Origin of the sequence: Algoriphagus sp. PAP.12 (assembly GCF_026652115.1) — a bacterium.
In the GTDB taxonomy this organism is placed as follows: Bacteria; Bacteroidota; Bacteroidia; order Cytophagales; family Cyclobacteriaceae; genus Algoriphagus.
Window position 1 is genome coordinate 230,687 of the sequence record NZ_JAPPSQ010000004.1, and the last position, 57,671, is coordinate 288,357.

The 57,671-nt window shown below is 40.0% G+C and carries 53 protein-coding genes and 2 tRNA genes (2 of these 55 running past the window's edge); 27 read left to right on the forward strand and 28 right to left on the reverse strand.

Annotation, left to right across the window (positions count from 1 at the left end; translation table 11 throughout):
• Positions 1-750 carry the beginning of a family 43 glycosylhydrolase gene (locus O0V13_RS07505; RefSeq protein WP_268034358.1) on the reverse strand. 996 nt of this gene lie to the left of the window's left edge, so the window shows 750 of its 1,746 coding nt (coding positions 1-750); it begins with the start codon at positions 748-750; its stop codon lies beyond the left edge, outside the window.
• Positions 751-890: 140 nt separating this feature from the next.
• Between O0V13_RS07505 and fdhD the strand changes: the two genes are divergently transcribed.
• The 10 genes from fdhD (at position 891) to O0V13_RS07555 (ending at position 16,429) form a co-directional block, all read left to right on the forward strand.
• Positions 891-1,766 (forward strand): formate dehydrogenase accessory sulfurtransferase FdhD, encoded by an 876-nt coding sequence (gene fdhD, locus O0V13_RS07510; protein ID WP_268034359.1) that lies wholly within the window; start codon positions 891-893, stop codon positions 1,764-1,766.
• The gene (locus O0V13_RS07515; RefSeq protein ID WP_268034360.1) at positions 1,763-4,141 is read left to right on the forward strand and encodes an FdhF/YdeP family oxidoreductase; all 2,379 of its coding nucleotides are present in this window, start codon (positions 1,763-1,765) and stop codon (positions 4,139-4,141) included. Before fdhD ends, O0V13_RS07515 begins: the two co-directional genes overlap by 4 nt.
• 39 nt (positions 4,142-4,180) lie before the next feature.
• Entirely contained in the window at positions 4,181-5,512 is a 1,332-nt protein-coding gene (locus tag O0V13_RS07520) for a cytochrome ubiquinol oxidase subunit I (protein WP_268034361.1), read from the forward strand.
• 2 nt (positions 5,513-5,514) lie between these two features.
• Complete coding sequence (gene cydB / locus O0V13_RS07525) at positions 5,515-6,588, forward strand: cytochrome d ubiquinol oxidase subunit II (protein ID WP_268034362.1); 1,074 nt, start codon at positions 5,515-5,517, stop codon at positions 6,586-6,588.
• Between the two features lie 124 nt (positions 6,589-6,712).
• A complete protein-coding gene (locus O0V13_RS07530; RefSeq protein ID WP_268034363.1) occupies positions 6,713-7,291 on the forward strand; it encodes a TetR/AcrR family transcriptional regulator in 579 nt (192 codons plus the stop codon).
• A gap of 38 nt (positions 7,292-7,329) precedes the next feature.
• Positions 7,330-8,655 carry a TolC family protein gene (locus tag O0V13_RS07535; protein ID WP_268034364.1) on the forward strand — a complete coding sequence of 442 codons (1,326 nt, stop codon included), beginning with the start codon at positions 7,330-7,332 and terminating at the stop codon, positions 8,653-8,655.
• 21 nt (positions 8,656-8,676) lie between these two features.
• Positions 8,677-9,792: an efflux RND transporter periplasmic adaptor subunit gene (locus O0V13_RS07540; RefSeq protein ID WP_268034365.1), complete on the forward strand. Its 1,116-nt coding sequence runs from the start codon at positions 8,677-8,679 to the stop codon at positions 9,790-9,792.
• 25 nt (positions 9,793-9,817) lie between these two features.
• Entirely contained in the window at positions 9,818-12,997 is a 3,180-nt protein-coding gene (locus O0V13_RS07545) for an efflux RND transporter permease subunit (RefSeq protein ID WP_268034366.1), read from the forward strand.
• Between the two features lie 160 nt (positions 12,998-13,157).
• The gene (locus tag O0V13_RS07550) at positions 13,158-14,336 is read left to right on the forward strand and encodes a DUF418 domain-containing protein (protein ID WP_268034367.1); all 1,179 of its coding nucleotides are present in this window, start codon (positions 13,158-13,160) and stop codon (positions 14,334-14,336) included.
• 719 nt (positions 14,337-15,055) lie between these two features.
• On the forward strand, positions 15,056-16,429 hold the full coding sequence (locus tag O0V13_RS07555) for a Fic family protein (protein ID WP_268034368.1): 1,374 nt from the start codon (positions 15,056-15,058) through the stop codon (positions 16,427-16,429).
• Positions 16,430-16,664: 235 nt separating this feature from the next.
• Here the strand turns inward: O0V13_RS07555 and O0V13_RS07560 are convergent.
• A tRNA-Met gene (locus tag O0V13_RS07560) sits at positions 16,665-16,737 on the reverse strand.
• 121 nt (positions 16,738-16,858) lie between these two features.
• Between O0V13_RS07560 and era the strand changes: the two genes are divergently transcribed.
• The 4 genes from era (at position 16,859) to O0V13_RS07580 (ending at position 20,042) form a co-directional block, all read left to right on the forward strand.
• Positions 16,859-17,752 carry a GTPase Era gene (gene era, locus O0V13_RS07565; protein ID WP_268034369.1) on the forward strand — a complete coding sequence of 298 codons (894 nt, stop codon included), beginning with the start codon at positions 16,859-16,861 and terminating at the stop codon, positions 17,750-17,752.
• Between the two features lies 1 nt (position 17,753).
• The gene (der, locus tag O0V13_RS07570; protein WP_268034370.1) at positions 17,754-19,067 is read left to right on the forward strand and encodes a ribosome biogenesis GTPase Der; all 1,314 of its coding nucleotides are present in this window, start codon (positions 17,754-17,756) and stop codon (positions 19,065-19,067) included.
• Between the two features lie 76 nt (positions 19,068-19,143).
• Complete coding sequence (locus tag O0V13_RS07575; RefSeq protein WP_268034371.1) at positions 19,144-19,353, forward strand: hypothetical protein; 210 nt, start codon at positions 19,144-19,146, stop codon at positions 19,351-19,353.
• 65 nt (positions 19,354-19,418) lie between these two features.
• Entirely contained in the window at positions 19,419-20,042 is a 624-nt protein-coding gene (locus tag O0V13_RS07580; RefSeq protein WP_268034372.1) for a SprT-like domain-containing protein, read from the forward strand.
• A gap of 40 nt (positions 20,043-20,082) precedes the next feature.
• Here O0V13_RS07580 and scpB read toward each other — a convergent pair whose 3' ends face one another.
• Positions 20,083-20,643, reverse strand: a complete 561-nt coding sequence (gene scpB, locus O0V13_RS07585; RefSeq protein WP_268034373.1) for an SMC-Scp complex subunit ScpB — start codon at positions 20,641-20,643, stop codon at positions 20,083-20,085.
• Between the two features lie 3 nt (positions 20,644-20,646).
• Positions 20,647-21,030 (reverse strand): TraR/DksA family transcriptional regulator, encoded by a 384-nt coding sequence (locus O0V13_RS07590; RefSeq protein ID WP_268034374.1) that lies wholly within the window; start codon positions 21,028-21,030, stop codon positions 20,647-20,649.
• A 178-nt stretch (positions 21,031-21,208) separates the two neighbouring features.
• Between O0V13_RS07590 and O0V13_RS07595 the strand changes: the two genes are divergently transcribed.
• Positions 21,209-22,276: an isoaspartyl peptidase/L-asparaginase family protein gene (locus O0V13_RS07595; protein WP_268034375.1), complete on the forward strand. Its 1,068-nt coding sequence runs from the start codon at positions 21,209-21,211 to the stop codon at positions 22,274-22,276.
• Between the two features lie 24 nt (positions 22,277-22,300).
• On the opposite strand, the gene O0V13_RS07600 is transcribed toward O0V13_RS07595, so the two are convergent.
• Positions 22,301-22,471: a hypothetical protein gene (locus O0V13_RS07600; RefSeq protein ID WP_268034376.1), complete on the reverse strand. Its 171-nt coding sequence runs from the start codon at positions 22,469-22,471 to the stop codon at positions 22,301-22,303.
• 70 nt (positions 22,472-22,541) lie between these two features.
• Complete coding sequence (locus O0V13_RS07605; RefSeq protein ID WP_268034377.1) at positions 22,542-23,069, reverse strand: hypothetical protein; 528 nt, start codon at positions 23,067-23,069, stop codon at positions 22,542-22,544.
• Positions 23,070-23,275: 206 nt separating this feature from the next.
• On the opposite strand from O0V13_RS07605, the gene O0V13_RS07610 reads away from it, so the two are divergent.
• Both O0V13_RS07610 and O0V13_RS07615 read left to right on the forward strand, forming a co-directional pair.
• Positions 23,276-24,265, forward strand: coding sequence for an aspartate-semialdehyde dehydrogenase (locus O0V13_RS07610; RefSeq protein ID WP_268034378.1), 990 nt, complete (start codon positions 23,276-23,278; stop codon positions 24,263-24,265).
• Positions 24,265-25,485 carry a THUMP-like domain-containing protein gene (locus O0V13_RS07615; RefSeq protein ID WP_268034379.1) on the forward strand — a complete coding sequence of 407 codons (1,221 nt, stop codon included), beginning with the start codon at positions 24,265-24,267 and terminating at the stop codon, positions 25,483-25,485. Before O0V13_RS07610 ends, O0V13_RS07615 begins: the two co-directional genes overlap by 1 nt.
• Positions 25,486-25,498: 13 nt before the next feature.
• Here O0V13_RS07615 and O0V13_RS07620 read toward each other — a convergent pair whose 3' ends face one another.
• Genes O0V13_RS07620 through carB form a run of 3 tightly spaced genes read right to left on the reverse strand, consistent with a single transcriptional unit; the run spans position 25,499 to position 29,236 of the window.
• The gene (locus O0V13_RS07620) at positions 25,499-26,107 is read right to left on the reverse strand and encodes an alpha-ketoglutarate-dependent dioxygenase AlkB family protein (RefSeq protein ID WP_268034380.1); all 609 of its coding nucleotides are present in this window, start codon (positions 26,105-26,107) and stop codon (positions 25,499-25,501) included.
• Between the two features lie 28 nt (positions 26,108-26,135).
• A complete protein-coding gene (locus O0V13_RS07625) occupies positions 26,136-26,393 on the reverse strand; it encodes a DUF4834 family protein (RefSeq protein WP_268034381.1) in 258 nt (85 codons plus the stop codon).
• 23 nt (positions 26,394-26,416) lie between these two features.
• A complete protein-coding gene (carB, locus tag O0V13_RS07630; RefSeq protein WP_268034382.1) occupies positions 26,417-29,236 on the reverse strand; it encodes a carbamoyl-phosphate synthase large subunit in 2,820 nt (939 codons plus the stop codon).
• Positions 29,237-29,723: 487 nt separating this feature from the next.
• Here carB and O0V13_RS07635 point away from each other — a divergent pair, with 487 nt between their 5' ends.
• From O0V13_RS07635 to O0V13_RS07650, 4 genes are read left to right on the forward strand one after another with little or no spacing between them, the layout of a single operon-like run.
• Entirely contained in the window at positions 29,724-31,121 is a 1,398-nt protein-coding gene (locus O0V13_RS07635) for a sodium:solute symporter family protein (protein ID WP_268034383.1), read from the forward strand.
• A 4-nt stretch (positions 31,122-31,125) separates the two neighbouring features.
• Positions 31,126-32,505: a glycoside hydrolase family 88 protein gene (locus O0V13_RS07640; RefSeq protein WP_268034384.1), complete on the forward strand. Its 1,380-nt coding sequence runs from the start codon at positions 31,126-31,128 to the stop codon at positions 32,503-32,505.
• A complete protein-coding gene (locus tag O0V13_RS07645; protein ID WP_268034385.1) occupies positions 32,502-33,944 on the forward strand; it encodes an oxidoreductase in 1,443 nt (480 codons plus the stop codon). Before O0V13_RS07640 ends, O0V13_RS07645 begins: the two co-directional genes overlap by 4 nt.
• On the forward strand, positions 33,941-34,711 hold the full coding sequence (locus tag O0V13_RS07650) for a 3-ketoacyl-ACP reductase (protein WP_268034386.1): 771 nt from the start codon (positions 33,941-33,943) through the stop codon (positions 34,709-34,711). The genes O0V13_RS07645 and O0V13_RS07650 overlap by 4 nt, the downstream gene beginning before the upstream one ends.
• Here the strand turns inward: O0V13_RS07650 and O0V13_RS07655 are convergent.
• The 6 genes from O0V13_RS07655 to O0V13_RS07680 all read right to left on the reverse strand — a co-directional run bounded on the left by O0V13_RS07655 (position 34,708) and on the right by O0V13_RS07680 (position 38,851).
• Positions 34,708-35,013, reverse strand: coding sequence for a hypothetical protein (locus O0V13_RS07655; protein ID WP_268034387.1), 306 nt, complete (start codon positions 35,011-35,013; stop codon positions 34,708-34,710). The two genes, O0V13_RS07650 and O0V13_RS07655, sit on opposite strands and share 4 nt — an antisense overlap.
• Before the next feature lie 2 nt (positions 35,014-35,015).
• On the reverse strand, positions 35,016-36,662 hold the full coding sequence (locus O0V13_RS07660) for a M1 family metallopeptidase (RefSeq protein WP_326492711.1): 1,647 nt from the start codon (positions 36,660-36,662) through the stop codon (positions 35,016-35,018).
• On the reverse strand, positions 36,616-37,113 hold the full coding sequence (locus tag O0V13_RS07665) for a GNAT family N-acetyltransferase (RefSeq protein WP_268034388.1): 498 nt from the start codon (positions 37,111-37,113) through the stop codon (positions 36,616-36,618). Before O0V13_RS07665 ends, O0V13_RS07660 begins: the two co-directional genes overlap by 47 nt.
• Positions 37,114-37,190: 77 nt before the next feature.
• The gene (locus O0V13_RS07670) at positions 37,191-37,628 is read right to left on the reverse strand and encodes a UPF0158 family protein (protein ID WP_268034389.1); all 438 of its coding nucleotides are present in this window, start codon (positions 37,626-37,628) and stop codon (positions 37,191-37,193) included.
• 100 nt (positions 37,629-37,728) lie between these two features.
• On the reverse strand, positions 37,729-38,367 hold the full coding sequence (locus tag O0V13_RS07675) for an alpha/beta hydrolase (RefSeq protein ID WP_268034390.1): 639 nt from the start codon (positions 38,365-38,367) through the stop codon (positions 37,729-37,731).
• Between the two features lie 4 nt (positions 38,368-38,371).
• Positions 38,372-38,851 carry a cytidine deaminase gene (locus O0V13_RS07680; RefSeq protein WP_268034391.1) on the reverse strand — a complete coding sequence of 160 codons (480 nt, stop codon included), beginning with the start codon at positions 38,849-38,851 and terminating at the stop codon, positions 38,372-38,374.
• A 116-nt stretch (positions 38,852-38,967) separates the two neighbouring features.
• Here O0V13_RS07680 and O0V13_RS07685 point away from each other — a divergent pair, with 116 nt between their 5' ends.
• On the forward strand, positions 38,968-40,302 hold the full coding sequence (locus O0V13_RS07685) for a saccharopine dehydrogenase C-terminal domain-containing protein (RefSeq protein ID WP_268034392.1): 1,335 nt from the start codon (positions 38,968-38,970) through the stop codon (positions 40,300-40,302).
• 5 nt (positions 40,303-40,307) lie between these two features.
• Here O0V13_RS07685 and O0V13_RS07690 read toward each other — a convergent pair whose 3' ends face one another.
• The 3 genes from O0V13_RS07690 to O0V13_RS07700 form a co-directional block, all read right to left on the reverse strand.
• Positions 40,308-41,360 carry a DUF4249 domain-containing protein gene (locus O0V13_RS07690; RefSeq protein ID WP_268034393.1) on the reverse strand — a complete coding sequence of 351 codons (1,053 nt, stop codon included), beginning with the start codon at positions 41,358-41,360 and terminating at the stop codon, positions 40,308-40,310.
• Between the two features lie 151 nt (positions 41,361-41,511).
• A complete protein-coding gene (locus O0V13_RS07695) occupies positions 41,512-42,219 on the reverse strand; it encodes a tRNA1(Val) (adenine(37)-N6)-methyltransferase (RefSeq protein ID WP_268034394.1) in 708 nt (235 codons plus the stop codon).
• Entirely contained in the window at positions 42,219-42,821 is a 603-nt protein-coding gene (locus O0V13_RS07700; RefSeq protein WP_268034395.1) for a DUF2179 domain-containing protein, read from the reverse strand. The genes O0V13_RS07695 and O0V13_RS07700 overlap by 1 nt, the downstream gene beginning before the upstream one ends.
• A gap of 330 nt (positions 42,822-43,151) precedes the next feature.
• Between O0V13_RS07700 and O0V13_RS07705 the strand changes: the two genes are divergently transcribed.
• A complete protein-coding gene (locus tag O0V13_RS07705; protein WP_268034396.1) occupies positions 43,152-44,363 on the forward strand; it encodes a hypothetical protein in 1,212 nt (403 codons plus the stop codon).
• A 158-nt stretch (positions 44,364-44,521) separates the two neighbouring features.
• Here the strand turns inward: O0V13_RS07705 and O0V13_RS07710 are convergent, their stop codons facing one another.
• The 4 genes from O0V13_RS07710 to O0V13_RS07725 form a co-directional block, all read right to left on the reverse strand.
• Complete coding sequence (locus O0V13_RS07710) at positions 44,522-45,688, reverse strand: CynX/NimT family MFS transporter (RefSeq protein ID WP_268034397.1); 1,167 nt, start codon at positions 45,686-45,688, stop codon at positions 44,522-44,524.
• Between the two features lie 84 nt (positions 45,689-45,772).
• Positions 45,773-46,801: a ferrochelatase gene (gene hemH, locus O0V13_RS07715; RefSeq protein ID WP_268034398.1), complete on the reverse strand. Its 1,029-nt coding sequence runs from the start codon at positions 46,799-46,801 to the stop codon at positions 45,773-45,775.
• Between the two features lie 101 nt (positions 46,802-46,902).
• Positions 46,903-48,138, reverse strand: a complete 1,236-nt coding sequence (locus O0V13_RS07720; RefSeq protein WP_268034399.1) for a cation:proton antiporter — start codon at positions 48,136-48,138, stop codon at positions 46,903-46,905.
• Positions 48,139-48,144: 6 nt separating this feature from the next.
• Entirely contained in the window at positions 48,145-48,975 is an 831-nt protein-coding gene (locus tag O0V13_RS07725; RefSeq protein ID WP_268034400.1) for a universal stress protein, read from the reverse strand.
• Positions 48,976-49,187: 212 nt separating this feature from the next.
• Here O0V13_RS07725 and O0V13_RS07730 point away from each other — a divergent pair, with 212 nt between their 5' ends.
• The 3 genes from O0V13_RS07730 (at position 49,188) to O0V13_RS07740 (ending at position 53,199) form a co-directional block, all read left to right on the forward strand.
• Complete coding sequence (locus O0V13_RS07730; protein ID WP_268034401.1) at positions 49,188-50,780, forward strand: M14 family metallopeptidase; 1,593 nt, start codon at positions 49,188-49,190, stop codon at positions 50,778-50,780.
• 3 nt (positions 50,781-50,783) lie between these two features.
• Complete coding sequence (locus O0V13_RS07735; RefSeq protein ID WP_268034402.1) at positions 50,784-52,526, forward strand: M14 family metallopeptidase; 1,743 nt, start codon at positions 50,784-50,786, stop codon at positions 52,524-52,526.
• Between the two features lie 103 nt (positions 52,527-52,629).
• A complete protein-coding gene (locus tag O0V13_RS07740) occupies positions 52,630-53,199 on the forward strand; it encodes a flavodoxin family protein (RefSeq protein ID WP_268034403.1) in 570 nt (189 codons plus the stop codon).
• 81 nt (positions 53,200-53,280) lie between these two features.
• On the opposite strand, the gene O0V13_RS07745 is transcribed toward O0V13_RS07740, so the two are convergent.
• From O0V13_RS07745 to O0V13_RS07770, 6 genes are all read right to left on the reverse strand, one after another.
• A complete protein-coding gene (locus tag O0V13_RS07745) occupies positions 53,281-53,844 on the reverse strand; it encodes a hypothetical protein (RefSeq protein WP_268034404.1) in 564 nt (187 codons plus the stop codon).
• A 475-nt stretch (positions 53,845-54,319) separates the two neighbouring features.
• Complete coding sequence (locus tag O0V13_RS07750) at positions 54,320-54,799, reverse strand: DUF4252 domain-containing protein (RefSeq protein ID WP_268034405.1); 480 nt, start codon at positions 54,797-54,799, stop codon at positions 54,320-54,322.
• 31 nt (positions 54,800-54,830) lie between these two features.
• Positions 54,831-55,364, reverse strand: coding sequence for a DUF4252 domain-containing protein (locus tag O0V13_RS07755; protein ID WP_073572619.1), 534 nt, complete (start codon positions 55,362-55,364; stop codon positions 54,831-54,833).
• Between the two features lie 5 nt (positions 55,365-55,369).
• The gene (locus O0V13_RS07760; RefSeq protein ID WP_268034406.1) at positions 55,370-55,792 is read right to left on the reverse strand and encodes a hypothetical protein; all 423 of its coding nucleotides are present in this window, start codon (positions 55,790-55,792) and stop codon (positions 55,370-55,372) included.
• Entirely contained in the window at positions 55,789-56,277 is a 489-nt protein-coding gene (locus O0V13_RS07765) for an RNA polymerase sigma factor (protein ID WP_268034407.1), read from the reverse strand. The genes O0V13_RS07760 and O0V13_RS07765 overlap by 4 nt, the downstream gene beginning before the upstream one ends.
• Positions 56,278-56,534: 257 nt before the next feature.
• Positions 56,535-56,607: transfer RNA gene (locus O0V13_RS07770), tRNA-Phe, on the reverse strand.
• A 103-nt stretch (positions 56,608-56,710) separates the two neighbouring features.
• On the opposite strand from O0V13_RS07770, the gene O0V13_RS07775 reads away from it, so the two are divergent.
• Positions 56,711-57,671, forward strand: the 5' portion of a protein-coding gene (locus O0V13_RS07775; RefSeq protein ID WP_268034408.1) for a 4Fe-4S dicluster domain-containing protein. The gene runs 374 nt beyond the window's last position; only the first 961 of its 1,335 coding nucleotides appear in the window; it begins with the start codon at positions 56,711-56,713; the stop codon falls past the right edge of the window.

A 57,671-nucleotide genomic window follows, 5' to 3' on the forward strand; every position in this document is an offset into this window, starting at 1 on the left:
AATGACACCATCTGAATAGCCACTAAATTCTGTTCCTGGTGCTCCATATTGCAAGTAGTATTTTCCATTGTGTTTCGTCATATGAGCTCCCTCCATAAAAGGATCTAAAAAAGTGTTGTCCATATGCTCTCCAAAGCGTTGCCAGCCATATTTATCAGGCTCCAACAGATACATTTCCTTCCGAGTGCCAATAGGTTCTAGTGTTTTCCTATCCAATTCAATTCCGTAAAGTGGATAACGATTGGAACTTCCATTGTACATATACAATCTTCCATCATCATCTGTGAAAAAATCTGGATCCCAACCTCCAATTTCAAATTTTTCAACCAGTGGCTCCCAAACATTCCCAACTGGATCCGTACTCATCCAAATCGTAAAATCCTTTTCATAGGTGGACCCCATGACCAAGACAGTATCTCCTACAATTCCCACAGCAGGAGCACAAAGTTCATCGTAGACTTTGTTCCAAGGACGAAGAAAAAGACGCGAATGAAATTCCCATTTGGACATATCTGTAGAGGTCCAATAACCCCATTGATTAGTCGAAAAGAGAATAAAAGTCCCTTTAAAGTTGACTATGACAGGGTCAGCTGTAGCCCTATGTCTTCCCCATTCAGAAAAGTTAGGGATGGGAGTATAGCCATAATCCAGATTGATGGGATTGCAATAGGTTTGTTGTTGTTGTTGTGCAAAGGCAGATGAAAAGATTCCTAAGAATAGGAAAACAAGTAAACTGAAGAAAAACTTCATAGGATAGGTATTTTGGGGCCTATCAATTTATGGAATGTCCAGCAATCCTACTAATCATCACTTTTCATTAAATCATTCTAGATGATTTTAGTTGATTCATTTATTAATGGCTAACTTATCCAGAAGTAAAATCAGCTGAAATGAACGATTTACAATCCCCTTCCACAAAGCAAATTCTGATCGAAAAAATCAAAGAAAACACTCTCAGTCTATCAAAAGACACCTTATCAATTGAGGAGCCACTGGAAATTCGATTATCGTATTTTGACCAAGGAAAACGAATTCAAAAGAACGTTTCGATAACCATGAGAACCCCCGGTGATGATCCGGATTTAGCTCTTGGCTTCTTATTTACAGAAGGTATTATTTCCTCTTTTCAGGAGATAAAAAGTGTTTACCAAGACTCTGACTGCTTTTCTGACAAACAAAACAAAATAACTGTCGAACTGCATGATGGAGTCATTCCGAATCTGGGGAATTCTGATAGAAATTTTTATACTACCTCGAGCTGTGGTGTATGTGGCAAAACCTCGATTGATTCCATTAAGACAGTGAATTCCTTTTGCAACAATCTACCACCAAGCTTTTCTGTTCCGGTAGACATTCTTTACAATCTACCTTCTACTTTGAAAGCAGTACAAGAAGGCTTCTCCCAAACAGGTGGAATCCATGCATCAGGCCTATTCGATTTAAGTGGAAACCTCCTTTCCTTTCAAGAGGATGTTGGGAGGCATAATGCCCTCGACAAACTCATTGGAAAAGCTTTAAAAGACAAGATACTTCCTTTAAACAATCACATCTTACTTCTCAGTGGAAGGGCCAGTTTTGAACTGATTCAGAAAGCTGCAATGGCCGGCTTCAAATTCGTGGCAGCAATAGGAGCACCTTCTAGTCTAGCCGTGGACTTGGCAGAAGAATTTGGCATTTCCCTTATCGGATTTCTTAGAGAAAATCGAATGAATATTTATTGTGGAAGCGAAAGAATCCAAGTTTCCACTCAAAAAGACAGATTATGAGTGAGCAGAATAAACGGAAAAGCGAATCTGAAGACCCTATCCAAAACACTCCTTCAGCCGAACCTCCTTTTAAACTTTTAAACCTAAAGCAAGGGAAGGTGAAAAAATGGGCCGTTGGGATCCCGGGAGTAGCTACTTCCATTCAAAATTTAATTACTGAGAAAACACTGATTCGGGGAGGAAAGGCACTTTTCAAAATGAACCAATTCGATGGTTTTGATTGCCCGAGTTGTGGTTGGCCAGATCCTGACGACGATCGATCTCGAGTCGCTGAATATTGTGAAAATGGCGCTAAGGCTTTAGCTGAAGAAGCAACTAGCAAGCGAATCACAGCAGATTTTTTCAGAGACAACTCGGTCAGTGACTTAGCAAAACTCACAGATTATGAAATTGGGCATTTGGGACGACTTTCGGAGCCCATGTATCTCCCAAAAGGCGGGACTCACTATCAACCTATCAGTTGGGATAAAGCATTTTCAAAAATTGCCGAACACCTGAATCAATTGGACTCTCCGGATGAGGCGGCATTTTATACCTCAGGGCGAACGAGTAATGAGGCTTCTTTTGCATATCAACTTTTTGTCCGGGAGTTTGGTACCAACAACTTCCCTGATTGCTCTAATATGTGTCATGAAACTTCCGGTTTTGCTTTAAATACCAGTTTGGGAGTCGGAAAAGGGACTGTGAAGCTCCATGAGTTTTACGATACGGATTTGATTGTCATCATTGGGCAAAATCCTGGAACCAATTCTCCGAGGATGCTGAGTGCACTGGCAAAAGGCAAAAAAAACGGAGCAAAAATTATTGCAATTAATCCGCTCCCTGAGGCCGGCTTGATGGGTTTTCGAGACCCTCAGAAAGTATCCGGTATTTTAGGAATAACAGCGGAGCTTGCTGACTTATATCTTCCTGTCAAAATCAATGGAGATTTAGCTTTACTCAAGGCTATTGAAAAGATCCTTTTAGGATTTGAAAAAGAAAATCCCGGGAAAGTGTTTGACCACGAATTCATCAAAAATAAAACAGGTGGATATGAAGAAATGATCCAACATCTGGAAGGGTTGGACCTCGAAGATTTGGCCTCAAAAGCAGGAGTTTCTTTAGGTGAATTGATCAAAGCTGCAGAAATGATGAAGTTCAAAAATCGAATCATTGTCTGCTGGGGGATGGGAGTAACACAACAGCACAATGGAGTAGACATCTGCCGGGAAATCATCAATCTTCTTTTGCTCAAAGGAAGCATCGGCAAACCAGGAGGAGGACCAAGTCCTGTTCGTGGACATAGCAATGTTCAGGGAAACCGAACCATGCTCATCAACAACCACCCCACTCTGGAGCAATTGAATAAACTTCAGGAGGTTTTTGGCTTTAACCCTCCTAGAGAAAATGGGTACGATGTGATCAATACAATCAAAGCAATGCATGGGGGGAAACTGAAAGTGTTTTTTGCAATGGGAGGAAATTTCCTTTCCGCGACACCAGACACCACCTATACAGCCGAAGGAATAAGAAATCTGAACTTGAGCGTCTCGGTCTCTATCAAGTTGAATCGGGGTCACCTCATTCATGGAAAGGAAGCGTTGATTCTTCCTACTATTTCTCGAAGCGAAAAAGACATGGTCAATGGAGAATGGCAGCATGTCAGTACTGAAAATTCAATGGGAGTGGTAGAATGGTCCCGAGGAATGCTGGAACCTATTTCCAAGGATCTGATCAATGAAACCCATATTGTTTGCCACATGGCCAAAGCCACTTTGGGTGATAAATCGGTGGTCGATTGGGATCGGTATTTAGGAAACTACGATGCAGTGAGAGAGGACATTGAGAAATGCATCCCGGGATTCGAAAACTATAATGTAAGAGTAAAACAAAAAGGAGGTTTTTATCTACCTAATGCCGCAAGAGATGGGAATTTCAAGTCCAAAAAATACGCTAACAAGGCATCTTTTGTAATAAGTGAACTGCCTGAAAACAAATTGGAAGAAGATGAATACCTAATGGCTACCACCAGAACGCACGATCAATTCAATACCGTGATTTATGGCTTGAATGATCGATATCGAGGAATTTACAATGAGCGAAGGGTGGTCATGATGAATAAAAATGATATCGTCAAAGCAGGCCTGAAGGCCGGAGACAAAGTGGACCTTTACAACCATGATGATGGAATTGAAAGAATTGCACCTTTATTTATCGTGGTGGAATATCCTGTTCCGGAAAAGAACACAGTCACCTATTTTCCTGAAACAAACGTCCTGGTTTCGGTCAATAATGTGGTCAAGGAAAGTAATATGCCGGCCTCTAAATACGTGAAAATTAAAATCCGAAAACATGACCCAAATGTTTACCAAAAAATGGAATCATTTGGAAGGTAAAGCTTGTTAATCTAGGAACTCACCAAACCAGCAATTTTTATGGAGGATATGATTTTTTATGACCGGATGCAGTTTGCATTCACTATCACTTTTCACTATCTCTTTCCTCAATTGACGATGGGTCTATCGCTTTTGATTGTCTATTTCAAATGGCAATATCTTAGGACTCAAAAGGAATCTTTCAACCATGCTGCCAAATTCTGGATGAAGATTTTCTCCCTCAATTTCGTGATGGGAGTGGTGACAGGAATCCCGATGGAGTTTCAGTTTGGGACCAACTGGGCAAAATTCTCTGAATTAACAGGTGGAGTGATCGGCCAGACTCTTGCCATGGAAGGGATGTTTTCCTTCTTCTTAGAGTCTTCATTTCTAGGTCTATTCCTGTTTGGCGAAAAGCTTTTAGGTCAAAAACTCCACTTTCTGACTGGATTTTTAGTGTTTTTAGGATCTTGGGCTAGTGGCTATTTGATCATAGCAACCCACTCTTGGATGCAGCATCCAGTCGGGTATGAAATCCTTGAAAACGGGAAATTTGTTTTGAACAATTTCGGAGCTCTCTTTTCTAATCCTTGGCTTATTCCTTCATTTCTGCACAATCAAGCGGCTTCTTTGGTCACCAGTTCTTTCGTAATGGCGGCAGTTGGTGCCTTTTATATTTTGAATAAAAAAGAAGCTGAATTCGGGAAGCTTTTTGTGAAAACCGGAGTCTACTTTGGTTTGGCAGCCTCCCTTTTTGTAGCATTCCCATCTGGTGACATGTTGGCTAAAAATGTCGTGAAATATCAACCAGTGACTTTTGCAGCCATGGAAGGTATTTTCGAAACCGAAAAAGGTGGAGCAGAAATCGTTTTGATTGGTCAACCTAATATCCTTGAAAAGAAACTGGATAATAAAATTGCAGTACCAGGCGTACTAAGTTTCCTGACTCACCAACGCTGGAATGCCACGATTTATGGACTGAATGAATTTGATGAAAAACTCTATCCAACCAATATTGCAGGTTTGTATTATGCCTACCACATCATGGTTGGTCTTGGTACAATCTTTATAGGTCTGATGGGCCTTTCCTTGTTCTTTTTGATCCGAAAAAAGCTATTCAGTACTGAATGGATTTTATGGAGTTTGGTCTTTGCGCTTCCTTTCCCTTATATCGCGAATATTTCGGGTTGGTATACGGCCGAATTGGGCCGGCAGCCTTGGTTAGTTTACAATTTATTGAGAACCGTAGAAGGTGCCTCTCCAACAGTCTCTTCTGGAAACACCCTGTTTACCTTATTGGGGTTCATTGGACTGTACTTTTTGCTGGGAATGCTATTCCTTCTTTTGGCAGGAAAAATCATTAAACATGGACCTAATCCTCAAATCGACTGATCATGGAAATATTTTGGTACATCGCACTCTTATTTATGCTTACCGTCTATTTGGTCCTAGAGGGCTATGATTTTGGAGCAGGCATTGTGCATTTATTATTTGCTAAATCTGAAGAGGATAAAAAAATGATCACGAAATCCATTGGCCCTTTTTGGGATGCCAATGAGGTATGGTTAATCGCGTCTGGAGGCGTTTTGTTCTTTGCTTTTCCTACGCTTTATGCATCTTCATTCAGTGGATTTTATTTGCCTTTGATCATGATCCTCTGGTTATTGATTTTCAGAGCCATCGGGTTGGAGCTTTACGGTTTTGTCAACAACCACCTCTGGAAAAGCATATGGAATACATCTTTTGGAGTAGCCAGCTTATTGCTTGCTCTCTTCTTTGGAATTGCATTGGGGAACATCGTCCGTGGTGTGAATTTGGGAATGGTAGAGAATGGGGTTTCTACCCAAGAAGCTCACTATTTCTTCCTTCCGCTGTGGAATTCGACCTTTAGCCCGCAAGCAAACCATTTAGGAGTCATTGACTGGTTTACCGTTTTCTTAGGAGTCATAGCTGTGATTGCTTTAACCATTCATGGTGCCAACTGGGTAATTTACAAAACCAGCAGCTCCCTTAATCAGAAATTGAAAAAAGTGGTTTTCATTATGAATTTTGCCCTGCTGGCATTTGTCATAGTTTCCCTTTTGGTTTGGCACTACATTCAGGAAAACCCCTACGAAAACTTCAATAATCATCCTTGGCTTTGGATTTTCCCAGTGATTTCATTCGCAGGAATTTTCGGACTCTTTAAAGTCAAATCTTATAAAGACGGAATGGGATTTCTCTTTTCGACTTTGTTTCTGGTTGGTGGATTCGTTGCATCGGCAGTTTCGATCTTCCCTAAAATGCTCCCAAGTACCAATGAAGTGAATCCCTCCTTGACTCTTTACAATGCCTCGGCTCATGAATATGGCCTTTCCATAGGAGTCTTTTGGTTTGTAATTGCATTTGCTTTGGTTTCGCTGTATTTCATCGTACAGCATAAAGTTTTCAAAGGAAAAATGGATCATATTCACTACGGAGACCATTGATTATTAACCACTTAAAAGCACTCCATTCATAATTAGCTCATAAGATTTCAAAGTTTTTTTGATTTTTTTCTAATCCTGGGGAACTAATCAATCATCAAAATGATTGAACGTTCATTCAGAGCTTATGGAAACTTTACAAGAAAAAAGAATCTCGATCATCAAAAGTGGAATGGAGCTGATCAATGAACATGGATTCCATGGATGCCCGATCAGCCAAGTTGCCAAAAAAGCCGGAGTCGCCGCAGGCACCATTTATACCTACTTTGAGAACAAAGAAGACATGATCTATGGGATATTCAAAGAGGTGATCCAAAAGCAATATAAAGCCGTTGCCTTAAAGGACAATCCAGAACTTCCATTCCAAGAAAGGTTTTTCAAATTCTGGGAAAATATTTCTGAATTTTATTTTCAAAACCCTGAAATTCAAGGGTTTTTAGATCAATTCTTAAAATCCCCATACAACACAGAAGAGGTTCATAAAGAAAACCCAAGTTGGTTTGAATGGACAGAAAACTTTTACCTAGATGGCATCCGTCAGGGAGCCATCAAAGATATAAACCCAATAATCTTGAAAATTTTAGTGAATGAATCAGCCCATTCACTGGCAAAGGTCAAAAGGAACTTTGGAAAGAAACTTGAAAAAAAGAAAGTCGATTTCTCATCCTACCCTTTTATGATTTGGGATGCTATCAAAGCAAATTAATTACGCATTTAAATAACCGATTAACTCTATTTAAAATTATGACCTATTCAAAGCAGTCCTTGCTTTTGGGCCTTGGGCTATTCCTATTGACGGTAAAAGTTCTGGCGCAGGAGGATGTTCCAAAGTTAGAGGGAACAGTAGGACTTCAAGAAGTACTGGACTATGCCCTAGTACAAAGTCCTACGATCCGACAAGCTCAGATTGATGAGCAAATCGGAGACCGGGAAATCAAAGCCAATATTGCTGGCTGGTATCCTCAGATTACTGCAAGTGCTGCCGGAGCTTACAATATCAAGCTTCAAACTAGTGCTATTGGCGATCAGCTGATCACTTTTGGCCAGCCTTACAATTCCAATGTGCTTTTGCAAGTGGACCAGTCACTTTTCAACAGAGATCAACTGTTTGCTTCTCGTACTTCTAAGTACTACAGAAATCAATTGGAAGAAGTAATCGAAAATGCAAAAATCAACACCATCGTTGATGTAACAAAGGCATTTTATGACATCCTCCTTTCCGAGGAAGAGCTAAAAATCATAGAAGAGAACCTCCAAAGGCTGGAAAAGCAATACAAGGATGCCAAAACCAGATACGAAACTGGTTTAGTAGACAAAACAGATTATCAGCGGGCATTTATCACTCTGACCAACTCAAAGAGTAATCGAAACCGAGTGATGAATTCCTTTGATGCCAAGTATTCTTATTTGAAGCAATTAATTGGCCATCCTGATAGTTTGAATTTTGAGATAACTTTTGATGTCAAAGGTGCAGTTGAGGATATCGCTCAAGATGCTGCCGATCCATTGATTTTGGATAACCGAGTGGAATATCGCTTGATGCAAACTCAGCAGTCTTTGAATGAAATTCAGACTTCGTATGAAAAGTGGAATTACCTGCCACAGCTTTCCGCTTATTATCGATACAACTGGATGTATTTCAATCAAAACTTTTCTGATCTATACAATCAGTCCTATCCGACTTCAGCGGTTGGGTTGAACCTATCCATTCCGATTTTTCAGGGTGGAAAAAGAGTTCATCGGGTGAAAGCAGCCGAGCTTCAAGTGGAGCGTGGGAAAATTGATTTGGAAAACTTGACGAATCAAATCAATACGCAATATGATGCAGCTTTGGCCTCTTACAATTCCAGCTTGTATGAGTGGGAAACCATCCGTGAAAATATGGAAATGGCAGAAAATGTCTATAACATCATCAAAATGCAATACGATGAAGGAGTCAAAGCCTATGTGGACCTAGTTGTTGCAGAGACAGACCTTCAAACTGCTCAAATCAATCATATCAATGCATTTTATCAAGTCTTGCTATCCAAACTGGATTTGGATCAAGCATTGGGCACCATCAACTATTAATCTGAAAACTTTCAATATCTCATGAGATCATCTATTACCATTATATTCTATGCTGCACTACTTTTTGTAGCCACTTCCTGTGGGCAAAATCAGCAAGCAGCTCAGCAAGCCCCTCCACCGGTTTTGGTTTCTGTAACCAAAGCAGTTAAAAAATCTGTGACCGGAACGGATGTATATCCTTCTACTGTAGTTCCTTTGAACGAGGTTGAAATCCGTCCTCAAATCAGTGGCTATATCACCAACATCTATGTGAAAGATGGACAGCAGGTGAAAAGAGGTCAAAAGCTGTATGAAATCGACCGAAGCAAATACGCGGCTTCTTTGCAACAGACCAAAGCGCTTGTTCAAAGTGCTGAAGCGAATTTAGCTAGAATCGAAAAGGATTATGAGCGATACAAAAGACTCGATGAGGAAGATGCAATTGCAAAGCAAACATTGGATGCAGCTCATACGGAAGTATTGAATGCACAAGCTCAGTTAACTTCTGCAAAAGCTCAAATGGAATCAGCATCTACAGATTATTCCTATTCTGTTTTGACAGCTCCTTTTGATGGGACAGTTGGGATTTCCCAAGTAAGACTTGGAGCTCAGGTTTCTCCTGGACAACCGCTTTTGAATACACTTTCTTCCAATGATCCAATGGCTGTGAACTTTGTGATCAACGAAAAAGAGATTCCAAGATTCAACAAGCTTTTGAGAGCAGAAAACAATCCAGATTCTCTTTTCAGAATCAAGTTTAGTGATGGAAGCATCTACCCGATCAACGGGACATTCACCACTATCGATAGAGCAGTGGGGAGACAATCAGGGACAATCAACCTAAGAGTAAACTTCCCAAATCCGGATGCAGAATTGATTCCAGGAATGACTGTGAACTTGATGGTCTTGAATCAAGACATCGGAGAGCAAGTAGTAATTCCTTACAAATCAGTTTCCGAGCAAATGGGTGAATACTTTGTCTATATCGTTGGCGCTGAAGAAACTGTGACTCAAAAAGTGGTGGAATTGGGAACTGTATTTGGGGATCAAGTGGTGGTCAGATCAGGTCTTCAGGGTGGTGAAACTCTCGTGATCGAAGGAATTCAAAAATTGAGAGAAGGAGCAAAAATCACCACTGGAGGAGCTCCACAACAGTAATTTTTTACTAGCAGACTCATACAATATGATATCAGAAGTATTTATAAAAAGACCGGTTACAGCCATTGTCATCTCAGTAGTACTTGTACTGGTAGGGACATTGGCCTTGATTAACCTACCGATCACACAATATCCAGACATCACTCCACCTGTAGTTTCAGTTTCTGCAAACTATACCGGAGCCGATGCGGAAACGGTAGAGCAGACAGTAGCTACTCCGATAGAGACTCAGATCAACGGTACGCCCGGGATGTCCTATATTTCATCCAACAATACGAGTACGGGACAAATGCAAATGAACGTGACCTTTGATGTAGGCACGGATGTAAACATTGCCACTTTGGACGTACAAAACCGAGTGAGTATTGCCGAACCCCAGATTCCTGAGGCTGTAAGAAGATTGGGAGTAACAGTTCGTAAGAGAAATCCAAGTGTAATGATGGTAGTCAGTATCACTTCTCCGAACAATACGCACGATCCAAGCTTTTTGGCAAACTATACTAACATCTATATTAAAGATGCCCTTTTGAGAGTGAAAGGCGTTGGGGATATTACCGCAATTGGTCAGGATTTCAGTATGCGGGTTTGGTTGAAACCAGACAAACTAGCCCAGTACAATATCTCGGCAAGAGAAGTTTCTGCAGCAATTCAGGAGCAAAACCTTCAGGTTGCTGCGGGTACAGTTGGAGGTAATCCTCAATATGATTCACAAACATTTGAATATGCAATCACCGTGAATGGTCGATTGGATACCGAAGAGGAGTTTGGAGACATCGTATTGAGAGCCAATCCTGCTGACGGGTCTATTGTGTATTTGAGAGATGTGGCCAGAATCGAATTGGGACAATTTGACTACAGTAGATTCTCTACCTTGAATGGTCAGCAAAATGCCATTTTGCTGGTTTACCAAGCACCAGGAAGTAATGCATTGGAAACTGCTGACGGAGTTTATGCCGCATTGGATGAACTTCAGGCCTCATTCCCTCCGGACATGAAATATGATGTTTCTTTCGAAGCAATTTCTGTCGTAAAAGTATCCATCAATGAGGTGGTTCACACCTTTATTGAAGCTTTGATCTTGGTAATTTTGGTGGTATTCCTATTCCTGCAAAGCTGGAGAGCCACATTGGTTCCAGTGTTAGCGATTCCGGTTTCCATCATCGGTACATTTATCTTCTTCCCATTATTGGGCTTTACGGTAAACACGCTAACCCTATTCGGATTCGTATTGGCGATTGGTATTGTGGTGGATGATGCGATTGTAGTAGTTGAAGCGGTTCAGCACTACATCGATACTCGAAAAATCACTGCCAAGGAAGCTACCAAACTGGCGATGAAAGACATCACAGCTCCGGTAATTGCGATTGCTTTGATCTTGAGTGCGGTATTTATCCCTGTTGGATTTATCCCTGGAATCGTAGGTAGAATGTACCAACAGTTCGCGATTACCATTGCGATTTCCGTTTTGATTTCGGCATTCGTGGCTTTGAGTTTGACTCCTGCTTTATGTTCTCTTTTGCTAAAACCATCTGAGGTAAATGAGCATGGAAAGGGCTTAAACAGATTCTTCTACAAATTCAACTTGTGGTTTGAAAGAACTACACAGAACTATTCCAAAGGTGTAAAAGGTGCCATCAAAAGAGCTCCTTTGATGATCATTTTATTGATCTGCATTTTCGCGGGAACATTTGGATTATTCCAAACCAAACCAACTGGATTCCTTCCTACAGAAGATGAAGGACGATTGTATATCTCATTAGAATTACCTGAAGGTTCTTCCAGTAGTAGAACCCGTGAGGTCATGAGCGAAATGAGTGATATTCTGACTTCTACCGATGGAATCAAAAATGCAACCGGAATCGGTGGATTGAACGTGATCAACTTCTCATTCAAATCCAATTCTGCAACCTTCTTTATCCAGATGGATCCTTGGGATGAAAGACAGGAACCTTCCCAGCAGCTTTATGGAATCATGGCGCAGCTTAACCAACGGTTTGCTCAGATTCCTGAGGCAAGAATCGTGGTAGTTCCACCTCCTGCGATCCCTGGTTTAGGTTCGACAGGTGGATTCAGCTTTATGTTGGAGCAAAGAGGAACAGGCTCAGTACAAGACTTAGAAAGTGTCATGGGACAATTCCTAATGGCTGCCAACCAAAGACCTGAAATCGCCATGGCTTACTCTTTCTTCAATGCCAAAACTCCTGGATACCATGTCGTGGTTGATCGAGAAAAAGCCAAAAAATTGGGCGTTCCTTTGACCGAAGTATTTACCACCATGTCCAATTACATGGGTAGTGCCTATGTCAATGACTTCACGAAATACGGACGTAATTTCCGTGTGGTAGCTCAAGCTGACACCGCATACCGTGCAAGCATTGAGGAAATGGAGCAATACTATGTAATGAGTTCAGCTGGTGAAGCGGTTCCATTAAGTGCATTGATTAGCTATGAAGTGGTGGACAATGCTGCAGTGATTTCCCACTACAACTTGTTCCGTTCTGCAGAAATCAATGGTAATGCCGCTCCGGGCTACTCTTCCGGTCAGGCTTTGGAAGCACTACAAGAAGTAGCTGCTGAAGTGCTTCCAGCGGGATATGGGTATGATTTCTCAGGATTGAGCCGTGAGGAACTTTCTTCTGGAAACGCAACCATCTTGATTTTCTCCTTGGCGATTATCTTGGTTTCACTACTATTGGCATCCTTGTACGAAAGCTGGTCTGTACCATTCTCCGTACTCTTGGCTCTTCCATTAGGTGCATTTGGTGCGATTGTAGCCTTGCACTTCCTACCTAAGTTGGACAATAACATCTATGCCCAGATTGGTTTGGTGACTTTGATTGGTTTGGCTGCGAAAAATGCCATTTTGATCGTGGAATTTGCCAAAGAAAGGGTAGATCGCGGTATGCCCCTATTGGCAGCAACAATTGATGCAGTGAAACTTCGTTTGAGACCGATTATTATGACCTCATTGGCCTTTATCCTAGGGGTATTGCCACTGGCCCTTTCCAATGGTGCGGGAGCTGTCGCAAGACAAACCATCGGTTGGACCGTAATCGGCGGTATGCTTGCTGCGACCTTCTTGGCCATCTTCTTTGTACCAGTACTCTATGTGATCATCACTAAGATTGCTTACGGCAAAAAAGGATTGGCTGAACTAGAAGCAAACTACGTTCCTCAAGAAGGTGATGGAGGACATGGACATTAAATAAATAGACTTGCGATATATCTAAAAAGCCGGCCTTTGGGTCGGTTTTTTTTGTTTAGGCCCTTCCCATTTCAAAACCAATTCATTTCAGGATTATTTGGACAAAATTCAAAATTGCCCTAACTAGACCATTGCATTTTCAAACCAGCCTTCAACCGATTTGAATTCACAAAAGCCCACTACCCAAAGTCAAAGAATTGTATTACTGGATATTTATCGTGGTTTTGCCATTCTGGGGATTTTTGTAGTCAATATCGGAGCGATGAATTCTTCCTATTTTTCTCAAGAGGTATTTGCGGCACAGTGGACTTCTCCTTTGGACCAGATTGTTGAGCTGATTCTCCAGCTGTTTTTTTACACCAAGTTCTTTCCGATTTTCTCCCTCCTTTTCGGTTTGGGGATTTCCATGCAGGCCATCAGACTTTCAGAAAAAGGACTATTGAATTTCTCCTTTTTTAGAAGAAGAATGGGATTCCTGTTTTTGATTGGACTACTTCATATCACCTTCCTCTTTTCTGGAGATGTCCTGAATATCTATGCAATCTTAGGGTTATTAATTACGATATTGATCAATAAGTCCAACAAGCTCATTCTTACCTTGGCTTTCATATTCCTCCTTTTTCCCTATTATGATCAGGTTTTGGGTGGAATTTTAGGTTTTTTGGACTTTGACCCAGGAATATTCCTCGCGGACTATACTCCTCAAAAAGTCAATGAAATAATCCGCTTTGGAAGCTATGTCGACTCCATCAAATTTCGCTGGCTGGAGTATATGTACAATATCCCTTTGCTCTTTGGATTCTTTGCACCTATGGCTTTGGCGATGTTTTTACTGGGGCTTTATTTAGGCAAAAACAAGATCTATGAGAAGCTGGATTCTTATATCTTTCAGATTAGGAAACCGATGCTTTGGATTACTCTTTTTACTTGTCTTTATAGACTCTTATTTCTTTTTGTTTTCACAGGTTGGGATATCTATCGAACTGAGGTAGGCAGAACCGTTTTCATCAAGTTGATGGTGTTATCTGACATCCAGTTTGGAATATTTTATCTCTGGTTGCTCGGTTGGGTTTGGTATCATACCCATTGGCAAAAAATCCTCAGCCCTCTCCAATACGTCGGTAGGATGGCATTAACAAATTACATTTTCCAAAGTCTAGTGGGATTGGTACTCTTCTCTTCAGTTGGATTTGGACTTTATGAATCTATGAGTCCTTTCCAAACTCTAGCCACTGCATTTGGGATATTCATCTTTCAGATATTTCTCAGCAAAATCTGGTTTAACTATTTCAAATCTGGCCCCTTGGAATGGATTTGGAGGAAGTTTACATACAGGTAACCTTAATTAAAAGAAAATATATTTTTAAGTATTTGATCTGAAAAAACAAAAAAAAAGCCGATCATTTCTGATCGGCTTCGTAGTAGCGGGAACAGTGCTACAAAATCCTATTGTTTTTCAGCTACTTATAAGAAAAGGGGGGACAAAAAGGGGGACAGGTTCATTTTGCTTTTACATTTTTAAATTTATTTGAATTGAACCATTTCGAACCTCTCAAAACATGTGTTTAATCGCCATATAAACACTTTTTATGTTTATGGTTTTTGAATGATCTTTTTTCTTTTTGATGTAAAATCAGAAAACGAACCTATTTTAAGTAAGGTCAAAATTAGAAAATGAACCTTTAATTTTCCTGTTAATTTGAAGGTATTTGAGTTGTCTCAGGATTGAAATAATTTAAATGGTTTAGAGTCTCACTTTAGCCTCGTACAATTCGTACGGTACGAGGGGTACGAGCTGTACGAATAGTACGAGTGATGCATTTTCTTTTTGCTGTTTGAATCAAATTTTATAGTCTCAAGTCTAATCCAATTGTATTGCCTTAATCTTTCACTTTGTGCACACTGTGTGCACAATTCGGTAGTTTACATAGATGAGCTATATCTACTCCCGTATTTTAAGATTCACGACAGAATTTCAATTTTCGTGACAATAAATTGTCGTAAAAATAGTTTTACGACAAAATAGAGTTATAATTGTCGCAAAATAGATTCTTAACCATGAACAAACAAGAAGAGCTTGATAATATTCTATTTGCATTGAGATCCTTTTTTAATGGAGCAAGTCTAGAAGAATTGAATAAAGCACTCACTATTTCTGTAGAAAGACGAACCCTACAAAGAAGGTTAAAGAAACTCAAAGAAGACAACCTCATTTATACCGAAGGCGGGTCCCATGCTACCCGATATTTTTTGAAGGATACAGCTGCATCTCAATCCCAGATTGCAACAAAGGAAGTCTCTTCAACGCCTCTCCCTCTTTCACCAGAAGGCAAAGACGTTTGGGCTTTGGTCTCCCGTCCTGAAGTGCTAAGAAACCCCGTCGGTTACGAACGGGATTTTTTGGAAAGTTACCGTCCCAACATCGACGGCTATCTCAGCAAAGAAGAAAAACAAAAACTGGCAGAATGGGGAAAAACAAGGAATGAGGAACGACCGGCTGGAACCTATGCCAGAGAAATATTGAATCGTTTGTTGATCGACCTTTCCTGGAATTCAAGTAGACTGGAAGGCAACACCTATTCCTTGTTGGATACAGAGATGTTAATCCATGACGGAAAAACCCCCTCGAATAAATCTCCAATGGAAACGCAGATGATTCTCAACCACAAGGAAGCTATTGAATTTTTGGTAGAATCGTCTAATGAGGTAGGCTTTAATCGCTATACTTTTCTCAATCTACATGCCCTGCTTTCAAACAACTTATTACCAAATCCGGCTGCATCCGGCAGGCTTAGAACATTTGGCGTGGGAATCACCAATTCGGTATTTACTCCGTTGGGAATTCCACAACTCATCGAAGAATCTTTTGACCTAATACTGGCGAAGGCAAGCCAAATCCAAAATCCATTTGAGCAAGCTTTTTTTGTATTGGTTCAGCTTCCTTATCTCCAACCATTTGATGATGTCAATAAGCGAGTATCCAGATTGGCTGCCAATATTCCATTAAACAGACATAACCTTGCCCCTCTTTCATTTATAGATGTACCGGAAGAAAGCTATATCAAAGGAATGCTCGGCATTTATGAATTAAACCGTATCGAGTTATTCAAAGATGTTTTTTTGTGGGCCTATGAGCGGTCAGCCTTAAGGTATGCAGCAATTCGCCAATCTCTTGGGGAGCCAGATCCTTTCAGAATGAAATACCGAGAAGAAATACGTGGGATCGTCAGTATTATCATACGCAATGCAATGGATAAAGAAGCAGCATCCGAAGCAATAAATTCTGAAGTCAAAAAATTACCAGAACCAGATCAATCCAGGTTCACTGAAGTAGTGGAAACAGAACTACTTGGATTACATGAAGGTAATTTTGTTCGCTATCGAATAAAGCCGTCTGAGTTTACAGCATGGAAAAAGAAATGGGATTCTTAGAAAAAAGAAATCAAAAAGAAAAAATAGCCAAGTCTGTTAGTCTCTCTCCTCAACATCTTGAATCCAATCGTGCATAATCAGCTAAATCTCAGGTGAACAATCAAAAATGGGACAAGAAGGAGGACAGATTTGCGGACAATTCGAATCAAACGAAATCGATTTGAATCAACAACCTGCAACACAACGCCTATAAAACACAAAAAGTTGACCGTAAAACGATCAACTAATTGCTTAGTAGCGGGAACAGGACTCGAACCTGTGACCTTCGGGTTATGAGCCCGACGAGCTACCAACTGCTCCATCCCGCGATATATTTTTTAAGGAAAATTCCTTTATTTTTCTGTTTCAAACTGCCCTTCCGGCGAATTGTGATACAAAGGTAAGGACAAACTCTCAAAAATCAAGTACCTTTGTAAAAATTTTAAAAAAATGACGCAAAAATCTCATCAAGCAGGATTCGTAAACATCATCGGAAAACCCAATGTAGGTAAGTCTACACTGATGAATATCCTTATAGGTGAGCGACTTTCGATCATTTCTTCCAAAGCTCAAACAACGAGACACAGGATTCTTGGCTTGATCAATTCAGATGATTATCAAATCGTTTTTTCTGACACTCCCGGAATGCTGAAGCCTCAATACGAGCTTCACAAAAGCATGATGACCTTCGTCAACCTTTCTTTGGAAGATGCAGACATCATTCTTTTTGTAACGGAACTATATGAAACAGAAGCCGATATTGAGTCAATCATCGAGCGGATCAATAATTCCGGCATCCCAGTCATCTTGGTAATCAACAAAATTGATTTGGCGAAAGAAGGGCAGCTGGAAGAAGTGACAAAATATTGGACAGAAAAACTGAAAACAGATACAGTCATTCCAATATCTGCACTCGAAAAATTCAATACTGAGCGTATTCTGCAGGAAATTTTGGAAAGATTGCCAGAACACCCAGCTTTTTACGACAAAGAGGAACTAACTGACCGTCCAGAAAGGTTCTTTGCCTCCGAGATCATTCGGGAGAAGATCTTTAAAAACTATAAAAAAGAAATTCCTTACAGTACCGAAGTAGGAATTGAAGAGTTTCATGAAAGTGACCGCATCATCAGAATGAGAGCGACCATCTTCGTGGAAAGAAATAGCCAGAAAGGAATAATCATTGGCGAAAAAGGAAAAATGCTGAAAAAAGTGGGAATCGAAGCCCGCCAAGAACTGGAGGCCTTTTTTGGCAAACAAGTGCATCTGGAGACTTTCGTCAAAGTGGAACCTGACTGGAGAAAAAACAAACAGAAACTGAAAAAATTTGGGTACGACCCAACTTGATATGGCAAACATTGTAGCAATTGTAGGGAGACCTAACGTAGGGAAATCGACACTTTTCAACCGTCTGGTGGAAGAGCGAAAAGCGATTGAAGACAACATGAGCGGGGTGACACGTGACCGTCACTATGGACATGCTCAGTGGTCAGGAAAGTTTTTCTCGGTAATCGATACGGGAGGGTATGTGATTGGATCAGACGATATCTATGAAGCAGAAATCCGCAAGCAAGTAAAACTGGCTGTAGAAGAAGCTGATGTAATCTTATTTGTAGTGGATTGCAATGATGGCTTGACTGATTTGGACCAAGAATTTGCAAACGAGCTGAGAAGCACTGATAAGCCTATTTATATCGTCGCTAATAAGGCGGATAATTTAGAGAAGTCTCTCATGGCGAATGAATTCTACGCTTTGGGAATAAGTAACTTTGAGATTTTCCCGATCGCTGCAGTGAGTGGAAGTGGTACAGGTGAATTATTGGATGAGATGATTACCCACTTCGAAGATGAAGGAGATGAAGATCCTGATGCTGGAATTCCTAAAATCTCCATCCTTGGAAGACCTAACGTGGGTAAGTCCTCTTACCTGAATGCTCTTTTGGGAAAAGAGAGATCCATCGTAACCAATGAAGCAGGTACTACGAGAGATTCTATCCACACCCGATACAAGTTATTTGGGCAAGATTTCATCATTACTGATACAGCCGGAATCCGTAAGAAGGCCAAAGTCAAAGAAGACATTGAGTTTTATTCCGTGATGCGTTCCTTGAGAACTTTGGAAGAATCTGATGTAATCATTGTGATGGTGGATGCTTCCAGAGGTCTGGAGTCTCAGGATATCAATTTGATTGGTTTGGCGATCAAAAATAATAAGGGAGTCATGATCATGGTCAACAAATGGGATTTGATCGAAAAAGATCACAAAACCATGAACAAGATTAAGGAAGACATGATGGAAAGATTGGGTGAGCATAAGTGGATCCCGATCATTTTTACATCTGTGACAGAAAAGCAAAGAATCTTCCAAGCTATTGAGTTGGCAGTAAAGGTCTATGAAAACAAAACCAGAAGAATAGCCACATCCAAATTGAATGATGTCATGCTTGCAGAAATCGAGAGATATCCTCCTCCAGCATGGAAAGGGAAGTACATCAAAATCAAGTACGCAACTCAGTTACCAACCAAAAATCCGGTATTTGCATTCTTCTGTAATCTACCCCAATACATCAAAAGTCCATACACAAGATTCTTGGAAAACAGACTTCGTGAAAACTTTGATTTTGAGGGAGTTCCGGTAAAAATTATTTATAAGAGTAAGTAAAAAAATATTTGATCTGCTATTGCAGAATTGGAAAAATTAGAAATACCTTTGCGTCGAATTAAGAAAACCACAAAAAATGAAAAAGGTATTTGCAATTTTCGCAATCGCTGGACTAGGATTCACTGCTGCATGCGGAAACAAAGAAGTGAAAGAAGAAACAATTGAAGTAGTTGAGACTGTTGAAGAAACTGCTACTGAAACTGTAGAAGCTACTGAAGAAATTATCGAAGATACTGCTGACTCTGTTGAGGTAGTTATTGAAGAGGTAGTTGAAGAAGTGAAGTAATTCTTTCTCTCCAAAAATTTTGAGAGTCCCGATCATTTCGGGACTCTTTTTTTGTACTTTTCACAATGGACAACTCGGATAAACTCCGCAAAATATTACAACCACAAGTCCCGGAACACAGCTTGGGTTATTGCCTTGATCTATGGACCAAAACTCCTTTTCATTTTAAAATCTCAAGAAGTCGGAAGACTAAACTGGGAGACTTTAGATATAGAAGAGATCAATCTATCCAGACCATCACCATCAATAGTGACCTGAACCGCTTTCAATTTTTGATCACATTCATTCATGAGGTTGCTCACCTTCATACGTTTTTGAAATTCGGCTACAACATCTCCCCTCATGGAGCAGAATGGAAAAGCACTTTTCAGCAACTGATGCAACCCATGCTGACTCCTTGGATTTTCCCCAGAGACCTATTAATCCCACTTCAAAGACATATGAAAGCTCCGAAAGCGAGTTCTGCAAGAGACTTGTTTTTGATGAAGGAACTAAGCAAATACGACTCAATCAGGTTGGAAGACAATACTTGTTTCTTATCTGATTTGAAACCAGGAATTCAATTTGAACTTTCGGGAAGAATATTTAAAAAGGGAGAGACTCGAAGAACTCGAGTTCTATGTGAAGAAGTAGGTACTGGAAGGAAATACTTGATTGCCCAACTTGCAAAGATTAAACCAATAGAATAGAAAATTTATTGGAACCTGACTACTAAGACTGCCAAGTAATTTACTCTCTTTCCTCTCCTATCTGATTGTCAGGTTGCGAAAAATCTTTGGGTTGCGGTAGGTCTTGAATGGAATTGATTCCGAAATACTCCATAAACTTTCCTGAAGTTCCGTACAAAAGTGGTCTGCCGATAGACTCAGATTTCCCTTTGATTTCAACCAGCTCTTTCTCTAATAGCTTTTGAACGGAATAATCACAATTTACACCACGAATTTGTTCCAACTCCCCTTTGGTAACTGGCTGCTTGTAGGCAATAATGGAAAGGGTCTCCATCTGTGCAGTTGAAAGTCTTTTTTGGCTTTGATGCTTTAATAATATCGCAATACTCGGTTGGTAAGCAGGCTTAGTTAAAAATTGATATCCTCCACCCAAATGCTCCAAGGCAAAAGAAGAATCTTCTTGGGCGTACTTTTCATGAAGCTCACTGATCGCCTGATCAATATGCTCCATAGGCACATCTGCCTCAAACATTTCTGCAAGACATTTTTGAATATCACCCTTTGCCAATGGCTCAGGGTTACAAAAAATCAATGCCTCTATGTGCCGATGTAAGAAATCCAAAACTTATTTTTTAGCCAACTTAGCTTCGATGGAGTGCATGGTATGAGGAACAGCTTTCAGACGCTCTTTAGAGATCAATTTACCGGTATCCACACATACTCCATAAGTTCCATTTTTGATACGAATTAGAGCGTTTTCAAGGTTGATGATAAACTTCTGCTGACGTGCCGCCAATTGGCTCATACTTTCTCTTTCCAAGGTATCAGCACCATCTTCCAACAATTTGGATGTCGAAGCTGTATTGTCTGTACCGCTATCATTCTTCTTGCTTAGCGTTTCTTTCAATGAGCTCAACTCCTCTTTTGCCACCGCAAGTTTCTGCAAAATGATCTCTTCAAATTCCTTTAATTCCTCTTGGGAATAAGCTGTTTTTCCTTCCTGGCTCATAGTAGTATTACTTAGTTGATAGTACTGGGACGATTATTTCTTTTAAAAGTTCCCTAAAATAAAATTACCGCTTGGATTTACAAAGATTCACAGACTCCGATCATCAAAAAAACAGAAATCAATTTTCATACTCTCAAGAAAAATAAAGTATTTAGTCTGACGAATTTTACCGAACAATATGAAAACCAAAAGTTTACTATTTCTAGCATTAACATGGTCCTTATTTTCATGTAGCGTTAGCGTAGAGAAAAAAGAAGAAGTTCATGATGCAAGCCCAAAAACCGAGTACGCTTTAGCTATCCACGGAGGTGCTGGAACTATTAAAAGAGAAAATATGAGCCCAGAAAAAGAGGCTGAGTATAGAGCAAAGTTGAAAGAAGCACTGGACGCCGGATATACTGTTTTGGAAAAAGGCGGATCCTCCCTTGATGCAGTGGTGGCAGCGGTTCAAGTTATGGAAAACTCTCCTCTTTTCAATGCTGGCAAAGGAGCGGTCTTCACGAATGAAGGTAAGAATGAAATGGATGCCGCTATCATGAGCGGAATTGACAGAAATGCTGGTGCTGTTGCCGGTTTAACCAATATCAAAAACCCTATCACTGCTGCACGAGCAGTTATGGAAAAATCTAATCACGTATTTATGACTGGAAAAGGAGCCGAACTGTTCGCATCAGAACAAGGACTTGAAATAGTAGACCCATCCTATTTTTATACTGATTTCCGTTTTGAGCAATTGGAAAAAGTAAGAGAAACAGAAAAAACTCAGTTGGACCATAGCGCACTTTTGGAATTGGAACTTCAAGATCCATTTTTCAAGGATAGAAAATTTGGAACAGTCGGAGCAGTAGCATTGGATAAAGACGGAAACATCGCCGCTGCCACTTCTACTGGAGGAATGACCAACAAACGCTATGGGCGAGTTGGCGATGTTCCAATCATTGGAGCAGGAACTTATGCTGACAATGAAACTTGTGCTGTTTCAGCAACTGGACATGGTGAGTTTTTTATCCGAACAGTTGTAGGGCATGAAATCGCATCACAAATGCGATATGCTGGCAAAAGCCTCACAGAAGCAGCAGATGATGTGGTTATGGGTCAGTTAGTGAAAATCCAGGGTTCTGGAGGAATAATCTCGATTGATAAAAATGGAACAATCGCCATGCCTTTCAATTCAGAAGGAATGTATCGAGGTTTCAGGAAGGCGGGTGAAGATGCCCAGGTATTCATCTACAAAGACGAAAAATAACCCCCATAAAATCAGAAAAAGCCGTTATGCAACGGCTTTTTCATTGGTGACAATTTTCTCTAACCTCTTTTGAAGCACTGCCTCATCGGCATCGATTTTATATTTCAATTTGAGGTATTGAATGACTTCTTTCAAATCTTTTCCTTCTGTGAGGCAAAGTTTTTTGATAGCTGAATTGATAACTCCTGAGTCCATGGTTGTAAATAATTTTACAGATCTAATTTACAGAATTTCCTTTCCATATTATTCAAAGAAGAAAAATTTTTCACAAGCGTTGAGCGACAACAATTGTTTTTCGAATTGCAATCTTCTCTCCATCCAAATTAAATAATTCAACCAGAAGAACATAGTAACCATCTCGTACCAGTACTCCATTCTGGTCTGTACCGGTCCAAGTATACAGCCCCTGATTTGCCAAAAGATCATTTTCCCTTCCTACTTGAACCCGATTTTCAAAATTCCCCACCAAATTTTCACCCCAAGAAATAAAAACCTGATTCGCTCTTGTTCCTGATCCATTTTTCATTGCTCTTGCCCAAAACTGAAACTTTGGATTTTGATAATCTGAAGGATTCAACCGGACTATCACTTCCCCATCAAATGTTGATATGGGTTGGATCGCCAAACATTTGCTTTCTCCTATTCCCAAAGAACTAGATTGAAAAATCCGGGAGGAAGTCGACCTGACTTCATTTCCATACCAATTTGGAAGAAATCGACTTGGGATACTTTCAATTGAAAAGTCATTTTCAAAACTCTCCTTAAAGGGATTTTGAAAAGCCAAACTTGACATTGATTGAGTTAAAAAAACAAGCACAAATAATAAAACTAACCTCATCAAAAACTTATAATCACTTTAACTAAAAATATATTACATTCTATTTCTTCAATAATTCAGCGAAAATCGAGGCAAAACATTAGAATTTTTCTCGGAATTGCCTGAAAATGAATAACAGTACCTTACTTTTGCACTCCAATACATATAACCTATAAACCAAGATGAAATTAGCAGTGGTTGGAGCCACTGGTTTGGTGGGCTCCGAAATTCTCGAGGTGCTTGATGAGCACAACTTTCAGTATGATGAACTTCTATTGGTCGCTTCCGAGCGCTCTGTAGGAAAACAGATCGAGTATAAGGGTAAAAAACATACCGTTATTGGCTTGGCTGATGCGGTGGCTGCTAAACCGGAAATCGCCATCTTCTCTGCTGGTGGAAGTACATCTTTGGAATGGGCACCAAAATTTGCTGAGGCAGGTACCACAGTGGTTGATAATTCTTCTGCATGGAGAATGGACCCAAGCAAGAAATTGGTTGTTCCTGAAATCAATGCAAAGGAGCTTTCCAAAGAAGATAAAATCATCGCAAATCCTAACTGTTCTACCATTCAAATGGTATTGGCATTGGAGCCATTGAGAAACAAGTATGGGATCAAAAGAGTTGTAGTTTCGACATATCAGTCTGTAACCGGGACAGGAAAAGCTGCTGTAGACCAAATGATGGCAGAGCGTGCTGGAGAAACCCCTGAGATGGTTTACCCTCATAAAATTGACATGAACGTGCTTCCTCACATCGATGTATTCCAACCAAATGGATACACCAAGGAGGAAATGAAAATGATCAATGAAACCAAGAAAATATTCTCTGATGACTCTATAAAAGTAACAGCTACTACAGTGAGAATCCCGACAATGGGAGGCCACTCTGAAGCAGTTAACGTGGAATTCAAAGAGGACTTTGATTTGGAAACGGTAAAAACATTGCTTTCCGAAACTCCCGGCGTAGTTGTACAGGATGATCCGGCAAACTTTGTTTACCCGATGCCAATCAATGCTCATAAAAAAGACGAAGTCTTTGTGGGCAGATTGAGAAGAGATGAATCTCAAGAAAATACTTTGAACATGTGGATCGTAGCGGACAACTTAAGAAAAGGTGCCGCGACCAACGCAGTTCAAATCGCAGAATATTTAGTGGCCAACGAGTTGGTTTAATGGACTTCAGCGAGTTTCATAGCGCTGAATTCAGACAATTTGTGCAGGATCATCTTCATGAAGATCCTGCACTTTTACTTTTAAAATTTGGAGGAAAAGTTTCATTCGATTTAAAGGAGGCCGTTCAACAGATTTCTGCCAGAAAGAAAGCCTCAAAAAAACTCTCGGAATGGACTTCCAATCCTGACATTCACTTCCCATCAAGTATCTCTCTCGAACAAAGCTCCTCGGAAGAAACAGCTCGATTTAAAGCCAAAGAAATCTCAGGAAAGTATATGATTGATCTGACTGGGGGATTTGGAGTAGACTCTTTCTATCTCAGCCAAACTTTTGACAAAGCAATCTATTGCGAGCAGCAGGCTGAGCTTTTCCAGATCTCAAAGTACAATCTCGAGCTTTTAGAACCCTCCAAGGGTTCAGAACCCTTGGAGGGTTTGAGCAGGAAATTTGACTTTTTTAATGGAGATGGACTTGAATATCTGAGGGATTCTGATGTACACTATGACTTGATCTATGCTGACCCCGCACGTCGTGGAAAAGGCAATCAAAAGCTGTATAAAATCCAGGACTGCGAACCAGATTTGGTTTCATCTTGGGACTTATTGAAATCAAAAGCTGATCAAATTCTTTTGAAATATTCTCCCATGCTGGACATCTCTCAAGTCTGGGAAGAGCTTCCAGACATTCAAAAAATCACTGTTTTATCGGTAAAAAATGAAGTAAAGGAGCTACTGCTTCATTGGAAAAGGAATTCAGAAGCACAATCAAAGCAAATCCAAGTTCAAGATTTAGGTAATGGACTACCCGAGCTTTCTTTTGAGATTGATAAGGAAACCAAAGCCATCTCACAAATCGGAGAAGCTGAAAAATATTTGATAGAACCCATCAGCGGCATATTAAAAGCCGGGGCATTTAAACTTTTTGGACATCGGTTTGGATTTAAAAAACTGGACACTCACAGCCATTTATACACTTCTTCAGAAATGCCTGAAGGAGTGCCGGGAAGAATTTTTGAAATCCTAGAGGAAGTCCCTCTGAAAAAACCAGAAATCAAAGCCCGATTTCCAAAGGGAAAAGTCAATGTTCTTTTCAGAAATTATGCCTCCAAACCGGAAGACTTTAAAAAGAAATTTGGTCTAAAAGATGGTGGAGAGGATTATTTAATTGGCACCAAAAGCCAAAGCGGTTATAAGGTCTTTTGGTGCAAGAGACTTCAATAAAACAATTTTAAAATCATTCCACAATCGTCCTAAACGTCAGATTTACCCGAGGCGATGAAATCCGTTTTGTCGGTGGCAAACGATGCAACCAATAGGTTTGGGTGGTGCCTTTCATCACCAATAAGCTACCATGCTCCAAGACTAAATCCACTTTTTCCTTACTTTCTTTATGCTTGAAAGCAAACTTCCTTTCTGCTCCAAAACTCACCGATCCGATAGCACCATTTTTTTTAAGATCAGTTTCTCCATCACTATGCCAAGCCATCCCTTCTTCTCCTGTATGATAAAGATTGAGCAAACAGGAATTAAAAGTCTCACCACTTTCTTCTTCGATCAGCTCCTTTAATTTGAGCAATTCTGGAGTCCATGGTAGCGCTCGTTTTTTCGTATTGGAATAGGTATATTCAAAGGGCTTGTCACCGTACCAGGCTACTTTTCGTTTGGTGATGATTTTCTTTCCAAAAATTACCGCTTCATCATTTTTCCAATCTATTGTATCCAAAAGGTTCTTAAGGTAGAAATTAGCCTCTTCCAATGACATCAACTTCCCGTGATAATTGACCGCCCCATCATAGGGAAGCCAGTTTTTATTTTTATCTATTTCTTTTGGAAAAAGCTCCATGATTAACCTAAATAAAAAAAGTGAAGGATTAATCCTTCACTTCTTCATAGTCTATATAATCTCCGCCTTGGACATCATTTTTCCTTTTCTCTTTATGCTTTTTCGGAATATAATCCACAGTGACCTCATCCTTAGGCCTTGAGGCATGCCTTTGAGCACGTTCTTGCTCTTTAGCAACTTCATTTACCTGCTGGGCAAATTGTGCCAATTTTGATCGAAGGAAATATCGGATAAGCTGGCCCAAAAGCCAGCCAACTCCTAATACTATAATGAGAAATTTTACCAAAACGTATCGAGTTTAATTCAAAACTATCTACTCAAATACAAGTTACGCTCTGAGTAGATTTTCAAGAAATAATCATCCATTAGGTCGTCGATAAAGTAAATCGCTTCCCCAGTAGACTTCATTTCTGGCCCGAGCTCTTTATTCACATTCGGGAATTTGTGAAAGGAGAATACAGGCTCTTTAATAGCATAACCCTTTTTAACCGGATTGAATTCAAAATCGGTTACTTTTTTCTCTCCAAGCATCACCTTAGTCGCATAGTTTACATACGGCTCTTGGTATGCTTTGCAGATAAATGGAACGGTTCTCGATGCTCTTGGGTTCGCTTCGATCACATAAACCTTATCATTTTTGATTGCAAACTGAATGTTAATCAAACCAACAGTTTTCAAAGCCAAGGCAATTTTCTCAGTGTATGTTTCAATCTGACGGATCACCAAATCACCCAAATTGTATGGAGGAAGTACCGCATAAGAGTCCCCAGAGTGGATACCGGCAGGCTCGATATGCTGCATGATACCGATGATGTAGACATTTTCACCGTCACAAATCGCATCAGCTTCCGCTTCGATTGCTCCTTCCAAGAAGTGATCCAAAAGAATCTCATTATTAGGGATATCATGAAGTACATTCACCACATGCTCTTCCAATTCTTTCTCATTGATCACAATCTTCATCCCTTGACCACCCAATACATAGCTTGGACGAACTAGAAGTGGGAATCCGATAGTCTTGCAAAGCTCAAGAGCTTCGTCAGTATTATGAATTGTGCCAAACTCAGGGTAAGGCACATTGTTTTCTTTCAAAAGAGTGGAGAACAAACCTCTATCTTCAGCCAAGTCCAAAGCTTCGAAGCTGGTACCAATGATCTTGATTCCGTATTTCTCTAGCTTCTCAGCCAATTTCAAGGCAGTCTGACCACCAAGCTGAACGATTACACCTTCTGGCTTTTCATGCAAGATGATTTCGTAGATGTGCTCCCAGAAAACCGGCTCGAAGTACAATTTATCCGCAACGTCAAAGTCAGTAGAAACTGTCTCTGGGTTACAGTTGATCATGATGGTTTCGTAGCCACATTCTTTGGCTGCCAAGACACCGTGAACGCAAGAGTAGTCAAATTCAATCCCCTGACCAACACGGTTAGGTCCTGAACCTAATACTACAATTTTCTTCTTATCGGTTTTAACCGACTCATTCTCTTCTCCGAAAGAAGAGTAATAATATGGAGTCTGAGCTTCAAATTCCGCAGCACAAGTATCTACCAACTTGTACACACGCTTGATTCCCATCTCATCGTATCTTTTATTGAAGACTTCGCTTTCTAGACATCCTAGCAAATGTGCTATTTGTCTATCCGCATATCCTTTTTTCTTAGCAGTGTCCATTACATCGAATGGAATATTCGAAATGGTATATTTCTCGATTTCTGCTTCGAAATGGATCAAATCTTCGATTTGCTTCAAGAACCACTTATCGATTTTGGTCAAGTCGTGAATAGTTCTGAAGGAAACACCTAATTTGAAGGCATCATAAACATGGAACAATCTATTCCAGCTTGGATTAGCCAAAGAGTAAAGAATCTGAGCTTGATCTCTTAATTCTTTTCCGTCGGCACCCAGACCATTTCTTTTGATTTCTAGAGATTGACAGGCTTTTTGAAGAGCCTCCTGGAAGTTTCTTCCGATACCCATCACCTCTCCTACAGCTTTCATAGAAAGTCCCAGTTTTCTATCAGAACCTTTGAATTTATCAAAGTTCCAACGAGGAATTTTCACGATCACGTAGTCAATTGAAGGCTCAAAGTAAGCAGAGGTAGTTCCGGTAATTGAGTTGGGCAATTCGTCCAAGTTATATCCGATGGCCAGCTTAGCGGCAACTTTTGCAATTGGGTAACCAGTTGCTTTAGAAGCCAAGGCTGAAGATCTGGAAACACGTGGGTTGATCTCAATCCCGATGATTTCCTGATTGTCAGGGCTCACCGCAAACTGAACGTTACATCCACCTGCGAAATTACCGATGCTGTTCATCATGGTAATCGCATAGTTTCTCATTCTTTGATAAACTGTATCAGGTAGAGTCATCGCTGGAGCTACAGTGATAGAGTCACCGGTATGAACACCCATCGGATCGAAGTTCTCGATAGAACAGATCACGATCATGTTTCCGATGTTATCACGCATTACCTCTAGCTCATATTCTTTCCAGCCAAGGATACTTTGCTCGATCAAAACTTCATGAACCGGTGAGGCTTGCAAACCTGCGCTCAAGTATTTTTCGAAATCCTCTGGTTTTTCCACGAAAGCACCACCAGCACCACCTAATGTATAGGAAGCTCTGATAATCAACGGGAACCCGATTTCCTGTGCAATTTCTTTTCCTTGAAGGAAGGATGTAGCTGTAGATCCTTTACATACACCTACTCCGATCTTTTCCATCAAAACCTTGAATTTTTCGCGGTCTTCAGCGGTATCGATCGCATCGATATCAACACCGATCATTTTCACACCGAAGTGATTCCAAATCCCGGCTTTTTCACAATCGATCGCCAAGTTCAAGGCAGTCTGTCCTCCCATAGTTGGAAGAACCGCATCGATGTCTGGATGCTCAGTTAGAATTTTTTTGATGGATTTCTTGTCCAGAGGGAGCAAATACACATTATCTGCTGTCACTGGATCGGTCATGATCGTTGCAGGGTTAGAATTGATCAGGGTTACGGTGATACCTTCTTCGCGAAGTGACCTGGAAGCCTGAGATCCTGAATAGTCAAACTCGCAAGCTTGACCGATTACGATGGGACCTGAACCAATGATTAGTACGTGCTTGATGCTACTGTCTTTAGGCATTAGAGAGGGAGATTGTAGAGATAATTTTACTTAAGTCCAAATTGGGCCAAAATTAGAAAATTATTCGGAAGGGGCATTGGAAAAATTGATTTAAATCGGGATTTCATCCAAAATAACCTCAAAATGCAAATCTTATTTCTCTGAAATGGATTCCGTAAACTTCGCAACCGCCTAGCCTCTTCCAAGTGATTCTAATAAAGATAATTGCTATTTTGATGACCTTGAAAAATTTTTCTATACCTTTTCCTTTTGACTAAATAATTCCTATTGAAAAACACATGAAACCCAAAACCTGGAATACACTATGGATAAGTGTCCTTATCCTCACTCTGATTTCTTTCATTTTTCTTTTTAAAGAAGACAAACTCAATCCCCAATTGTTTGGAATCCCTTACATTTTCTGGATTGGCTTTTTAGTTACCTGTCTGATTGTAGCGGCGACCTTTATCGCCTCAAAAGTTTTTCCATATCAAGAAACTAAGAAATCATGACGGGTTGGCTCATTGCGTTTTTCGGATTGTTTCTGCTTTCTCTTGCCTACGCTTCCTATAAATCCTTTCAGAAAAACAGAACCTCAGATGATTTTATGTTGGCGGGATCCAATATTGGTTCTATTCTGGGTTTTTTAACTTTCTCAGCAGCCTTATTCAGTGCATTCACTTTTATGGGAATGCCGGATTTCTTCCGAACTCATGGTGTGGGTGCCTGGATATTCTTGGGGCTTTCAGATGCATTGATGGTGTTTTTCATCGTATGGTTCGGGTACAAATTAAGAAGTAGAGCAAATGAAGTTGGATATCAGGGAGTGGCAGGTTTTGTTCAGAAATGTTATCAAAACAAGTATGCCGGCATCTTGCTTTTCATCAGTAGTTTTCTATTCCTTATTCCTTATGTGGCCATTCAGATTCGAGGAATCTCCATTTTCTTAGAAGCTGCATTTCCGGGACTGCTTCCATTTTGGGCTTGGGCATCCATGCTAGTCGGCATTATGCTAATCTATTCTGAAATCGGCGGCTTGAAAGCCATTATGTATAGTGATGCCATTCAAGGTGTGATCTTGTTAGTGGTTATCTGGATTATTGGAGCTACCTGTTTGAGTCTGGCAGGAGGATTGGAAACTGCCACACAGAAAATCATGGACACCAATCCTGGATTAACAACATTACCAGGTCCAAAAGGATTATTTACCACGCCATTTCTTATAGCTTCTTCTATAGCTATTGTTATGATTCCTGTTACTCAGCCGCAGTTTACCACTCGATTGGTAGTGATGAAAAGCCTTAAATCCGTCCATAGAATGGCTTATGCGGTAGGTCTTTTTGCCATTTTAGTGATTCTCCCTACAGCATTCATCGGACTGTATGGAGCGATAAAATATCCAGATGCAAGCACTTCCGACTTCCTTTCAGGAGCATTGATGTATGACCAAGCTGTTCCTGTAGCAGCCTTAGCAGTTGTTGGATTGTTTGCCGCTTGTCTATCTACCACCAATGCTCAAATATTTGCTTTGGGAACAGAGTTAAGATCTCTTCTTAAAGGGGATGATAAAAGAACAATGAGGATCACCAAAGTTTCCATTTTTCTATTCTCAATCATCGTTTTGATATTCTCCACCTACATGAGTGATCAGTTGGTTCTTTTGGCCAGAGTCAGCTTTGCCGGTACATCCATGGTAGCTCCGGTAGTCTTGGGGGCAGTGGTTTTCAAAAACCCTCCAAAATCATTGATGATCCTTTCATCATTCGCTTTGGCTTACTTTATTTTATCTTTATTGAGTTGGGTACCCAATCAAATCGGAGGCTATCCGCTTGACTTTGTTTTATATGGATTCATGATCGTATTCACAGCAACTATTTTTATAACCCATTCAAAGAAATCACAATAAACCTATGATACTTTCAAACCCTATTTCACCAAAAGACCTTTTAGAACCTTTGGAAGAATTCTGGAAACTCTCCGGTGAAAAAGTTTTCGCTATAGAAAAGAATTTTGATCCGAAAAACGGTGCTCCTGTATTCACTGAAAAAGGAAGATATGTAACCAGAGGATGGACTGAATGGACGCAAGGTTTTCAATACGGGTCTGCCATTTTGCAATTTGATGCTACGGGAGATGAGCAATTCCTGGAGATAGGCAGAAAAAACACTGTTGAAAAAATGGCCCCACACCTCACTCATATCGGTGTTCATGACCATGGTTTTAACAACGTAAGTACCTATGGAAATTTGCTTCGGTTAATCAAGGAAAAGAAAATTTCTGTTTCGGATTGGGAAGAGGATTTCTACAAGCTTGCTCTTAAAATCAGCGGAGCAGTTCAAGCCACACGTTGGTCCAAAACCCAAGAAGGCGGATACATCTATTCATTTAATGGACCGCATTCCCTTTTTGTAGACACGATACGCTCTTGCAGGGCTTTGGTGGTTTCTCATGGTTTGGGGCATGTACTTCAAGGTGAAAATGATAGAAGAATTTCTCTGATCCAGCGTGCTGTACAGCATATCCGAAGTACCATGCGTTATTCCATATTCATGGGCAATGGAAGAGACAGTTATGACATTCCAGGCCGCACTGCCCATGAAATCATTTTCAACACCAATGACGGGAACTATCGCTGCCCAAATTCGCAGCAGGGATATACCGGGTTTAGCACCTGGACTCGCGGACTTGCATGGGCCATTTGCGGTTTAGGAGAAACTTTAGAAATCTTAGATGAGCTGGAAGAAAAAGATTACGAACCAATCATTACCAAGGAGGTTTTTAAAAGAGAAATGAAAGAAGCTGCCTTGGCTACAGCGAACTTCTATTTGAAAAATACTCCAACTGATGGAATCCCTTATTGGGACACAGGTGCTCCAAACTTATATAAAATGGGAGATTACCTCAACAGACCTGCAGAACCTTATAATTCCTATGAGCCCGTTGATTCTTCTGCAGCCTGCATTGCCGCCCAAGGCTTGATCAGGATCGGAAATTGGTTGAAAATCAACGGTGAAGCAGAATGGGACACCTATGTGCAAGCAGGTCTTTTGGTTGCAAAGGCACTTTTCCAAAGACCCTATCTTTCCTACGATTCAAATCATGAGGGATTGATTTTGCACTCTATTTACCACGAACCAAACGGCTGGGATTACAAACCCGATCCAAAATTGGTAGCCCATGGCGAATCCAGTATGTGGGGAGATTATCATGCTCGTGAATTGGCTCTTTTGATTCAAAGGATGGCGGATGGAGAAAACTATTACAGCTTCTATAACTGCGTGAAATCATGAGCGGAAAGTACAAACCGGAATATCCCAGAGTTGCCCAGCTGAAAACTGCTGAACTTTTCAAAGCTCATTTGGAAAAAGAGGGAATAGAAATGCCTTTTGATGCGGAATTAAAAGACACAAGTGATTCTCCATATTCCACTTCCCATCAACTTCGATCTGGCCCAACTATTGGAAATGCTTTCTGCATTCTACCCATGGAAGGCTGGGATGGCACAACTGATGGAAGACCAACAGAATTCACAAAAAGGAGATGGAAGAACTTTGCGATCAGCGGAGCCAAGTTGTTGTGGGGCTGTGAGGCAGTAGCTGTCTGCCCTGATGGAAGAGCCAACCCGAATCAATTGATGATCAATGAGGACACACTTTCGGAGTTCGTTGATCTTTTTCAGATGATTCAATCCGAACACAGTACTGCCTTTGGATCTACCGATGGTCTACTTACAGGTCTTCAGCTAACTCACTCAGGAAGATTTTGCAAGCCATTTGACAAAAAGAAGATGGAGCCTAAAATCCTCTATAGTCATCCTGTTTTGAATGGCAAATTCGGGTTAGCAGAAGATTACCCTCTTTTGACGGATGCCGAAATTGAAGACATTATTCAAAAATATATTGATGCAGCAGTATTGGCGAAAAAGGCCGGCTTTCAGTTTGTGGATATCAAGCATTGCCATGGGTATTTAGGGCATGAATTTTTGAGTGCCTATGACAGAGAAGGAAAATACGGAGGTAGTTTTGAAAATAGAAGCCGCTTCCTCAAAGAGATTGTTTCCGGAATTAGAAAAGCTGCTCCAGGCTTAGAAATTGGGGTTCGACTGAGCACGTTTGACTGGGTACCTTTTAAACCCGGAGAAGATTCAAAAGGAGTCCCTGCAAAAGAAGCACCCTATAAATATGCTTTTGGAGGTGATGAAAGTGGAATCAAAGAAGACCTCCCTGAGACCTTTCAATTTTTGGAACTCTTAAGAGATCTGGAAATTGAATTGCTATGTACCACAGCCGGAAGCCCCTATTACAATCCCCATATTCAAAGACCTGCGATCTTTCCTCCCTCCGATGGATATTTACCGCCAGAAGACCCATTGCATGGCGTGGCCCGACAAATTCAAGTGGCCGCAGAATTAAAAAAAGCATACCCGGAATTTTATATTGTAGGCTCTGCTTATTCCTATTTGCAAGAATGGCTACCCAATGTTGGGCAGGCTGTTCTGGATCAAGGTAAGGCTGATTCCATAGGACTGGGAAGAATGGTTCTCAGTTATCCAGAATTACCAGCTGATGTCCTCACCAGAAATGTGATGAAAAGAGCGAAGATCTGTAGAACCTTTTCGGATTGTACCACAGCACCAAGAAACGGAATGATTTCAGGCTGCTTCCCATTGGATCCTTTTTATAAAAAGATGCCCATTCACGATGAATTAAAAAAAATCAAAGAGTCATGAGTAAAGTAGCATTCATCACGGGAGGGACCCGAGGAATCGGCTTAGGAATCGCCAAATCCATGGCGCAAAAAGGCTTTGATTTGGCTTTGAATGGAATGCGGGACAAAGATTCTGTTTTGACCATTTTGGAGGAATTAGAAAAATCAGGAATCCAAGCAGATTACTTTCAGGGGAATATTGGCAGTGCGGAAGATAGGTCTCGAATCTTAGAAGAGATTCTTGAAAAATTCGGCAAAATCAATGTTTTGGTCAATAATGCAGGAGTGGCTCCAAAAGTTCGGGCAGATATTCTGGATGTTGTAGAAGAGGATTTTGATTACGTGGTAGACACTAATATGAAAGGAACATTTTTCCTCAGTCAGGCAGTCGCAAAGTCTATGATCAAATCTAAGGAGAAATGCCCTGAAGATTTCTTCACAATCATAACTATCACCTCTGTCTCTGCTGTTTTAGCTTCCACTAACCGTGTAGCTTATTGCATGTCCAAATCGGGGCTTTCAATGATGAATCAGACTTTTGCTGTGAGATTAGCGGAATACGAAATCCCAGTATTTGAAATCAGACCTGGAATCATCGAAACTGACATGACTGCCGGAGTCAAAGAAAAATATGAGACCCAAATCGCCAATGGCTTGACCTTGGAGCCAAGAATGGGAAAACCGGAAGATATTGGAAAAACCGTAGCTGCTTTGGCTGAAGAAACTTTGACTTATGGCACAGGTCAAATCATCACTTTGGACGGAGGAATGACGGTTGGGAGACTTTAATCTCGACCCATATTCCAAAAAAGAAAAGCAAGCGTAGCCAACACAAGGACTCCGATTAAGACAACAGCACCCAAAAGATATTTTTTGCGTTGTTTCTCTTCATCAGGAGTTACATCTCTGATTTGATCTTTCTTTTTCGCCTCCTCTTCCATTGCAACTCCGATCGGTAATCCAATGGCAATGCCCACACCTATGTAGGCAAAACTTCCCAATGCAGTACTCATGGCAACTCCAATTGGCAAACCAATTAGCATCCCCATCATGATATAATAACCTTTAGGCTTCTTTTCAGTTTCTGACATTTTTATCTCTCTAGCATTAACCAATAATTAGGGTCAACAATCGGTTCAGTAGCACTCTGAACAAGTACTGATTCTTTCCCTAAAACCACCTTTTGGATCCCGTTTGAAGTTTCTACTTCAACTGGCATTCCAAAGTCAATTCCAGACAATTTCACCTGCCAGCCTTTCTTTCCTTTTTTCTTCACCTCCACTTTTGGAATGTCTGTCGTCTTGAGATAAAGCTCAAAAAAGCCAGACAAATCTTTCCCTGAATAGTCTTGAACAAAGTCTGTGAAATCCTTCGTTGTCACTTGGTTTTGATAAGTAAATCGCTCATCTGTTGCAAATGCTTTCAGCATTGGAAAGAATATTTCATCTCCCAAAATCCCACGAAGAGAATGGATGATAAAAGAGCCTTTGCTATAGATTTCACCGTGATAGGCTTCCTCTTCGGTGCTGTTTGGTGGACTTTGCACGGGCTTTTCATGTGGGATCCCTCTCAAAACAGATTTAGCTTTCTTCAGATATTCCTCTTCTCCTCCATGTTCGAGATAAAATAGAATATCTCCATAAGCTGTCAGTCCTTCGTGAATCCACATATCTGCCCAATCTCCTACAGAAACCTTATTTCCAAACCATTCATGTCCCAACTCATGGTGAAGCAACCAATCATATTGAGTTTTTCCTAATGGAATATATTGGAAATTATTCCCATAGGCATTGATTGTCTGATGCTCCATTCCCAAATAGGGTGTTTCTACGACCGCCACCTTATCATCTGGCCAAGGAAAAGGACCGAAATACTTCTCGTGTGTCTGGGTACTTTCCTCCAAAATCTCCAAAAGTGATGCTGCTTTTGCCTTATTTTCATCTAAAACATATACAGTCATCGGTATCTGGGCTCCTGAGGAAGAATTGTAAATTTTCGACTCTTCGTGAAAAACCCCCAGGGTGAAATTAATCCCATAATTATTGATTGGATAGCTAGTCGCCCAATGATAAGTCACTCTTTCCCCTTCCTCTATTGTCTCCAATAAACGTCCATTGGCAGCTACGAAATATGGCTTTTTGACAGTGAAAAAGAGATTCACACCTTCTGAAGGCTCACTGCTCGGATGATCTAATGCAGGCATAAAAATCTTGGCTCCTTCACCCTGTGAGGATAATCCCATCCAATCATTCCCCAGTTCATCCTTGGTCCAGGTAAAACCTCCAGTCCAAGGAGGATTAATAGCTATTGGCGTTTTCCCAGAATATTCCACTTTCACAGAGTTGCAAGTACAATCAACCGGAATGATATCTAGAACATCATCATGGTGGATAAAGGTCACTTTCTCACCATTCATCGTAACATTGGAAACCGTATACTCATCGATCAACTGAAGTCGAATGGTATCCAGTTTCTCTTTGGCTTCGAAGGTGATTGTATTAGAACCAGCGATTGCCTGAGTCTCTGGAATCAATTCCAACCTTAAGTCATAATGCAGGACTTTAAACTTTTGCTGAAGTGGATCAACTGGACCTCCCCAATCCCAATTTTGGGAAAATGAAAGATTCGACAACAACAAAAAAAGGGTGATGAGAAATGAATAGCGCTTCATTTCGGAAAGATACGGAATTCCTTTAGGATGGATAAAGCCGATAAAGCATCTCCAGTAAAGGAACGCCAAAGTTTCTGGATTTTACTTGAGAAATCTTTTTGAATCCAAATCGCTCATAAAGACTGACAGCTGGATCCAAACCAGAAGTGGTATACAAATAAGCTCCTTTATAGCCCTTTTCATTGTAAAAACTCATCCATTCTTTCATGAGCTTTTTGCCTAATCCCATTCCCCGATAGGCTTTCTCCAGAATGAAATAACGAAGCTGAGCCTGTTCATCTAAACGATGCATCAGAAGCAAAAATCCGATCATTTTCCCATCAGATTCCACCACCCAAACTCTATCACGATTGGTATTGTACTGCTTATAAAACTCCAGCAGGCTTTCCATCACATAGGCTTCGAAGCCCATTCCAAACCCATGCTCTTCAGCATAAATTTTCCCATGCAAAGCAGCCACTTGTCCAAGATCCCCGGGATTCAAATTATAGCGAATGGTAACGGTTGATGGTATAGACATAAAAACTTTTTAAAAGTCTATGAAACTACTCAAAATCAAGCAAAAAGAAAACCGCCCAGTTCCCCAGGCGGTTAAAATTAATCTTCTGCGTAATTGAAGCTATCCACTTGCTCCTTCACCCAGTCCAAATATTTAGACTTACGATATTCTACCCAGTCATTTTTGTACTTCGACTCATCAATCAAAAACTTGAAAGCGGTCAAAGATTTAGTTTTGGTCAACGAATTCACCAAGTCTTCTGCAAGACTCTTTTCCTTGACTTTTCGGTCAATAAAATCTTGCATCATTTGATGCTCTTGAGGAATTTCCATTTTAGTGAATTCCGCATAGTTGTCAGGCTCAGCATCTATTTCATCCAAAATATCCTCTTCATCCGGAGTCAGATCATAATTAAAATAATCCTCATCATCGGGCATGAAGTGAACCTTCTTTTTGTCGATCTGATAAAAGCAGACCATCCCTTTAAGTAATTGGGCAGCAATATAATCTGCCTCTTTTTCAGTAAGCGAAAGCATTGGTGGTATTAGAAATTTTTAGAAAAATAGTGAATGTCAGTTTTTGTACCAATTGTTTTTTCAATGCAAACAAAATTCCAAAAAATTGATAATTCACCAACTATTCGAAAAGTTTTTTCAAAACCTCCTGATTTAGTTCATGTCCCCCTTCAAAATGAATAATTTCAGCTGTTTTTTCCAGCTTTTTCATCAATTCGGATTGTTTTTCCAGGCTTTCTTGAGTTATCATCGAATCTTGATCACCCAAAACAATTGTAAATTTTGTGGAAGAAAATCTCTCTTTTGCTTCAGTCAACTTTAAATCGTGAGCAAATCCTCCCGACCAAAGCACCAAATGCTCTATTTTTTCCGACCATCTACCCGCCCATCGGGTAGCCGTAGCGGCCCCTTGGGAAAATCCCAAAACATTTATTTTGGGTAATACTGAATAGCTCTGAAGAATTGATTCCATCAAACCGTCCAAATACCGATGATTGTTGGCGATTGCCGTTTCTCTTTCATGCTTGGTCATCCAATTGGCTCCAACTCTCCCCTGAAAGTTCTGAAGGTAGCCATAATTAGTTCCTTCGGGAGCTACAATCAGTCGGTCTGGATTAAAAAAAGGATTGAATTTCCTGATAAAAAACTCTGCCAGCTGTCCATACCCATGGAAGACTATCCAAATCTCAGATTCCTGAAAATTGGGATCATGAGAAATCACATAATGGGCTTCAAAGGGAAACTGAAAACTCTTTTTCACTTGGCTATCCTTTCAAATCATCAAACTTCAATGGCAACAAGGCACTTATTCCTTTTACTCTATAAACTTTGGAATTGGGCTGCAAAAACAACATAGTGATTTCTTTCCCAAATCGATTTTCAACTTCATTGATTGTTTGTCGGCATATACCGCATGGCGAAACTCCAGCCCAAGTTTCTTCTCCATCTCTTTGGGCTACAACCGCCATCATTTTGGGAGCCAAATCTGGGAAATTTGCTCCGGCATATCCCAAAACCAATCTCTCAGCGCAGACCCCAGTCGGGAAACTTACATTTTCTTGATTGCTGCTTTGCAGGAACTCTCCATTTTCTAGTTTCACCGCCGCTCCGACGTGAAAATTAGAATAGGGGGAATATGAGTTTTTTGAAATTTCCTGAGCTCTCAAAATCAACTGATTTTCTTCTGCGGAAAGCTCATGAAGCTCCAAAACTTCAATTTGTTGGCTTGAATCCAAATACTTCATAATCGATTTGTCTAGGGTGAAATCGAACGAACAAAGTAATCATTTGTTCTACAAAAAATGGATTTCTGCCTTTTTCCTGCCAGATTTATAAACCTAATCACTAATCTATCGCCTTCATGCAACAAGTATTGATTTTGGGAGGAGGAAAGTCTTCCACTTTTTTAATTGATTATTTGGCAGATACCTGCTCCAGTAAAAACAGGTTTTTGACACTCGCTGATTTAGATGAAAAAGCAGCTTCTCAAAAACTCCGAAACAGAGCAAATACAGAGGCTGTTAACTTAGATATTCAAAATGATACCAGCCGAAAATCCATGATTTCAAAAGCTGACGTTGTGATTTCAATGTTACCCGCTTTCATGCATCCTATCGTTGCTAAAGATTGCTTAGAACTGGAGAAACATTTTTTCTCTGCATCATACGAGTCCGGAGAGATGAAAGCTATGAAGGAAGAAATTGAAAGCAAAGGGCTTTTCTTCCTCAATGAATGCGGGCTTGATCCCGGTATCGATCATATGTCAGCAATGAAAATAATCCATGAAGCCAAAGAAAAGGGAGAAAAAATCACTTCTTTCAAATCGTTTTGCGGTGGTCTTTTGGCACCAGAAAGCGAGACCAACCCCTGGAAATACAAATTCACCTGGAACCCAAGAAATGTGGTTTTGGCTGGACAGGGAACCTCGAGATATATTGAAAAAGGTGATTTGAAATTCGTCCCTTATCATCAACTTTTCAAAAGGCTGGAAACAGTCCAATTCCTTGGTTTGGGAGATTTTGACGGATATCCCAATCGGGATTCCTTGAGTTACAGAAAAGTCTATGGTTTGGAAGAAATCCCAACCATGCTTCGGGGCACTCTCCGAAGAGCGGGCTATTGCAAGGCATGGGACATCTTCATCCAATTGGGAATGACTGATGATAGTTTTGATATGGAAATGCCTGAAGGAAGCTCTCTCAGACAGTTTTTGAATGCTTTTTTACCCTATAACGACACGTTGTCTGTAGAAGAAAAACTGACTGAACTTATCCCCGAATTGGATTTTCCTACTTTCGAAAAAATTCAATGGTTAGGATTTTTCAGCGACCGAAAACTTCCTAAAACTAAAGGAAGTCCTGCTCAACTTTTACAAGCAATCTTGGAAATTGATTGGGCGCTGGAACCCGAAGACCGGGATATGATCGTGATGCAACATCAGTTTGAAATCGAAGGAGAATATGGCAAAAAACTGCTCACTTCAAGCTTGGTTTGCTTTGGTGAAGATTCTACTTATACCGCAATGGCTAAAACTGTTGGTCTTCCACTTGCCATCGCTGTGGACCTGTTTTTGGAGAGAAAAATTTCTTTGAAAGGCCTTTACGTTCCAGTAGTACCAGAGATCTATTTACCGATTTTAGAAAAATTAGAATCCTATGGAATTAAGTTCAGAGAAAGTGAATCACCTTTGAATTAAATCCTTCAGGGATTCCAATCAGCTGGAGGATCTATATCTGCCCCCTCAGACAATCGACAATCATCTGGAATTATCGCCTCTTTTTGTGCGAAGGTCAAATCACTTTTGTCGATATAAATTCGTCTTTGGGTTTCTGATCCAACCATAAAAAATCCAAGAACTGTTTCTTCTGGATTTTCCAAGTTGATCATATTTCCGCGGAAAGTTGCAGGAGGAGGATCGAAGACAGATCCCGAAATCTCCGTTTGCTGCTTTACCAATTTCAAAAAGCGATAGGCTTCCTGAGAAATACTTATTTGGCGAATATCTGCCCGGTAAGTAGTGATAAAGCGAAGTCCATCATCTGCAATATATGCAACAGGTACCTTTGTAGTCAAGCCATTGAAATTATCATCCTGGGCTATAAAAACTCCTTCATTTACTGTTTCTGTCCTAAAACAAACAATGCAACAATCCTTTGGTTGGGGTTCTCTACTTGGGTTGGTGTCAGAGGGTCGAGGAGTATATAAATCTGGCCTTGTTCTTAGCACATAGACTGCAGGAGCACTCTCCCAATAGTAAAAGTTATTTTGATCTCCTGGATCAGTAATTTCAGCAACAATCCGAATACCTGACCTATCAATTTCCTCCCCTTCTATTGGAATCCTGATAGTTTGAACAGAAAGGTTATTTATTTCCGGAACAGGTTGCACAGTCTCAGGAAGGGAGGTATAGACAGTTCCATTGGAAGTTTGAATTTGTAAAGTGTATGTTTTACCAACTTCTGTGGCAAAATCCTCAGAAGTCCAATAAACCCCAGCTTCTTCTTCCTCCAAAAAAACTACTTTCCCGGTATTGTCCCTAATAATTACTGTGGCATTGGAAACTGGTCGAATCAAGCCCTCAAAAACAGATCCATAGGTATCACTCCTAGTCAACCGAACAGATTGTTTCCCTGGGTCTGTAGTAATCATACCATCCACTGTCAGCAATTGAGCCCCCTCCCCCAATTCTACCCCATAGGGATCGATACAAGAGAGCAGAGGCAACAATAGGAAGTAGAAAAGTCTTTTCACCATAAATTCTTAATTCAAAAATCCAGAAGGTTTAATTTACATTCCAATATAAGCAGCCGATTCATTGGTAAGATAAGTCAAGATGAAATTTAGCCTAAAATCAGAAAATTTAGATAAGAAAAGCAAATTCAGCCTTTTGGAACCTCCCTAATTTTCAATATCCTAGCAAAAATCCTGAGATAAGGCTCTTATAAAAATCAGTGTATTCTCCAGTAGTATTTTTGAGAGTATGCTCTGTTCTTGAAAAAGAGAAAATGGCTTTTGAAAAAGATTTTACAACTCTATGAATTTGTTTCTGTGGATTGTCACGGACAGCAATTTCTGAAATTGCAAAAAATCCTATCTCCTCCAATTTCACACTCAAATCCTCCATTTGCCGAGGAGGAAGAATGCACCAAAAAACACCATTAGGCCCAAGCAATTGATCTACTGAAATGATCAATTCATCAAAAGACAATTTATCAGTGTGAAGCGCCTGATTTCTTTTTTGGTCTCGGGATTTGAGATGATCTAGAAAATAGGGTGGGTTGGAGACGATCATATCAAACTTTTCGTCACTTTTGAAGTTTTGAATCGCTCCTTGAGAAAGACTTAACCTTTCTGCGAAATCACTTTTTTCGAAGTTTGATTTCGCCTCCTGACTTGCATCTTCATCTAACTCTATCCCTGTAACTCTTGCTTTTTCAAATCTTTGGGCAAGCATCAAAGCAATCACCCCAGTGCCAGATCCGATATCTAAAATCTGTTTGGGAGAATCAAAATCGGCCAAAGCGCCTAGTAAAATTGCATCGGTAGAAATCTTCATAGCAGACTTCTCCTGCTCTACCCTAAATTTTTGAAATTGAAACCAGGTATTTCCCATCAGGTCCTGGCTTTGCTAAAAAGTTTGCTCTTGAATCGAGGCCTATCCTCCATCACATTAAAATCATCCTCAGAAACCCTTTTCACACTTTCAATTGTGTAAAATGCTCTTTCATCGACCTCTTTTACTTTGGTCACAAACTCCTGAAGATTCTCTCTCTTCATCACAGTAAAAAGCAAATTTACTTTTCCATATCTTCCTTCGGCTCCAACATTGGTGAATCTATAATCCCTTTCTTTCATGAAATCCAATAGCTCTTGTTGAGGCTTCGGAGTGATCACTCGTACCAAAACTCTACCCAAAGCTAGCTTCTCTTCAAAATACATTCCCACATAGGTTCCCGTCCCAAACCCAGCTGCATAAGCAATATAGGAAAGGGGATTGTTGATGTTTTGGAAAATCTGACCGATTGCCAACAACCAAATCAAGGCTTCAAAAAAGCCCAATATCGGAGCCACATTGCGCTTGCCATTCATCATAAACATGATTCTGAGCGTATTGATAGAGACATCTCCCACTCTCGCGCAGAAAATCAATGCAGGCATGATTATATAATTGAACAGCTGTTCGGATACTCCAAATTCTAGCAGGAAGTCTTGCATTTTCTTGATAATGAAATATTCCGCAAAGGTACGAGAAAGGTGGAAATTGGGTTGTATTTATCTAACCTCAAATCAGATTTTATTCATCTGAATTTTGGATCGAGATTTAGTCATTCAAATACATTAATAATTGAAATCAAACATAAATCTTAAGCTAAATGAAATAAGTCAAGGGATGAAATTCTCTAAAAAATAAAATAGCTCTTTGAATTGATACTGGAATAACGCTTCTTTTAACTAAGTTTGATTCGTTAATCGCCATTAGTCTTAATCAAAAAAAATTAATTTTTGCAGAATTAAGTTCTGTCAGGATTATCCAAAAATAAAAAAATGAAATTTCTAATAATTGAACAAGATTTAAGGATATCTGGAACCAGTCAAGGAATTATTTCCAGATCATTTTTAGGGAAATTACGAAATGCATACCCACAATCCTTAATTGATGTTCATTACATTAAAGCTGAAGATTCTGTTGATAAACTGGATTTACTTCCAGTAAATAATATTATAGAATACAAGGTGAGAAACACAGCTCCCCTTTTAGTCAGTCTTGCTAATAAATTTTACTGGAGAGTTTTTAATGTTTCATTAGTCGAGGAATGGCAAATTAGACAATACACCAAAATTATAAGCCAAATAGATTACGAAAAATATGACCATATTTTCATTCGAAGCGCAGGAATTGCACACGAAATTATTTTGGCGATTCAGGATTTACCGATTCTCAAAAAAGCTATTGTAAATTTTCACGACCCCTATCCTGTTTCTTGGTATGTAGGTTCAAAATTAAGACCAACAAAACTCGATTTTTTTAGGCTTGCCAAGATGATGAAGGTTGTAGAAAACTCGAAAACATGTACCTCTTCTGCAGCCAATATGTCACATGACTTGGAACATCTATATGGATCCAAAAAACCATTTCTTACTCTTCCTCATCAATTTGACCCAAAAGTTTTCGATTTAAGTGATACAACTAAGGTAAGGACAAAAGAAAAAAAAGTAAGCATTTCTTACCATGGTGCTTTAATGTTCGGAAGAAACATTGAAAATCTAATCATAGCCTATAGTGATCTGATTAAATCCGACAAAAATTATGAAGAAAATACAGAATTGATTTTAAGGGTAAAAGGAAATGAAGTGGCTCGATTTAAGGAGATGTATGGAAATGCTATGAACATTAAATTTTTGGATACAATGAATTTTTCAAACTCTTCCAATGAGCAGACACATCAAAGTGATATAGTTATCATTTTGGAAAATGGCCCCTATTATTGCAATATTCTAGTAGGAAAAGCACCATTTTTAGCTTCAATCCAAAAAGCTGTACTCACTTTATCCCCTAAAAAAAGTGAATTAAGAAACATCGTTTCTGACGATACATGTATAGCGGACATGGGAAATGTAGAAGAAATTAAATCAAAGATTAAAAAGCTCATCGACAATGAATTAAACGAAGGAGAACCTATAAAACCATTTGGTGATTACTTTAGTGATGAAAATTTTAAGACTCAGCTTGATGATATTTTGGAAGCCAATAGTTGAATCCAGAAATTTAGGGAAAACACCTCTCAAGTAGAATGTTTATTCTTTTATTACAAAGTCTTCTTCCAATGAATAAAATCTTAGAAGGAAGACTTCTTATCTACTGATAATTTGGGAGTTCTTTATTCAAAATATTCTGGATTTAGAATTTTAATTTATTAGATTTTATTATCCCGGCCTGCAGGAATACCAAATCCAATAAACTGTAGGGTCATTAACAACAAAAACCATAGGAGCAGATTCCAGTTTCCGATTAAGTCCAAAGAAATCCCAAAAAGCAAAGGGCCTAAAGCAGCCAGCACATATCCGGCAGACTGGACCATACCAGACAAGTTTGCTGTAGTATGATCATCAGCTGTTCGCAATGAAATCAACATGTATGCAATACTCAAGCTTGCACCACTACCAATTCCAATGATAGTCAAAGCAATAAACGCAATCAGATCTGAATGGATAAAAAGTAGTCCAAAACCCAGAAAATAAGAAAGTCCAACGATTAATATGACTGTTGATTGCTGCTTGAGTTTTTCCAAAAGTCTAGGCGCAAAGAACGTCCCGATTAAGGAGATCAACTGCATGTAAGAAATCGTCAAGCCTGCATTAACTGCACTCATTCCTCTAAAAATCAGCATATCTGGAATCCACGTAATCATCGTAAAATACATGACTGATTGAGCTCCCATAAACAGAGTCACTTGCCAAGCAATCTTACTTTTCCATACGTTTTTACCGGTATTTTCTCCTCTTTGTGCAGCAGTAGGCTTAGATCCAAACTGAGGAAGCCAAATAATCAAAGCCAATACCATTAAGCTAACCCAGGACACCAATGAACCTCTCCAACCCAATCCTAAATCTACAGCCAAGGGCACACTCAATCCGGAAGCTATTGCAGCAAACAACGACATCCCAGTAGACAAAATAGCTGTCATCAAACCTAATTTTTCAGGAATCTTAGCCTTAAAAAACGGGATCATCAGGACATTGGCAATTACAATTCCAATTCCTGTCAAAGCTGTCCCAAAAAATAACACTTCAACTCCTCCGAGAACACGGATTATTACCCCAAGAATTAAAATTGCGATTCCAAGAAATATGGCTCTCCCATTTCCCATTTGCTTTCCAATCTTTGGCGCAAAAAGAGAAAACAAAGCAAAAGTAATAAGTGAAAGGGTAGTTAGAAATCCTGCCAAACCATTGGAAATCCCCAAGTCTTCTCTGATAAAAGGAATCAAAGGACCAACAGAAGCTATGGAGGTTCTAAGGTTTATAGAGACCAAAATGATCCCTAAAATCAACCAAAAGCGGGATTGAGAGTGCTTTTTCAAAACAGAAATAAAAGTAGAATTCAAATAAAGCAAAAAAGGAAGAGATTAAATCCCCTCCTTTTCATATTACTTTTTTCAATAATCTCAAGAATGACTTTTAACAAGATCTTCCACGCAAGACACCCAAGTATTATTGGAATTCAAGCTTGGAACCAAATCCCACTGCTCTCCTCCATGTTCTATGAACACCTCTTTGTATTCTTCCCCAACCTCCACGGTCGTTTCCAAACAATCTGCAACGAATGCAGGTGAAAATGCCAATACCTTTTTCGCTCCCAAACCTGCCAATTCTTTAATCACATCCTCTGTGTAAGGACGTACCCATGGGTCATTTCCTAATCGGGATTGGAAACAGGTTTTTACTTTTTCCTCTGGTAAGCCCAATTTGGCTGCTACCTGCCTAGTGGTATGGAAACATTGAGCTCTGTAGCAGAATTGATTTTTTGAATGGTATTTGTTGCAGCAGCCACTCAATTGGCAATAGCCATCAACCGAGGCTTTGATGATCTGTCTCTCTGGCAATCCATGGTATGAAAACACGTAATAATCATAATCCATTTTCTTCATGGCCTCTTTTCCAAGCTCTTCCCAAGCTTGGATAAACAAAGGATGCTCGATGAAATTGGATATGAATGAAATCTCTGGAATGACTTGCCATGTTTTAGCAATCTCCATGACTTTATCGATCACAGAGCCATTGGTCGCTGAAGCATATTGAGGAAAAAGAGGCAGCACGATAATTTTTCTCACATTCGCATCCGTCAATTCCTTCAATCCTGACTCAATGCTTGGGCTTTGATAGCGCATCGCCATTGAAACCACATATTCATTTGAGTCCAGTTTTTCGACCAGCTTATCTCTAAGATCTTCAGTATGGAAAAGCAATGGAGAACCTCGGTCTGTCCAAAGCTTTCTGTATTCATTTGCTGATTTTGGAGCCCTAAAAGGCGCAATAATCAAATTAACCAGCATCCATCTGGAAATAAATGGAATGTCAATGACTCTTCCATCCATTAAAAACTCGCGAAGATATTTTCTGACGTCTCCTGTCTCTGTACTGTCTGGAGTCCCTAAATTGACTAATAGAACTCCAACTTTTCCAGTCTTTGCCATGTTTGATTGTTGATTTGGGTGTAAAACCTTGACTCCCCAAAATTACGAGAGATTTTAGCTTCCACCAATCGAACTATATTATGAGTGATTGATAAAAGCTTTTAGATTTTCAATCGGCCAGCCCATCCCATCAATGGTCCGGAAGCTATTGAGGAAATCAATGCCAAAATCACCAATCCGATAAACAATGAATCCGACACAAGTCCGTATTCCAGCGCGATCAAACCTAAAATGATGTCCATGCTCCCTCTGGTACTTAATCCAAAACCGGCAATGATGGCTTCCTTTCTTCCTACGTTGGCCATTCTACCACCAAAATAGGCCCCGTAGTATTTGGTCAAAAGTCCAACAACGACAATCACTCCAGTCACTCCTAGATCAAAACTTTCAATAAAGTTTACTTTCAAACCTATGGAAACAAAGAAGATAGGAGCGAAAATATTGTTGATAAACTGATGCAGAATTTCTTTTGCTTTCTCGGTCAAATACTCTGAATCTCCCAATGCTACCCCAAAAATAAAGGCTCCAAAAATGGCATGAATCCCGATGAATTCGGTGAAGGAAGCTGCTAAGAAACAAGTAGCCAAAGAAAGAGATAACAAGCCTCCAGGCCAGGCCATCTTTTTATTAACCCATGGCAAAATACGATTGATCAACCCCTTACCAATAGTCAACATGATCATGGTAAAAACCAGCGTCAAACCGATAGTTGGCCATACTCCCAAGCCCCCACTTCCCGACTCTGAAAGGGAAAGAATCACAGAAAAAACAATCCAACCTAACACATCAATGATCATTGCAGCAGCAATAATAAGGAGTCCGGTCTGTGTTTTAAACAAGTTCAAATCCATCAAAACCCGAGCTACCACCGCCAATGCCGTGATACTGATTGCCAATCCGAAGAATGTTGATGCAACAATCCTATCATTGATATTCACACCTAGGAACTCCGGAAATGCATATGCCACCACAAATCCCGCAATTATTGGCAATACCATGGATGCTACTGCTATTTTCAAGGCATTTTTCCCTTGGCTCCAGACGATCTGAAGCTCTACTTCCAGTCCGGCAATAAATAGCAAAAGGACTACTGAAATCTGCACAAATCCATCTAAAGCTATGTTTGCCATCTCATGTGAGCCAAACAAATACTGTTGGAACTCTGGCATGGTATAGCCCAAAATCGTAGGACCGAGTACTATTCCGGCTAATATTTCACCGACAACTGCTGGTTGTTTGAGCTTTCTGGCGATTTCTGCAAATATTCGGGCCATGATCAGCATAGCCGCAATCTGAAGGAGGAGATTGATTACCTCCTTATGGTTGAGCGTTTCCATGGAGGTTTATTTTTTGACGATTAAGAGATTACAAGGAAGGGTACTAAGGAGTTCTTCCAAGTCATGAGGAAAAATTCTATCAAAGAAATTTAGTTTTCTTTCGTCTCCCACTACCAAAAGGTTAGCTTCTGTTTTTTCACAAAAACGAGCCAATTCAACCGCCCATTTTCCTCCAGTTACTTTTATGTTTATTCTCAAATTTCCTTTGTCCAGTTTTTGAAGAATCTGCTCCACATAGTCGATCTCATTCTGGACCAGTTGTCTTCTTGTTTGTGCTATTTCATCCTCAGAATCCTCGCTGGCCGTCCCCATTTGAAGTCCATACATTTTGATTTCATTCAAAATAGAAACCTGATCGGCCTTGACTGTTTTAGAAAATTCCAATCCCTGCTCGATTACTACTGGTGTAATTTCTAGCTGCGTTCCGTTGATGACTACTTTGGAAAACTCCGAAGTCTCCACTTTTGGTTCAATTAAAGTCAAAACAGAGCAAGGTGCCTTGCGGATGATTTTTCGACCCACCGATCCCATATAATACTTAAACAAGCCTTCTCTTTTCAATGCTCCTGCAACCAAAAGATCCACATTTTCCTCTTTACAGGCTTTTAGGATCATTTTAACCGGCTTGCCTTCTTTCCATAGCACTTTGATTCGCAGGCGATCACAGCCATGTCTTTGCAATAAATCATCGAGTTTTTTTTCTAACTCGGGAGTTTTTATCCCTACATGGATCAAAACCAATTCAGAATCAAAAAGCAAAACCAGACGTTTGACTTCAGTAATCAAAGCCTCTATCCGTGGGCTAAATGCTATTGCCAAAGCAATTTTAGTATACATATTGGGTCTATGGATTTTCCTGAAATAAGCGAAATTTCCCGATTAGTCCAACTGGATCTTTGCTTTGCCCACTCATCAAATGAGGCTTCCACTCAAGTGGATTTATTACTTCCAGAAAAACTGAGACTATTTTTCTAAGAGTTTTTTGATAAAATTCAGGAAGAAAAATCTGAATAATCAATTCGGAGTAGAATATTAAACTCAATACTCATATGAAAAAAACTTTACTCGGCTGCTTGATGGCTGCGAGTATGGGATGGTCTTCTTTAGCCTTTGCGCAATCAGACTACCCTACTCTCAGTCAACTCAATCAGCGATTGCAGCGAATAGGCTCAAATGCCTCAGCTGAACTCAAATCACTCACCAAAACAGCGGGTGGAAAGGATATTTGGGTTCTTAAAATCGGTACTGGAAATGTAGATGAAAAGCCAGCCATCGCAGTAGTTGGCGGAGTGGAAGGCTATCAGGTTGTCAGTGTAGAATTGGCAACAAAATTTGCTGAAAGGCTTATTTCTGATCATGCCGATGCTTTGGAAAAAACCACTTTTTACATTTTCCCAAACATGTCTCCAGATGCCTATGAGCAATACCATGCGGCACTTAAATATGAAAGAAGGGGAAATGCTACTTCCGTGGATCATGACCGAGATGGTGCTCCTGGGGACAATGGTTATACAGACCTCAATGGAGATGGATACATTACCATGATGAGAGTCGAAGATCCTATGGGTGAATATGTAGCATCCAAAGATGACGAACGAGTAATGGTTAAAGCTGACCGCTCCAAAGGAGAAGCAGGCAATTACAGTCTATATCCTGAGAGCAAGGACGATGATCAAGATGGTAAATTCGCTGAGGACCTGAAAGAAGGAATTGCTTTCAACAAGTCAATGACTTACAAATTTCCTGTATTTGAACCTCTAGCAGGCGACATCCCTGTTTCTCAACTGGAGTCAAGAGCACTTTTGGATTACCTATTTGAACAGTGGAATATCTTTGCTTTTGTGACTTTCTCACCAGCAAACAACCTTTCTTCTCCACTTAAATACAGTGCTCCAAATGCTAAAAAGAGGGTGGTAACATCCATTTTGGAAAATGATCAAGCTTTGAATTCAATGGTTTCAGGAATTTATAATGAAACCATTTCTGCTAAGCCTTACATGCAAAACAATCAAGGCATGGACGGAGACTTCTTCCAATGGGCATACTTCCATTTCGGTAGATTGAGTTTTGGAACCCCTGGCTATTGGACTCCAGAATTTAAAGGAAAATCCAATGAAGAGGTGAACTATCTAGCTTGGGCAGATTCCTTAGGAAATACAGAAGTATTCGTTCCTTGGACGGAAGTCTCTCATCCAGACTTCCCAGGTAAAAAAGTAGAAGTCGGCGGAATCAAGCCTTTTGCAATGAGCAATCCATCTTATGATAAAGTGGATAAAATAGCTGATGAGCACACTGATTTTATTTTAAAATTGGCAGCAATCCAACCTTCTCTAGAAGTTCAAAACCTTAAAATTGAGTCCATTGGCAACGGCTTGACTAGAATTAGCCTAGACCTATTCAACAACTCTCCTCTTCCAACTCATTCAGAAATGGGAGAAAGATCCAGATGGTTGAGAAAAGTAAGGATTGATTTCGGTGCTTCAGAGGATCGATTGATTTCAGGAGAAAAAATCCAATTGATTGATGTAATCCCTGCTTTTGGAAAAGAAAGCCTAAGCTGGATCGTCAAAGGAAAAGGTGATGTCACGATGAAAGCCGGCGCATCCCATGTAGGTTTTATTAATACAACTTTCAAACTCTAAGCCATGAAACTATTGACAAAAAAGAACAGTATTCTTGCCTTGGCGATCAGTGCAATGAGCTTTGGCAGTTTAGAAACTCAGGCCCAAGACAAATTCTTCAAGGCTGTAGGTACTCCTCATCTTCCAAAAGTTGAGACAGCTTGGAACAGATACCATACCTATGAGGGAATTGTGGATGTGATGCAAAAAATCGCGAAAGCACATCCTGATTTGGCTAAAATCGAATCCATTGGAAAATCATACGAAGGAAGGGACATCATGACTCTAACTATTACTGATTTTTCTACTGGAAAAGACACTGACAAGCCTGGAATGTGGATCGATGGAAATATTCACTCCAATGAGGTACAAGGAGGAGAATTTGCACTCTACACAGCTTGGTATTTGACAGAAATGCAGGTTGACACCAAGTTTATTCAAGAACTTTTGAAAGATAAAGTCTTCTACATAACTCCCACCATCAATCCTGATGCTAGAAACGACTTCTTCCTCGAGCCAAACACAGCCCATTCTCCAAGATCAGGCATGATGAAATTGGACAATGATGGGGATGGATTAGCAGCTGAAGATGAAATGGATGATTTGGATGGTGATGGTCATATCACCATGATGATCCGTAAGTCACCAACAGGTCGATTTATCAAAAATCCATTGGACTCAAGAAGATTGATGCCAGTAGGTGCAGATCAAGTTGGTGAATATGAGATGCTAGGCCAGGAAGGAACTGATCTAGACGGAGATGGGAGAGTCAATGATGATGATGTTGGGTACTACGACCCAAATCGAGACTGGGGCTGGAACTGGCAACCAGATTACATCCAAAGGGGTGCGTTGAGATATCCTTTCACACTTCCGGAAAATAGATCCATCATGGAGTTCGTCATGAAGCATCCAAATATCGCCGGAGCGCAAAGTTATCATAACAACGGAGGAATGATCCTGAGAGGTCCCGGTGCTGAGGAAGACGTAAGTACCTACAATAGAGAGGATATCAGAATCTATGACGCTATCGCTCAAAAAGGTGAAGAAATGATGCCTGGTTATCGATATTTGACTGTATACAAAGATTTATATTCCGTTTTTGGCGGAGAGTTGGACTGGTTTTATGGAAACCGCGGAATTTTCACTTATTCCAATGAATTAATGACTTCTTATCTATACTTCCATGAAAATGGAGGTGGAAGAGGTCAAGATGAGCTATATAAAGTTGACCAATTGTTGACTTTCGGAGATGCCTTTGTCGATTGGCATACTTATGATCATCCTCAATACGGTGAGATTGAAATCGGTGGATTCAAAAAGACCTTCGGAAGAGCTCATCCGGGATTCCTATTGGAACAGGACGCACATAGAAATGCCTCATTCACTATTTACCACGCTTATCATACACCAAAACTTTCTGTATTGGATGTAAAAGAAGAAGATTTAGGAGGAGGATTGAAGGCTATCACAGCTACTATTTTCAATGAGCGTCTCATGCCGACTCACTCATCTCAAGATTTGAAACATAAGATCGAGAGACCTGATTATGTAACACTTTCAGGTACCAATGTAGTTGCAGGCTTTATCGTAGAGGATGAAGATTTCAAAAAATATACCGAGCAGATTCATTATCCAGAGAAAATGGCAGTTTCGAATATTCCAGGAATGGAAAGCGTGAAAGTTCGCTGGATCGTTTCTGGAGGAAACAATTACAGCATTACAGTTGACTCCGCCAAAGGAGGCAAAGCAAATTGGAAAAAGTAAGTCAACATCACTCAAATTTAAAATCCGACTCTATTAGGGTCGGATTTTTTTATAACTCACTTTAGAAAATCTGGCTAAATTCAATCAATAATCCATCAAAATCATGCATAAATCTCTTTTAGCTGCTGTATTTCTATTCTTAATTTTCGATAATGTAAAAGCCCAAGATTCCAAAAAAGTACTCATCGCTTACTATTCTCAATCTGGAAGCACTCAACTGATGGCGGAATCCATTTATGAGGGAGCAAAATCTGTGGAAGGTGTGATTGCGACAATTTTACCCATTGACAAGGTTCAGGCTTCACAGCTATTGGAGTCAGATGCGATTATTATTGGCTCCCCAGTGTACAATGCCAATATTGCCCCGGAAGTCCTGAAATTCATTAATTCATGGCCCTTTGAAGGGAAACCTATGAAAGATAAACTGGGCGCTGCATTTTCAACTGGAGGAGGAATTTCTATTGGAGAGGAGCTTATTCTTCAAAATTTGATCCACGCTATGCTAATCCAAGGAATGATCATCGTAGGAGGTGATGAAACCGAATCAGCTTTTGGAGCCTCAGGAGTTACAGGCGAGGCTCCTTTTGACAAGAAAGTATTAGATGAAATCTTTCTAAAAAAAGGATATGGATTGGGAAAAAGAGTAGCTGAATTGAGTAAAAGCTTCAATTAAGAACCTTTTTTACAATGAAAAAGACACAAAAAAACCCCGCCTCAGACCAAAGCGGGGTTAATTTTTATAATTGGTTTAGTCTCAAAGGGCAGTTACAAATCTGTCGAAACCTTCAGCAGTAGATACTTTAAAGCTAATGTTAGCTCCAGGCTCCTTGATGTTGTAGATTTTATGTAGTCCCTGAGGATTAGATACTTTTTCAGTGTGGATCATGTGATCTCCATCAAAAATGGAAACTGTGATTTCTTTAGCGTCCAAGTTGCTAACAAGCAATCTGTATTGGTTGTCACCTACTTTAGAAACTCTAGAGTAAACAGTTGGAGTTTCAGCAACAAAGTTCTCGAAAGAAGCTGTTCTTAAAACACCTGATTGATCCAAAACTTCAACAGAATAAGTTCCTTTAGGAAGAGCAGTCAAATCGTATCTTTTAGCAAAAGCTTCTTCTTTCACGATTCTATCTCTCAAAACAAGTCTGTTGTCTTTGTCCATGATCTTAACGATCATAGTTCCTTGTGGCGCTTCGTTTACTGCCACAGTCACTTTTGTAGGTTCTGACTGTCTAATTTCCACAGATCTATCAGATCCTTTTGCGAAAGCTCCAGTTGCCATCCCAGCAACAAAAAGCAAAGTCAATAATTTTTTCATAATAATTGGTTTTAATAGGTTCTAGATTTTAAAGTGTAACCCATAATGGCTTTTCCATTTCTGGGGATATTTTGGGTCACAGGGTCCATCGGGTCCGATGGGTTTGTAATTGTATTACATTACAAAGGTAGCTAACGGAAGTGAAATTGCAAATGTTTCAATAGAAATAAAGTTTTATTTGATTATCGTCAATTTTATACTACTATTATTGAAAATATAATAATTCACTTCCGCTATCGATTGCGAAACTCGTTTTATTAGGCCTTTAGCACTACCAACAGAATTAAATTTGGTTTTTATGTTATTTTCAGAATCATAAAATATGATGCAAGGTTTTCATCCCATTTTCGCAATCGATTGTATGGGTGAAAAAAAAATCAAATTTTTTTTATTTTTTTTCTTATTCCTCAAAAAATAACCCTCTAAAACAAAAAAAGGCGGCCATTTGGCCACCTTTGGTTAAATTTTAACCCTATTAATTCAAATCTTTCTCAATTGCCTTAGCAATCACCTTCTGATCGAAGGAGCCTTTTAGCTCTACTACCATCAAATCACCTTCATCCCCTCCAACTAGAACAACCAAGTCGGAAATATTCTTCCCTCCTTTTGAATAGATGACAATCTCTCCTTCATCTGCCATCTCCATTAATAATTCATAGCGCTCCTTTTCCAATCCTTTTTTTAGAGCCTTGAATTCCGTCCTGTTTTGATCAACATGTTCAGGAAGCTTATAGAATTGTAGCTTTTCAATAGATTTCGCTACTGTAGCCATATCATTTTCATCGATATCAATTTTAAAGCCCTCAGCAAAATTCATAAAGTTGCCACCAAGCTCCATATTAAAGAAGTCCTCATGACCTTTGTACTTTTCTTTCAATAGGGCCACCGATTTACTTTGCGCCTGGGCTGCGAAAACAAATCCCAACATGACGATTACTAGCAATAGCTTTTTCATTTTCTTAAATAGTTATGGTTTAGTGTGTTTTTTATTTATTCCCGGAAGATCCTTTTTTATATTCTTTCATACCTGGCATATCTGTATGTTCAGCCAACATATTTAGATCATCATAAGTGAAGTTCCCTAGCATTGACAAGAGCGAAAAGTCGTTGCCGTCTCCTGAAATCATCAATAGCTCTTTGACCAAGCCTCCTTCTTCTCTGACCAAGAATTTGAGCTTTGTAGTCTTATCCTGAACATCCATCAACTCCTCATATTTATTCTTAGTCAAAGTCCCATAGGCTTCATTGTAAAACTTCATTCCATCAACTTCCTCTGAAGAAAGGATTCTAATGCCTTTGACTTTTTGTAAAAGCGCACCTAAATCTGCAGACTCTTGCTCTTCTGCATTGCTCTTGAGAAACCCTCCTGCCATCTGCATCATCTTCGATGAGATATAGACCCTGCTAAATCTATCATCATCCATATAGCCAGAGAAAAACTTCTGAATTGCATCATCTTGTGCCTGCGCCTTTATTATGAAGGCGAATAGCAACATCGGTATCAGTATTAGCTTTTTCATATTTCTTATTTTTCTTTCTTTTCAAATAAATCCGTTGGAGTGCTTAAATATTTGAGATCACTCATCTTCTCAATCTCCTGCTGCCCTTTTGACCAATTTTCCTGAATCAGAGAAAGAGCAGCCACCACTTCTTTATAAGCCTGTTCCTGCTGATGTCTTTCATAAGCTCTCCATCCTACAAATGAACCAATCAAGATTGCCACAGAAGCTGCCCAATTGAGCCAGGCGACCTTTCTTACTTTGATAGCCCTTTTTGGCATCTTGATATTTGTTTCCTCATATATATAGGAGTCCAAGATTCCAAAAAGCTGTTTTTCTGACTCAAAACCTTTAGCCTCCTGAAGCAAAAATTTTAATTCAGCTTCTTCCTCAAGACTTGTCTCTGATTCCCAGTATTTATCCAGAAGTTGTTTTATTCTTGAATTCATGATGTCGTTTGGTTGATAAATTGGTTGCGAATGGATTTCCTTGCTCGGTGCAAATTGACCTTCACTTGCTCCAAACTGATCTCCAAATAGTCAGCTATCTCTTCATAGCTCAATCCCTCCACTTCTCGAAGCTGAAAGATCTCCTGCTGCTTCAAAGGTAGATTCTCCATCAATTGCATAACTTGAGAAACCCGATCTGTAACTTCTTCCGAAACAGTCTCCTGAACTGGTATTTCTTCCAACCCATCCAGGGTCAATGTTCTTCCAGACTTTCTGAAATACATCATTGACTCATTCTTTAGACTTTTCACAAGCCAGCCAACTAAATTCGGATGAGCCTGAAGTTCATTTTCTCTTTCAAAAGAACGCTCGAAGACATTTTGAAGCACATCCTCCGCTACATCGCGGTCTTTTACCCAAAGCAATACCATTCGGAACATTTTATTCCTTAGGGGCCAGATATGTCCTTCGAAAAATGACTTCATTCAGGTAGATGATGCATTGGAAAATGAATTGTTACACAATCTTGATTTTTTTTTCCATTTTTTTAAAAAATGCCACTTACAACCTGTCTGACAGATTATTATCAAGGTCATAAATTGAAAAGGATATAAAATTCATTTGAAAAATAGTATGCATGCAGACTATTTCTTACTTTGCATCAAGTAATTTTGAAACAAATGAAGACAATCGAAGCAAAAATATTGAGCATAAAAAAAGCCCTGAATTTCTTCAGGGCTTGTGGTGATGAGTGGACTCGAACCACCGACTCACGGATTTTCAGTCCGATGCTCTACCAACTGAGCTACATCACCGTCTCGTAAAGTGATGCAAAGGTAGGTATTTGACCTTTCGAACCAAATCATTTGCAGAAAAAATTATTCATTAAATATCAATCAATACGCTAATCTCATCACTATGAGCTTTTTACCTCAAATAGTTTTTTTGATCATTTTTGGAGCAGCGGGCTACATCTTGGCCAAAAGGGTCAAATTCCTAAAAAGAAACATTCTTTTGGGAAAAGCCGAAACCAGAAATGACCAATCTGAAAACCGGTGGAAAACCATGCTGCTAGTGGCCTTTGGACAAAAGAAGATGTTCAAAAAGTTTATCCCGGCAATTCTCCATCTCTTCATTTATGTAGGATTTGTCGTGATCAACCTCGAAGTCTTGGAGTTCATCCTTGATGGAATCCTGGGAACTCACCGACTTTTCGCCCCTATTTTGGGTTCAGCCTATACAGTAGCCATGAACTTATTTGAGTTCCTAGCCGTGGCAGTATTGGCAGCATGTATCATTTTCTTAATTAGAAGAAACATCCTCAAAGTTGATCGATTCCAAAAACCTGAAATGAAAGGATGGCCTGCCTTGGACGGTAATTTGATCCTTGTGATTGAATCAGTCTTGATGCTAGCAATCCTAAGCATGAATGCGACTGATCAAATCTTGGCAGCTCGAGGGCTAGAGCATTACACCCTTTTGGGGACATTGGCTTTCAGTGCTCCTTTGAAACCGATTTTCGAAGGGATGTCTGATAGCACCTTGATCCTTGTTGAAAGACTTGCCTGGTGGTTTCACATCATTGGGATCTTGGCTTTCGCTATCTATGTCACTTACTCCAAGCATTTGCACATTTTCTTGGCGTTTCCAAATACCTGGTATTCCAACTTGAAGCCAAAAGGTGAGATGGCCAATATGCCTGAGGTAACCAATGAGGTGAATATGATGTTGGGTATTCCTACAGAAGCACCTGCTGATCCACCTGCTGAAATAGGAAGATTCGGAGCAAAAGACATCAATGATCTTTCCTGGGTCAATGTATTGAATGCCTATTCCTGTACTGAGTGCGGTAGATGTACAGCAGAATGCCCTGCCAATA

What these genes read in the sequence shown, in the direction of transcription:
- fdhD (WP_268034359.1), top strand. Translation starts at nt 891, where the DNA reads ATGAACGATTTACAATCCCCTTCCACAAAGCAAATTCTGATCGAAAAA.
- O0V13_RS07515 (WP_268034360.1), top strand. Translation starts at nt 1,763, where the DNA reads ATGAGTGAGCAGAATAAACGGAAAAGCGAATCTGAAGACCCTATCCAA.
- O0V13_RS07520 (WP_268034361.1), top strand. Translation starts at nt 4,181, where the DNA reads ATGGAGGATATGATTTTTTATGACCGGATGCAGTTTGCATTCACTATC.
- cydB (WP_268034362.1), top strand. Translation starts at nt 5,515, where the DNA reads ATGGAAATATTTTGGTACATCGCACTCTTATTTATGCTTACCGTCTAT.
- O0V13_RS07530 (WP_268034363.1), top strand. Translation starts at nt 6,713, where the DNA reads ATGGAAACTTTACAAGAAAAAAGAATCTCGATCATCAAAAGTGGAATG.
- O0V13_RS07535 (WP_268034364.1), top strand. Translation starts at nt 7,330, where the DNA reads ATGACCTATTCAAAGCAGTCCTTGCTTTTGGGCCTTGGGCTATTCCTA.
- O0V13_RS07540 (WP_268034365.1), top strand. Translation starts at nt 8,677, where the DNA reads ATGAGATCATCTATTACCATTATATTCTATGCTGCACTACTTTTTGTA.
- O0V13_RS07545 (WP_268034366.1), top strand. Translation starts at nt 9,818, where the DNA reads ATGATATCAGAAGTATTTATAAAAAGACCGGTTACAGCCATTGTCATC.
- O0V13_RS07555 (WP_268034368.1), top strand. Translation starts at nt 15,056, where the DNA reads ATGAACAAACAAGAAGAGCTTGATAATATTCTATTTGCATTGAGATCC.
- era (WP_268034369.1), top strand. Translation starts at nt 16,859, where the DNA reads ATGACGCAAAAATCTCATCAAGCAGGATTCGTAAACATCATCGGAAAA.
- der (WP_268034370.1), top strand. Translation starts at nt 17,754, where the DNA reads ATGGCAAACATTGTAGCAATTGTAGGGAGACCTAACGTAGGGAAATCG.
- O0V13_RS07575 (WP_268034371.1), top strand. Translation starts at nt 19,144, where the DNA reads ATGAAAAAGGTATTTGCAATTTTCGCAATCGCTGGACTAGGATTCACT.
- O0V13_RS07580 (WP_268034372.1), top strand. Translation starts at nt 19,419, where the DNA reads ATGGACAACTCGGATAAACTCCGCAAAATATTACAACCACAAGTCCCG.
- O0V13_RS07590 (WP_268034374.1), bottom strand. Translation starts at nt 21,030, where the DNA reads ATGAGCCAGGAAGGAAAAACAGCTTATTCCCAAGAGGAATTAAAGGAA.
- O0V13_RS07595 (WP_268034375.1), top strand. Translation starts at nt 21,209, where the DNA reads ATGAAAACCAAAAGTTTACTATTTCTAGCATTAACATGGTCCTTATTT.
- O0V13_RS07600 (WP_268034376.1), bottom strand. Translation starts at nt 22,471, where the DNA reads ATGGACTCAGGAGTTATCAATTCAGCTATCAAAAAACTTTGCCTCACA.
- O0V13_RS07605 (WP_268034377.1), bottom strand. Translation starts at nt 23,069, where the DNA reads ATGTCAAGTTTGGCTTTTCAAAATCCCTTTAAGGAGAGTTTTGAAAAT.
- O0V13_RS07610 (WP_268034378.1), top strand. Translation starts at nt 23,276, where the DNA reads ATGAAATTAGCAGTGGTTGGAGCCACTGGTTTGGTGGGCTCCGAAATT.
- O0V13_RS07615 (WP_268034379.1), top strand. Translation starts at nt 24,265, where the DNA reads ATGGACTTCAGCGAGTTTCATAGCGCTGAATTCAGACAATTTGTGCAG.
- O0V13_RS07620 (WP_268034380.1), bottom strand. Translation starts at nt 26,107, where the DNA reads ATGGAGCTTTTTCCAAAAGAAATAGATAAAAATAAAAACTGGCTTCCC.
- carB (WP_268034382.1), bottom strand. Translation starts at nt 29,236, where the DNA reads ATGCCTAAAGACAGTAGCATCAAGCACGTACTAATCATTGGTTCAGGT.
- O0V13_RS07635 (WP_268034383.1), top strand. Translation starts at nt 29,724, where the DNA reads ATGACGGGTTGGCTCATTGCGTTTTTCGGATTGTTTCTGCTTTCTCTT.
- O0V13_RS07640 (WP_268034384.1), top strand. Translation starts at nt 31,126, where the DNA reads ATGATACTTTCAAACCCTATTTCACCAAAAGACCTTTTAGAACCTTTG.
- O0V13_RS07645 (WP_268034385.1), top strand. Translation starts at nt 32,502, where the DNA reads ATGAGCGGAAAGTACAAACCGGAATATCCCAGAGTTGCCCAGCTGAAA.
- O0V13_RS07650 (WP_268034386.1), top strand. Translation starts at nt 33,941, where the DNA reads ATGAGTAAAGTAGCATTCATCACGGGAGGGACCCGAGGAATCGGCTTA.
- O0V13_RS07655 (WP_268034387.1), bottom strand. Translation starts at nt 35,013, where the DNA reads ATGTCAGAAACTGAAAAGAAGCCTAAAGGTTATTATATCATGATGGGG.
- O0V13_RS07665 (WP_268034388.1), bottom strand. Translation starts at nt 37,113, where the DNA reads ATGTCTATACCATCAACCGTTACCATTCGCTATAATTTGAATCCCGGG.
- O0V13_RS07670 (WP_268034389.1), bottom strand. Translation starts at nt 37,628, where the DNA reads ATGCTTTCGCTTACTGAAAAAGAGGCAGATTATATTGCTGCCCAATTA.
- O0V13_RS07680 (WP_268034391.1), bottom strand. Translation starts at nt 38,851, where the DNA reads ATGAAGTATTTGGATTCAAGCCAACAAATTGAAGTTTTGGAGCTTCAT.
- O0V13_RS07685 (WP_268034392.1), top strand. Translation starts at nt 38,968, where the DNA reads ATGCAACAAGTATTGATTTTGGGAGGAGGAAAGTCTTCCACTTTTTTA.
- O0V13_RS07690 (WP_268034393.1), bottom strand. Translation starts at nt 41,360, where the DNA reads ATGGTGAAAAGACTTTTCTACTTCCTATTGTTGCCTCTGCTCTCTTGT.
- O0V13_RS07695 (WP_268034394.1), bottom strand. Translation starts at nt 42,219, where the DNA reads ATGGGAAATACCTGGTTTCAATTTCAAAAATTTAGGGTAGAGCAGGAG.
- O0V13_RS07700 (WP_268034395.1), bottom strand. Translation starts at nt 42,821, where the DNA reads ATGCAAGACTTCCTGCTAGAATTTGGAGTATCCGAACAGCTGTTCAAT.
- O0V13_RS07705 (WP_268034396.1), top strand. Translation starts at nt 43,152, where the DNA reads ATGAAATTTCTAATAATTGAACAAGATTTAAGGATATCTGGAACCAGT.
- hemH (WP_268034398.1), bottom strand. Translation starts at nt 46,801, where the DNA reads ATGGCAAAGACTGGAAAAGTTGGAGTTCTATTAGTCAATTTAGGGACT.
- O0V13_RS07720 (WP_268034399.1), bottom strand. Translation starts at nt 48,138, where the DNA reads ATGGAAACGCTCAACCATAAGGAGGTAATCAATCTCCTCCTTCAGATT.
- O0V13_RS07725 (WP_268034400.1), bottom strand. Translation starts at nt 48,975, where the DNA reads ATGTATACTAAAATTGCTTTGGCAATAGCATTTAGCCCACGGATAGAG.
- O0V13_RS07730 (WP_268034401.1), top strand. Translation starts at nt 49,188, where the DNA reads ATGAAAAAAACTTTACTCGGCTGCTTGATGGCTGCGAGTATGGGATGG.
- O0V13_RS07735 (WP_268034402.1), top strand. Translation starts at nt 50,784, where the DNA reads ATGAAACTATTGACAAAAAAGAACAGTATTCTTGCCTTGGCGATCAGT.
- O0V13_RS07740 (WP_268034403.1), top strand. Translation starts at nt 52,630, where the DNA reads ATGCATAAATCTCTTTTAGCTGCTGTATTTCTATTCTTAATTTTCGAT.
- O0V13_RS07745 (WP_268034404.1), bottom strand. Translation starts at nt 53,844, where the DNA reads ATGAAAAAATTATTGACTTTGCTTTTTGTTGCTGGGATGGCAACTGGA.
- O0V13_RS07750 (WP_268034405.1), bottom strand. Translation starts at nt 54,799, where the DNA reads ATGAAAAAGCTATTGCTAGTAATCGTCATGTTGGGATTTGTTTTCGCA.
- O0V13_RS07755 (WP_073572619.1), bottom strand. Translation starts at nt 55,364, where the DNA reads ATGAAAAAGCTAATACTGATACCGATGTTGCTATTCGCCTTCATAATA.
- O0V13_RS07760 (WP_268034406.1), bottom strand. Translation starts at nt 55,792, where the DNA reads ATGAATTCAAGAATAAAACAACTTCTGGATAAATACTGGGAATCAGAG.
- O0V13_RS07765 (WP_268034407.1), bottom strand. Translation starts at nt 56,277, where the DNA reads ATGAAGTCATTTTTCGAAGGACATATCTGGCCCCTAAGGAATAAAATG.